Here is a 54,360-nt window from a genome sequence, read left to right as displayed (position 1 = left end):
GTTGGCGTGTTCTTCACGGGCGGTGTGCGGGCGGGGCAGCGGCGGCATGTCGGGCTCCGGTGCGACGGTGGATGAGCCGGTATCGGCAGCATCGCGCGCGGAATTCAGCCCCGCATCCCTGCAATTGAGGGCGCAATCCCTCACGCCCGTGGGGAGCGCAGCCAGGCCTCTACGCGTCGAAACCCGTCAGCGCGCGACATCGCAGGCAAGGCGGCACCCCACTGCCCGATGACGGGCGCTCGACCATTCGTCTGACTGCCTGGAGCCTCCCTCACGGAGGGAGGCTGGAGGGTGCAGTCTGACGAGCTGGAGCCCCTTCTTGGAGGGGGCTCGGGGGAGCTCAACAGACAGCCGCCGGCCAGGCACCTGGGCGGCAGGAGCCCCCCAGGTGCCTAGCCGGCGTCCAGCACCCGCAGAATCTGCCGCCCGTAGGCCTCCAGCTTCTTGGCGCCCACGCCGCTGATGCCCGCCAGGTCGTCCAGCGTGCCGGGGTGTTCGGCGGCCATCTGCGCCAGCGTGGCGTCGTTGAAGACGATGTAGGCGGGCAGGTTGTGCTCCTTGGCCACCTCGGCGCGCCAGGCCTTCAGCGCGGCGAAGCGGGCCTGGCCGTCCACGTCCAGCGAGGCCGCCATCGACGGCAGCTTGCGCGGGCTGGCGGTGCTGCCCTTGCCGCGGCTGCGGCTGCGCGGTGTGGGTTCGCGCGGTTCGCGCAGCTCGATCGCCACCTCGCCGCGCAGCACCGCGCGGGCCGAATCGGCCAAGGCCAGCGTGTGGTACTCGCCCTCGGTGGTGACATGGCCCAGCGCGATCAGCTGGCGGATCACGCCGCGCCACTGCGGCTCAGACAGATCGCGGCCGATGCCCCAGGTGGACAGGCCCTCGTGGCCGCGGGCGCGGGTTTTATCGGTGGACTGGCCGCGCAGCACGTCGATCAGGTGGCCCGAGCCGAAGCCGAAGCCCGAGTGCTGGTGGCAGCGGTAGATGCACGACAGCGCCTTGCGCGCGGCCTCGGTGGCGTCCCAGCGGGCGGGCGGCTGCAGGCAGTTGTCGCAGTTCATGCAGCGCCAGCCGGCGGGGCGCTCCTCGCCAAAGTACTGCAGCAGGCGCACGCGGCGGCAGTCCAGGCTTTCGCACAGCGCCAGCAGCGCATCCAGTTTGCCGCGCTGCAGGTGCTTGAACTCGTCGCCCGCGGTGCTCTCGTCGATCATGCGGCGCTGGTTGACCACGTCGGCCAGGCCGTAGGCCATCCAGGCGTCGGCGGGCTCGCCATCGCGCCCGCCGCGGCCGGTCTCCTGGTAGTAGCCCTCGATGTTCTTGGGCAGGTCCAGGTGGGCCACGAAGCGCACGTCGGGCTTGTCGATGCCCATGCCGAAGGCCACCGTGGCCACCATCACCAGGCCTTCTTCACGCAGGAAGCGGTCCTGGTGGCGGCGGCGCATCTCGGCCTCCAGGCCGGCGTGGTAGGGCAGCGCGGGAATGCCCTCGGTGCTCAGCCACTCGGCGGTTTCCTCCACTTTCTTGCGGCTCTGGCAGTAGACGATGCCGGCGTCGCCCACGTGCTCGTCGCGCAGCCAGCGCAGCAGCTGCAGGCGGGCGTTGTCCTTCTCGACGATGGTGTAGCGGATATTGGGCCGGTCAAAGCTGCTGACAAAGGCCTGCGCGTGCTGCAGCGACAGGCGCTCGACGATGTCGGCCCGCGTGTGCGTGTCAGCGGTGGCGGTGAGCGCCAGCCGCGGCACGCCGGCAAAGCGCTCGGCCAGCACGCCCAGCTGCAGGTACTCCTCGCGGAAATCATGGCCCCACTGGCTGACGCAGTGTGCCTCGTCGATCGCGAACAGGCCCAGCTGGCCGCGTTCGTGCAGCGAATCCAGCATCGCCAGAAAGCGCGGGTGGGTGATGCGCTCGGGCGCGGCGTAGAGCAGCACCAGCCGGCCTGAGAGCAGCTCGCGCTCCACGTGCTGCACGCCGGCCGAATCCAGCGAGCTGTTCAGGAAGGCGGCGTGCACGCCGGCCTCTTCCAGCGCGCCCACCTGGTCGTGCATCAGCGCGATCAGCGGGCTGACCACCACGGTCACGCCCTGGCCGGCGCGGTGGCGGGCGATGGCCGGCACCTGGTAGCACAGGCTCTTGCCGCCGCCGGTGGGCATCAGCACCAGCGCGTCGCCGCCGGCAATCACATGGTCGACGATCTCGGCCTGGTGGCCGCGGAAGGCGCTGTAGCCGAAGACCTCGTGCAGGATCGACAGGGCAGGGGAAGTTGTGGCGTTCGGCATCAAGGGGGAGATGGTAGCCGGCACGCCGGCTCGCTATGCTGGTGCACCCCCCATCAGGAGGATCCATGACCGACAACGCCCAACGCCTGCGCCAGGCGCTGATCCGCAACATCGACGAGGCGCTGGCCGACCCCGCACAGGCCGAATCCTTCGAGCGCCCGCCGCTGTACGCCGGCCGCGGCGCCGTGCTGGCCCGCGGCACCGCGGCGCGCCAGCTGGGCTGCTCGGTGGACGTGGTGCCGCCCGGCCAGCAGATCTGCCCCTACCACCTGCACCATGCGCAGGAGGAAATGTTCATCGTGCTGGAAGGCAGCGGCACGCTGCGCGTGGCCGGTGAGCGGCTGGCCATCAAGGCGGGCGACGTGATGTTCCTGCCCGCCGGCCCCGAGTACCCGCACCACATCCTCAACACCTCGGACGCGCCGCTCAAGTACCTGTCGATCAGCACCCGCCAATACCCCGAGCTGTGCGAGTACCCCGACTCCGGCAAGACCATGGCCTGGACGCCCACCACCCGGGTGGTGCAGCGCCAGGGTGAGGCGCTGGACTACTGGGACGGCGAGCCCTGATCAGTACACCGCGCGCCCCGCCACATCAGCACGCGGCACGCAGCGCCCCGCCACGCACTGCGCGCCCGGGTCCATCAGCGCCCGGCAGTCGGACACCAGGCCGCGCTGCTCCACCTGGGCGCGCATGGCTTCGCGCTGGGCCTGCGCCAGCACCAGGATGCGCGCCTGCTGGCCGCCCAGCAGCGAATACGCCCGGTACGACGACGGCCCGCCGCAGGCCCGGTGGCCCAGCGGCACGGTGCGGCAATCGGAATCGGCGCGACAGGCCGCGTCGCCAATCGCCTGGTCCAGCGCCTGGCCCAGGCCCGGCAGATCGGCCGGTACATTCGCCGCCGGCGGGGTGGCGGGCGGCGTGCCCGCCTGGCAGGCGCCCAGCGCCAGCGTCAGGCTCAGCAGCCAGGGGGTGAGCAGACGGTTCATCGGGGCCTCCGGTGGGGGCGCACCGGCACCCCCTTGCTGGGGAATGGTACGCCCGGGGCCTTGCGGCACAATCAAGGGCCCACCGCCAACGGCGCACGCCGGCCTGGCCCACCGTCTTCCCTGGAGCGCCCCATGGCCTCGATCAACAAAGTCATCCTCATCGGCAACCTGGGCCGTGACCCAGAAGTGCGCTACACCCCCAGCGGCGCCGCCGTCTGCAACCTGCGTCTGGCCACCACCCGCAACTGGAAGAGCCGCGACACCGGCGAGCGCCAGGAAGAGACCGAATGGCACTCGGTGGTGCTGTATGACCGCCAGGCCGAAGTGGCCGGCGAATACCTGAAGAAGGGCCGCCCCGTCTACATCGAAGGCCGCCTGAAGACCCGCAAGTGGCAGGACAAGGACGGCAACGACCGCTACACCACCGAAATCGTCGCCGAGACCATGCAACTGCTGGGCGGCCGTGAAGGCGGTGGCGGCGGTGGTGGTGGCGACGACGAAGGCGGCGGCTACAGCCGCGAACCGGCCGCCCGCCCGGCCCCCGCCCCCCGCTCGGCCCCGGCACCGCGCCCGGCGCCCAAGTCGAGCACGGGGTTTGATGACATGGATGACGATATTCCGTTCTGAGGTCTCTTCTCAGAACTGGCCCAAGGAGGCCCCAAGTGCTTGGCGCTTGGGGCTTTTTTGTTGGCTGAGGGCTGTTCGTGCATGCTGCAGTCGGTGAATTGATGACTCCAATTGGCAGCGATCGACCCGTTGCTGACTTTGAACGCAAGAGGACGCAGTCATCTGGAGGGGTTGGATCGCAGCTTGATCAGAACGAACTCGCAATCGACCTGCAGGCTATTTTGCGAGCCTCCAACATCACCTCAGGGCAACTGACGAACTGTCGACAGCACAGCGCCTCGCAGTCGAACAGGGCCTGGCGTCGTGTCTTGCGTCCCTGGACGCTCAGGTCGCGCGCAGTCGTCAGGACACCGCGCGCGAAAGCCCATGGGCTCCGGCGTGGTAGATCATGCAGCCGGTCTGATCGCCCTGATCGTTGAATCGCAATGGGGGATCTGGCCGACCACTTCCCCTTAGCCATCGGTAGCGAGTGGCGAAAATCCATCGCAACGGCGACGCCTGTGTCGCTGCGACCGACGTTCGAGGGCGACACGGCCAACCCTAGGCAGACGCGCTCAACTTGAAGCGGGCGATGACATCGGTCATGTTCTTGGCTTGTCGCCGCAGGCTTTCAGCGGCGGCGGCCGTTTCCTCGACCAGCGCGGCATTGGCCTGCGTCACCTGATCGAGTTGCTGCACGGCATCGCCGACCTGGCTGATGCCCTGGGCTTGCTCCTTTGAAGATCCGGAGATCTCGCTGATCATTCCGCTGACTCGTTGAACCTGATCCACGATCGCCAGCATGGCCTGTCCGGCCGCGTCGACCTGTCTGGTGCCCGCATCCACCTTCTCCACACTGGCAGTGATGAGTTGCTTGATCTCGCGGGCTGCCTCCGCCGATCGACCGGCCAGCGTGCGGACCTCGCCGGCCACGACAGCAAACCCGCGCCCCTGTTCACCGGCACGTGCCGATTCGACCGCCGCGTTGAGGGCCAGGATGTTGGTCTGAAATGCAATGCCGTCGATGACACCGATGATCTCGGCAATCTTTCTCGATGACGCGGAGATGTCCTGCATGGTGCTGACCACCTGACCGACCATCTCACCGCCCCTGAGGGCGGCCTCGCGCGCATGACCGGCAAGGACGTTGGCCGACTCGGTCGCTTTCACGCTCGAATGCACCGTGCCACTGAGTTGTTCCATCGAGGCAGCGGTTTGCTGGAGGTTGCTGGCCTGCTCTTCGGTTCGCTGACTCAGATCGAAGTTTCCAGAGGCGATCTGCTCGGACCCCGTCTCGATGCTTTCGCTGCTGGATCGCACCTCGGTCACGATCGCTGCAAGGGACCGTTGCATATCCCAAAGGGCTGCCATGACTGTGGTGGAGTCACCCAAGCGTGCGGGCACCGGCGTGGCCAGATCTCCCTGCGCGATGCGAATAGCGACCGAGCGCGCCTCCGCGGGCTCTCCCCCCAGTTCGTGCATCACGGAACGGGCGATGCCTCGGACGGCAATGAGCCCCGCGATGAAGGCCACGCCCATGGCGGCCAGGGTGAGGCGATGGGCGCGAATGCGATTCTCGTTGACGTTCTGGCGGGTTCGTTCGATCGCCGCGTCCTGCAGATCGGCGATCTTTTCTAACAGATCGGTCGATGCGCGATCCAGGCCCTTGACCGCCTTATCGCCAGCGCTCGGTTCGAACCCCGAGGCCTTGAACACCTCGAAGGCCATTCGGTAGCTCCGCCCCATCGCGGCATGAGCGTCGATGAACTTCACGACAGAGTCTCTGATCTCTCCAGGCGGCTCCATCGACAGCAACTGGCGAGCCTTCTCCTGCACCTTGGCTTCATGCTTCTGAAAAGCGGACCAGTATTTGTCGAGCGCCTGAGGTTCTTTGCCCCGCAGAAGCGTGTTCTTCCACTCCTGGACCTGTGTCTTGAACTCGATGAGCGTATCCATGACAAGGTTCTCTCGAGCCCCTTCGTTTTCGATGAGGCTGGCGTAGCTCAGTGCCGAGTCGTTCATGCGTTCGACACCAAACAGCCCCGCGCCAATCAGGACCAGCAGTACCGCGGACGTCATCAAGATGAGTCGGGCGAACAGAGGCAGGTTCTTCAACTTCATCGCGCGCCGATGCCTTTCGTGATGTGATCGTTTCGCTTGGCACAGTGAGTCGGTTGTGGCCTAGCGTCGTAGGACCTTCTTGACTTCGGCTTCTGGGCGCACAAACTGAGTGCACGACGGATCAGAGGGGCCACCCACTTCGGCGTACTCAGTGAAATCCGTCACAGTGGATGCTGCAGTTCTCGCGCGACGTGCAGGCATTCAACGCGCTCGCACTTGATAGCCGCCGACCGCGCTATCCGCCTTCACCACACCTTGACTCCATGATTCCGAAGAGTGGTACTTGAGACTGTCATGCCGCAGATGTCGGCTTTCTGGTCCGCGTTGCGAATGTCGGTAGATGGCCGATAGCCGCCTCCAAGCACGGCAAAGGCACCGCCCTCACGCCGGTCACCGCCGCAGCGAGATCTTCTCCGTCGCCTTCACTTCGCCCTGCACTTTCCTCAGCGCGCCGATGGAGATCGAATGCAGGTTCGTCTTGGTGGCTTTCCGGCCCTTGATCTGTTCACGCACGATCGATCCCGGGCCGTTGAAGATTTCCTCGAGGCGTCCGTCAGGGTGGATCTTCACGGCCAGGTAGTAGTCGGGGGTGTGGTCCACCGGAAACGTCACGTTGGCCTTCATCGTGGCCTTGATTTGGACGTGCTTGCCGTCGGGCGTCTTCGCGTCGTAGTGCTTCTGCAGACCCTCCAGCAGCGTCAGGTCGTACATCTGCTCCACCAGGACCTCGCCCAGGTCGCCGACCAGCCGGCCGTCCAGGGTGAAGGCCTTGTGTGGAAAGGCCCTGTGCAGTCGCTGGACGATGCCGAGCAGTTGTTTCACGGCTTCTGGAATGGTGATCGGGTCGGACGACAGGCTCATCATGGGCCTCAGCCTACTGGAATCGGGCCTGATCCCGCCGACCATCCGTCCGCCGCCTGCAGCGGATGCCGCGTGACGGTCATTGGCGCTGCGCGGGCTCTGGCCGTTGGCCCGTGTCTGCTGGCATCGTCAGTCCTTGCCGAACTCGCCGCTCAGAATCCCCGCCAAGTCCTGCCGCTCGCCCAGCAGCCGGACCACGTCCAGATGGTCGGCCCGCTCAAAGTAGCACCAGAGCAGCGGGAACCTTTGCACCCGCCACGTCCGAAGCCCCGGAATGCCAAGGGCCTTGCCCAGCGTGGGTGAGCCGATGCCGGGCTCCAGCTCCATCTGGTCGAGTGCGGCCTCGGTGGCCTTGGCCACCTTCACCGCCACACGGCTGCCGGCCTGTAGGCGGTAGTACCTGACCTCGTCCTGCTGGTCGCGCAGCGCCTGCGGGCGCAGAACCGCGGGCTTCAATCGATGTCGCCGCGTGCGATGGCCAGCAGTGCCTGCGCGTCGGCCTTGGTGCGGCGCCGGCCAGGGCCGGAGGCCAGGCCTTCTTCGATCAGGTCGCGCAGCCGCTGTCGGGCCTGGGCTTCCTGGTCCCGGCGGACCAGGTCGCGGATGTACTCGCTGGTGTTGCCATAGTGGCCGGTCGCGACCCGTTGGTCGATGTACTCGCGCATCGATTCGGGCAGGGCGAAGCTCATGGTGGCGCGGCTCATGCGGGCATCTTGTGGGCGTTGACAACTATTGTCAAGTTGGCCGATGCAAGGATGGATCGACGCCGACTGCACGGGTCACGCAGCCCGCCACCCCCACCGCCGACCTCACCGCACTCTCCAACAACGGCACCCCCGCCTCCGCATACGACCCACACCACCACACCCGCCGCCCCGGCTGCCCATGCAGCCGCTGCAAGGCCGCCAGCGCGGCCGTGTTGCCGGTGTCCACCAAGGGCCGCTCAAACCGCGCCCGGCCGATCACGCGGTCCTCGCGCGGGGCGCGCTGGGGCATCACGGTCTGGAAGATCGGATCAGCGTCGCGCAGCGCGGGCTGCACGCGGTTGATCCAGATGGTGCTTTCGGGCTGCGGGTGCTCGGCGCACACGCGGGCGTTGACGGGCGACCAGTCGGCGCGGCGGGTGGGCATCAGCGAGGGGTCGCGGTGCATCACCACCTCCAGCGCGCGGTAGCGGAAGGCTGAGAGGGTGGCGGTTTCGTCGGGGGTGGCGTCGGCCAGCAGGGCCAGGGCCTGGTTGGCCTGGGTGGCGAAGACGACGTGGTCGAAGGCCTCGTCGCCGCGGGCGTGCTGCACCTGCACGCTGCCACTGCCGTCACCGTGCGGGCTGCGCCGCACGGCCTGCACGCCGGCCTGGCAGTGCACTTGGTGGATGCCGGCCAGCAGCCGGGCGGCCACGGCATCGGCGCCGTCGCAGGCGCGGCGCACGCTGTGGCGGGCCAGGCCGGCGGCGGCGTAGGTGGCCACCACCGGGGCGGGGTAGGCGCGGGCGTCCTCGGTGTGGCAGGTGCCGATGGTGGCGATGGCGGGCAGCAGCAGGCCGTCGACGAACTCGGGGGCGATGCGCTCGTCGGCCACGAACTCGCCGATGCTGGCGCCGTTCAGCGCGCCAGCGGCCAGCGCGGCGCGGGCGCGGCGCTGGAAGCGCAGGGCGCCCGCGGCGATGCGCCGCGCCCGCGGGTGGGCCAGGTCCTGCGGCCACACATAGGGCACCGACCAGCCGCCCCAGCGCGCATTGCGCCAGCGGAAGTACAGGCCGCCATCGGCGCCGCTGAAGCTGGTGGCGTAGTCCACCGGCTCGGTGGCCACGCCCAGTTCGGCGTACAGGCGGGTCAGCGTGGGGTAGTAGCCGGGGTAGAACACGCGCAGCGGCACGTCCACGCGCAGGCCGGCCAGATCACCGTCCAGCGTGACCGAACTGGCCACGAAGCCGGGCACGGCGTGGCGCTCGAACAGCGTCACCTGGTGCTGCCGCGACAGCTGCCAGGCGGCGGTGAGCCCGGCGATGCCGCCCCCGATCACGGCGATCCTCATGGGCACAGCCTACTGCAGCAGCGGTGGCGGCGGTACTGGGCGTGCTGCGGGGGTGCGGTGCGGGGGGGCCGGTGCGGGTGTTCAGGCGGCCTCGGCCAGGCAGACGCGGTTCTTGCCGCTGGTCTTGGCGCGGTACATGGCGTCGTCGGCACGGCGGATCAGGGCGTCGAAGCTGTCGCCGGGGCGCAGCGGGGCCACGCCGATCGACACAGTGCAACGCAAGGACTGGCCGGCGGCCACGATGGGTGTGCTGGCCACGGCCTGGCGCAGGCGCTCGACGATGCCGGCCGCGTCCTCGCGCCCGGCGCCGGGCAGCACCAGCGCAAACTCTTCGCCGCCCCAGCGCGCCGACAGGTCGCTGCGCCGCAGCGACACGGTCAGCACGTGGCCCAGCGTCTGCAGCACGGCGTCGCCGGCGGCGTGGCCGTGGCGGTCGTTGACCTGCTTGAAGTCGTCCACGTCCAGCAGCACGGCGGTGACGGCCTCGCCCTGCTGCAACCCGCGCTCCAGCGCCTGCTGGCCCAGCTCGGTGAAGCGGCGGCGGTTCAGCAGGCCGGTCAGCTCGTCGTGCCAGGCCAGGTGCTGCACGCGGCGGTGGGCGCCATCCACCTCGCGCAGCAGGTGCACGATGAAGCCGCCGATCGGGCCCGACACCAGCATCGGTGCGATCGTGGCCACCATCAGCGAGCGGCGGAAACTGGGCGGGTAGCCCAGGCCCATCAGTTCGGTCAGCAGAAACAGCGCGCCCACCGACGCGGCCACGCTGAAGGCCATGAGCACCGGAATGCTCAACCACAGCGGGCGGGTCAGGAAGAACTGGCGGACGGCTCGACGCATGTCGTGGCTATCGGCCGATGCCGCCCGGACCTGAGGGCGTCGCAGGGAGATCCACCATTCAGAAACGCCCCGCGCAGGAGGCCTGCGCGGGGCGTGGGTGGTCAGCGGGCCGGCCACGCAGGCCGGCGCGGGATCACCGGCCGTTGGCCGCCACGGCAGGCGGGGCCACCTTGGCGCTGCGGGCGCCGGTGCTGTTCATGTAGGCCAGGTTGTCGAACGGGTTGAACTCGCCCGAGCGGCGGGCGGCGTCCAGCTCGGCGCGCACCTGCTCGCGGGTCAGGCCACTGGTCTGGGTGGCGGCCACGGCCTGGGCGCCTTCACGCACCTTGGCCAGGATCGGGGCCACGGGGTTGCCCACGCGCTCCTGCTTCAGGTAGGCCAGGTTGTCGAAGGTATCCATCTGGCCATTGGCGCGGGCGGCGGCCAGCTCGGCCTGCACCTGGGCGCGGGTGTTGACGTAGGTGTTGACTGACATGTCCTCGTTGGCCCAGCTGGTGGGGATGTTGCGGCTGGACTGGGCGAAGCTGGCGCCGGCGGCGATGGCGAGGGCGGCGGCGAAAACGGTCTTGACGGTGCGGTTCATGGTGAAGTCCTGTTCAAACGGAGGTGGTTGGTTCGTACACGGGGCACGGCGATTCAAAGTCAGCGCTTGCTTTCCTGGATCGTCTTGTCCCACCTCGGTGAGTCGCTCTGTTGTTGGGTTCGGCTCATCGATGGGGTGAACTGTACGGATTGACGCTGAAGGAATAAACTGCCCAGCCATAGATTCACCATTCCATTAACAGGAACAGTCAGATGGACACGCTGCGCGCCATGAAGGTCTTCGCCCGGGTGGTGGACGAAGGCAGCCTGGCCGGCGCCGCCCGCGCGCTGGACCTGGCGCCGGCGGTGGTGACGCGCCTGGTGGCCGAGTTGGAGGCGCACCTGGGCGCGCGGCTGCTGAACCGCACCACCCGCAAGCTGGCACTGACCGATGTGGGCGAGGCCTACCTGGACAGCGCCCGGCGCATCCTGGCCGAGGTGGAGGAGGCAGAAGCCTTGGCCGGCGCCGCGGTGTCCGAGGCGCGCGGCCACCTGCGCGTGCTGGCGCCGCCAGCGGTGGCGGTGCACCAGCTGGCCAAGCACCTGCCCGAGTTCCACCGCCGCCACCCGCAGGTGACGATCGAGCTCCATGCGCCCGGCCCGGTGGAGGCGGTGGACGAGAACTTCGACATCACGCTGATGGCCGGCCGTGACGCCCCCGATGGCGGCTTCGTCGCCCGCCTGCTGGCGCTGACCGAGGTGATCACCTGCGCCGCGCCCGAGTACCTGGATGCGCGCGGCCGCCCGATCCACCCGGCCGAGATGGCGCAGCACGACGTGCTGATCCCGCCGCTGTCCGAGATCCAGCGCGGCGTGCGCTTCGTGCACGGCGCCAGCGGCGAGGCCTTCATCGCCACGCCCGACCGGCGCTGCGTGCTCAGCACCACCCACACTGACACCAACTACGCGGCCGCGCTGGCCGGGCTGGGCATTGCGGCGCTGCCGTCCTTTGTGATCGACGACGCGCTGCGCGAGGGCGCGCTCGAGCGCGTGCTGCCGGGCTGGCGCTTGTTCAGCAGCCAGCTGTGGATCGGCATGCCCTCGCGCCGCTACGTGCCGGCGCGCACGCGGGCGCTGTGGGACTACCTGCTGGAGGTGTTCGGCGGCGAGGCGCGCGACCCCTGGCTGGCCGCGGCCGGCTGCGAAACCCTGGCCGGGCCGCCGGGCGCGGCCTGTTCCTGAGGCGCCGCGGGCGCGGCAACGCTCAGAAGGTGTAGCCCACCGCCACCTTGGCGTCCTGCATCGGCTCGATCAGCGGCAGCAGGGGCTTGAGCGGCGCGTAGCGCATCGCCACCTTGGTGGCGTAGGCAAAAAAGCGCGGCAGGTCGGCGCTGTAGGCGGGCTTGCCGTCGCGGTGCTTCAGGCGGCAGAAGATGCCCAGCACCTTCAGGTGGCGCTGCAGGCCCATCCACTCGACCTGGCGCCAGTACTCGCCGAAGTCCTCGTTGACCGGCAGGCCGGCGCGGCGGGCGCGCTCCCAGTAGCGCACGGTCCAGTCGATCTCGCGCTCCTCGTCCCAGGAGATGAAGGCGTCGCGCAGCATCGAGGCCACGTCGTAGGTCACCGGGCCGCGCACCGCGTCCTGGAAGTCCAGGATGCCGGGGTTGGGCTCGCTGAGCATCAGGTTGCGCGGCATCCAGTCGCGGTGCACGGCCACCGTGGGCTGGGCCAGCGCGCTGGCCACCAGCGCATCGCACACCCGCGTCCACAGGCCCTGCTGGGCCTCGGTCCAGGTGATGCCGAACTCGCGCTGCACGCACCACTCTGGAAACAGCGCCAGCTCGCGGCGCAGCAGCGCGTCGTCGTAGGCCGGCAGGCCGGCGGGGTCGACCTGGGCCTGGAACTGCACCAGGGCCTTGAAGGCGTCGCGCATCAGGGTGTCGGCCTGGGCGGTGCTGGCCTCGCGCAGTGCGGCCAGGTAGGGCGTGCGGCCCAGGTCAGCCAGCAGCACAAAGCCCTGCGCCTCGTCGGCCGCCAGCACCGCCGGCGCGTGCAGGCCGGCGCGGGCAATGCGGCCGGCGATGTCGATGAAGGGGCGCACATCCTCCTGCGGCGGCGGCGCATCCATCACGATGCGCGAGCCGCCGTCCTGCGTGGACAGGCGGAAGTAGCGGCGAAAGCTGGCATCGGCCGAGGCCGGCGCCAGCGTGTCCAGGCGCAGGCCCTGCTGGGCGGCCAGCGGCGTGATCCAGGCCAGGAACGCGCTGTGTCGGGCCGCGTCGGGCCACTCGATCTGATCGGGGGAAACGGTCATGGGGTGGCTGGGGGAGATAATCGAATTTTACGTGGGCCGTGCCCGCCATCGTCCCGCCGTGCTCCGCCCACGCCCGTCCACCGCCGCCCTTCGCCTGCCCCGCGCGTGCCTGCCGAGGCTGGCGCCGGTCGCCGCCGCGGTGGCCCTGGGCCTGGGCGCGGCGCCGGTGGCGGCCATGCGGATCGACACCGCCGACACCATCACGCTGGAAGCCGACCGCATCGAGACCCAGCTCGACGACCTCAGTGTGGCCCGCGGCAGTGTCGACCTGCGCCAGGGCAGCCTGCGTCTGACCACCGACCTGCTGGAGTTCTCCACCCGCCAGCGCCGTGCCTGGGCGCGCGCGCCGGTGCGCATTGAGCAGCAGGGCAACCTGCTGGAGGGCCGCAGCGCCAGCGTGCAGATCGACAGCCGCGAGGGCCAGATCGATGCCGCGCGCTACCGCATCGCCCGCACCGGCGGCGGCGGCGCGGCGCGCCAGCTCAGCTTCGTGGGCACCGAGCGCCTGGCCGCCGAGCAGGCCAGCTACACCAGCTGCCGCGCCGATGACCCCGACACCGCCGACTGGGTGCTCAAGGCCGACAAGCTCTCGCTGGACTTCGAGCACAACGACGGCCGCGCCGAGGGCGCCTCGCTGCGCTTCCTGGGCGTGCCCATCCTGGCGCTGCCGGTGCTGAGCTTCCCGGCCACCGGCGAGCGCAAGTCGGGCTGGCTGCCGCCCACCATTTATCCGTTCGACAGCCGCAACGGCTTCGAGCTGGAAACGCCGTATTACTTCAACCTGGCCCCCGACCACGACCTGACGCTGACGCCCGGCCTGCTCACCCGCCGCGGCCTGTCGCTGACCGGCGAGTACCGCTACCTGTGGACGCAGGACGAGGGCCGGCTGAAGGCGCATTGGCTGCCCAACGACCGCACCACCGGGCGCAGCCGCGGCGGCGCCGACATCGACCTGCAGGGCGAGCGCGCCAGCGGCCTGCACTACCAGCTCGACCTGCAACACGCCAGCGACGACAACTACTGGAAGGACTTCTCGCGCGTCCTGCCCAGCCTGACCCCGCGGCTGCTGGCGCAAGACGTGCGCGCCACCCAGCCGCTCCAGTCCTGGCTGGGCGTGCCGCTGCAGGCCTATGCGCGGGTGCTGGGCTGGCGCACGCTGCAGGTGCTTGAGGCGCCCATCCTGCCGCCCTACCAGCGCCTGCCGCAGCTGGGCCTGATGGGCCAGGGCGAGACCCTGGGCGGGCTGAACTGGTCCACGCAGATGGAGGTCAACCACTTCCTGCTGCGCAACCGCGCCAGCGGCGACACCCGCACCGATGGCGAGCGCGCCCACCTGCTGGGCGCGCTGTGGTGGCCGCAGGACCTGGCCTGGGGCTGGTTCACGCCGCGCATGGCGATCAACGCCGCCAGCTACCGCACCGAGCAGGCGATGAGCGACGGCCGCACCCGCGCCCACCGCGCCATCCCCACGCTGAGCCTGGACGCCGGCCTGCGCTTTGAGCGCGCCACCGCGCTGTTTGGCCGCGCACTGCAGCAGACGCTGGAGCCGCGTCTGCACTATGTGCGCACGCCCTGGCGCAACCAGGACGCGCTGCCCAACTTCGACAGCTCGGTGAACGACTTCAACGAGGTCTCGATTTACCAGGACAACGGCTTCTCGGGCGTGGACTTCGTCACCGATGTCCACCAGGTCACGCTGGGCGCCGGCAGCCGCTGGTTTGACCCGGTGGGCGGCGGCGAGCTGCTGCGCCTGGGCCTGGCCCAGCGCTACCTGTTCAAGGACCAGCGCATCACCCCCGAGCGCCTGGGCGCCTCGGGCCTGAGCGCCGAGACCGGCGTGGCGGCTTCGCGCTTCTCTGACGTGCTGCTGTTCGGCTCCAGCACCGTGGTGCCGCAGTGGCGCTTCGACGTCAACCTGCAGTACAACACCGACCGCCAGCGCACCACCCGCTCGATCCTGGCGGCACGCTGGAACCCCGGCGACTTCAAGACCCTGTCGGCCACCTACCGCTTTGCGCGCGAGCTGTCCGAGCAGGTGGAACTCGGCTGGCAATGGCCGATCTACCAGCGTGAAGCCCCGCGTGCCGACGGCAGCGCCTGCGGCGGCACGCTCTACGGCGTGGGCCGCATCAATTTCAGCCGGCGCGATGCCCGCGTCACCGAAGGCCTGGCCGGCCTGGAGTACGACGCCGGCTGCTGGATCGGCCGTGTCGTCGCCGAGCGGGTGTCCACCGGCACCAGCGAGGCCACCACGCGGCTGATGGTGCAGCTCGAGCTGATCGGCCTGTCCCGCCTGGGCCCCAGCCCCCTCAAGGTCCTGAAGGACAATATCCCCGGCTACCGAATGCTGCGCGACGACGGCGCGGCCAGCACCACCTCCCCATGAGCAAGCACACCACCCTGCTGTCCTGCCTGACCCTGGGCCTGGCCCTGGCCTTCGGCGCCGCGCATGGCCAGAGCACCCGCACCCCTGCGCGCTCGGCCGACTACATCGTGGCGGTGGTCAACAACGAGCTGGTCACCCAGATCGAGGTGGACCAGCGCCTGCAGCGCCTGAAGGACGATCTGCGCCGCGCCAACACCGCCGCGCCGCCCGAGGACGAGCTGCGTCGCCAGGCCCTGCGCGACCTGATCGACGAGCGCGTCCAGGTGACCTGGGCGCGCGAAAGCGGCCTGAAGGCCGACGACCTCGAGGTGGACCGCGCGGTGGCCAACATCGCCTCGGCCAACAAGATGACGGTCGAGCAGTTCCGCGCCCGGCTGCGCGATGAGGGCATGGACTACCAGCGTCTGCGCGCCAACCTGCGCGACCAGCTGCTGGCCGAGCGCGCCCGCGAGCGCGAGGTGCCCGGCCGCATCAAGATCAGCGACAGCGAGGTCGAGAACTTCATCGAGGCCAAGCGCGGCCAGGCCGGCGCCACCCAGACCCTCAACATCGCCCAGATCCTGGTCAGCGTGCCCGATGGCGCTGCGGCCGACCTGGTCGCGCAGCGCCAGGCGCGCGCCGACGAGGCCCTGCGCCGCCTGCGCGCCGGTGAGTCGTTCGCCGCGGTGGCGCGCGAAATGTCCGACGACAGCGCCGGCCGTGAACGCGGCGGCGAGCTGGGCAGCCGCCCGGTCGATCGCCTGCCCGACCTGTTCGTCGAGGCCGTCAAGCCGCTGGCCGTGGGCGCGGTGGTGACGGCCCCGGTGCGCAGCGGCGCCGGCTTCCATGTGCTCAAGCTGCTCGAGCGCAGCGAGGCCATCGCCACCGCCACCCAGACGCGGGCCTCGCACATCCTGCTGCGCCCGGGCGCCAGCCTCAGCGCGGATGCCGCAGCGCGCCGGCTGGGCGAGCTGCGCGAGCAGATCGCCGCCGGCAAGCGCCGTTTCGACGAGGTGGCGCGCAGCGTCTCCGAGGACGGCAGCGCCGCCCAGGGCGGCGACCTGGGCTGGGCCAACCCGGGCGCTTTCGTGCCCGAGTTCGAGGAGGTCATGAACCGCCTGCCGGTGGGCAGCCTGTCCGAGCCCTTCCAGTCGCGCTTTGGCGTGCACCTGCTGCAGGTCACCGACCGCCGCCAGGTGCCGGTGGACATCCGCCAGCTGCGCGAGCAGGCCCGCAACGCGCTGCGCGAGCAGAAGTACGAGTCGGCCTACACCGAGTGGATCGACGAGCTGCGCGCCCGCGCCTACATCGAGATGCGCGAGCCGCCGCAGTGAAGCACCTGGCGCGCAAGCGCTTTGGCCAGCACTTCCTGACCGACAGCGCCATCATCGCCGGCATCGTGCGGGCGATTGATCCGCGGCCTGGCCAGGCCCTGGTCGAGATCGGCCCCGGCCTGGCGGCGCTGACGCAGCCGCTGGTCGAGCGCAGCGGCCACCTCACCGTGATTGAGCTCGACCGTGACCTGGCCGCCCGGCTGCGCCAGCGACCGGACCTGGACGTGGTCGAGTCCGACGTGCTGCAGGTCGACTGGCGCGCGCTGGCCGCCCGCCTGGGTGCACCGCGGCTGCGGGTGGTGGGCAACCTGCCCTACAACATCTCCTCGCCCATCCTGTTCCACCTGCTGCCGGTGGCCGACATCGTCGAGGACCAGCACTTCATGCTGCAGAAGGAAGTGGTCGACCGCATGGCCGCCGCGCCCGGCAGCAAGGCCTATGGGCGCCTGAGCGTGATGCTGCAGTGGCGCTACGACATCGAATCGCTGTTCGACGTGCCGCCCGAGAGCTTCGACCCGCCGCCGGCGGTGGACTCGGCCATCGTGCGCATGCTGCCCTGGCCGCAGCCGCCGGTGCTGGACGCCGCGCGGCTGGAGGAGATGGTGCAGGTGGCCTTCTCGCAGCGCCGCAAGCTGCTGCGCCACACGCTGGGCCGCTGGCTGGACGAACAGGGCTTCAGCGGCTCGTTCGACCTGCAGCGCCGCGCCGAGGAAGTGCCGGTGGCCGAGTACGTGGGGCTGGCGCAGGCGCTCTGATCACGCGACGTGCCGCAGGCCATCGACGATGTCGATGCGCGCCATGCGCCAGGTGGGCCAGGCGGCGGCCACCAGGCCCACCACCAGCGCGGCCAACGCCTGCAATGCCACGGTGGTGCCTGACACCTCGAACACCGGCAGGAAGCTGCTCAGGCCCTGGCCGATGCCGGCCACCATCGGAAAGGTCAGCGCGATCGCCAGGCCACCGCCCAGCGCCGCGATCAGCAGGCTCTCGCCCAGCAGCAGCCGCGCCACAAAGCCGGGCCCGAAGCCCAGCGCCTTGAGCGTGGCGTACTCCGACAGCCGCTCGCGCGCGGTCATCGCCATGGTGTTGGCCATCACCACCATGATGATCACCACCACGATCAGGCTGACCGCCTCGATCGCCGCCAGCAGCGCGTCGCTCATCGAGACGAAGCTCAGCTGGAAAGCGGCCTCGGTCTCGGTCAGGGTCTCGGCCAGCGAGTTGCGGAACTCGGCGTCGATCGCCTGCGAGACCACCGCCGCGTTCGCCGGCTGGTCGATGCCGACGATGAAGGCGCCGGTGTTGTCGCCGCGGCCGGGGAAGCGCTTCTTGATGCTCTCGTTGATCAGCGCGTAGTGAAACAGCATCTGGTTCTCGTCGGTGCGGGTCTGTGCGCCGTCGTAGATGCCGCGGATCGTGAAGCTCCAGGTGCCGGGGTAGATCGTGCCCTTGATCGGCACGGTGTCGCCCAGCTTCCAGCCGTACTTCTGCGCCAGCTTGCGGCCGACCACCGCGCCCTGGCGGTCTTTCAGAAAGGCCAGCCGCTCCTCGTCGCTCAGCAGGTACTCGGGGTACAGGCGCAGATAGGTGTCGGGCTCCACCGCGAACTGCGGGAAGAAGTTGCGCTCGTCGATGTAGATGCCGCCAAACCAGTTGGCCCAGGACACCGCGGTGACGCCCGGCACCGCCTTCATGCGCTGCGCATACGACAGCGGCAGCGCAAAGGTCAGCGACACCGCGTGGCGCGTCACCAGGCGCGTGCTGGAGCTGGCCTCCACGCCCGCGTACCAGGCGTCCACCAGCGTGCGCAGCAGGCCGAAGGCGCCGATCGCCACCACCAGGCCGACGATGGTCAGCGCGGTGCGCAGCCGGTGCCGAAAGGCGTTGCGCAGCAGCAGGCGGGTGAGGAACACGGCGGCGCCTGCTCAGTGGTCGGGCAGCTCGTCGACCAGCACGCCCTTTTCCAGGTGCACCAGGCGCTGCGCGCGCGCGGCGGCCTTGGGGTCGTGGGTGACCATGACGATGGTCTTGCCCAGGTCGCGCACCAGCGCGTCCATCAGGCGCAGCACCTCTTCGCCGGTGGCGCGGTCGAGGTCGCCGGTGGGCTCGTCGGCGACGATCAGCGAGGGGTCGGTGACCAGCGCGCGGGCGATCGCCACGCGCTGCTGCTGGCCGCCGGAGAGTTCATTGGGGTAGTGGTCGGCGCGGTCGCTCAGGCCCACCAGCGCCAGCACCTGGTCCACGCGTTCGGTGCGTTGACGGCCCGACAGGTCGGTCAGCAGCAGCGGCAGCTCGACGTTCTCGTGCGCGCTGAGCACCGGCAGCAGGTTGTAGAACTGAAAGATGAAGCCCACGTGCGCGGCGCGCCAGTCGGCCAGCTCGCCCTCGTCCAGCGTGGCGATGTCGACGCCGCCGATCTCGATCGTGCCGCTGCTGGGCTGGTCAATGCCGGCCAGCAGGTTCAGCAGCGTGCTCTTGCCCGAGCCGCTGGGGCCCATCAGCGCGATGAACTCGCCGCAGCGCACCTCCAGGTCGATGCCCTGCAGCACCGGGATCTGCTGGTCACCGCGCTGGTAGCTCTTGGCCAGCTGGCGCACCCGGATCAGCGGCGCCGCGGCGCCGGGCGTGCTCATCGGCCGGCACCCGAGGCGGCCACGCTGACCGCGGTGCCCGCCTGCAGCGAGGCGGCGGGCGACAGCACCACCCGGTCGCCGGCCTTCAGGCCATCGGCGCTGACCTCGACCAGCTCGCCCAGCGTGCGGCCGCGGCGCACCGGCACGGCTTCCAGCACGTCGCCGGCGCCCAGGCGCCAGAGCTGCGGCTGGCCGTCGCGCTCCACCAGCGCCTGTGGCGAGACGGCCAGCAGCGGCTTGAAATCGGCATCGGTGACGGCCTGGCTGAGGAAGCCCACCTTGGCGCTCATCTCGGGCAGGATGCGCGGGTCGAGCTTCTCGAAGCGCACCTTGGTCATCACCGTGGCCTTGGCGCGGTCCACCGTGGGCACGATGCGCGCCACATTGCCGCGGAAGCGCTCGCCGGGCAGGGCGTCCAGCGTGATCTCCACCGGCTGCTCCAGCTTGAGCTTGCCCACATTGGACTCGCTGACATCGGCCTCCACCTCCAGTGTGGCCATGTCGGCCAGCGTGACCACCGCGCCCGAGGTGCCGCTGGCGTTGGAGAAGGGCGTGATCAGGTCGCCCACGTTGGCGTTCTTCAGCAGCACCACGCCGTCGAACGGGGCGCGGATCTCAGTGGAATCACGGCCCACCTGCTGCACCCGCACCTGCGCCCGCGCCACGCCGATCGCGGCCTGCGCGGTGCCCAGCGCGGCCTGCGCCGCGGCGGTGCTGCTGCGGGCGGTGGCGGCGCGCGTTTCCGCGGCGTCCACCGCCTGCGGCGAGACGAACTGCTGCGCCGCCAGGCCGCGGGTGCGCTTGAGGTCTTCCTCGGCCTGGGCCTGCTGGGCGCGGGCCTGGGCCAGGCCGGCCTCGGCCTGCTTCAGCGCGGCCTCGGCCTGGCGCACGCCGGCCTCGGAGGCGGCCAGCGCGGCGCCCACGTCAGAGGCGTCCAGGCGGGCAATCAGCTCGCCGGCCTTGACCGTGCTGCCCTCGCGCACGCGCAGCTCCAACAGGCGCCCGGTGGCCTTGGACGACACCGCCGCGCGCCGCTGCGCCACCACATAGCCCGAGGCCGCCAGCTGCACATACTGCTGCGCGCCATGCGAGGCCTGCACCGTGCCCACCTGCACCGTGGGCCGGCGCGGCATCAGCAGCGCCGCGGCCACGCCCAGCAGCAGCACACCGCCGACGATCCAGGGCCAGCGCCTGCGGCGCCGCGAGCGGCCGGGGCCGTCACGCTGGATGCGCAGCGCGGAAAGTCCTGACGCGGCGGTGGCAGAGGAGGGGGCAGCGGAGGAAGCGGGCTCGACCATGGGGTGCGAGCATGCCATGAAACGGCCGCTGGTCCTGCCCGCGCCAGGCGATGGCCCGGGGTCGACGCTTGGCTGAAGCCCTGCTGAAGCCCGGCCAGACACCCCATGGGGTTTAAGCGGCGGCTCATCCAGGCGCCAAACAATGGGTCATGCCTTCACGGGAGACCCACCCCATGTTCAACACCCCAGTCTGGCGCGGCCTGGCGGCCGCGGCCCTGTGCGCCTTGCTCACCGCCTGTGGCGGCGGTGGCGGCGGCGACGGCGGCACCGACAGCGCCCAGGACAGCGGCCAAGGCACCAGCGGCGGCACCGCCACGCTGCTCAGCCAGCCCGCCAACACCACCGGACGCCTGCTGGCGTCCAACTGCTTCCAGTGCCACGGCACCGGCGGCCAGGGCGGCTTCGAGTCGCTTCGCGGCGAGGCCGACGAGGTGCAGAAGTACCGCAACCTGGCCAGCCGCCCGGCGCGCAGCGACATCATGGCCGCGCACGCCCAGGGCTACACCGACGCGCAGATCGCCGCCGTGATCCGCTACCTGCAGCAATGAACCCGGGAGACCGCATGAACTCGCCTCGAACCCTCGGCCGCCGCCAGTGGCTGGCCTTCGGCCTGGCCTCGCTGTGCGGCACGCTGCTCAGCGGCGCCGCCCGCTCCGACAGCGACGGCGGCAGCCGCAACGTGGTCTACCGCCTGGTGCCCAGCGGCCCCAGCGCACAGGTGGTGGTGGTGGGCGGCGGCATGGCCGGCACCACCGTCGCCAAGTACCTGCGGCTGTGGGGCGGCGCCAAGCTGCAGGTAACGCTGGTGGACCCGGACGGCAGCTACACCTCGAACATCCTCAGCAACGAGGTGCTCACCGGCGCCCGCACGCTGGCCAGCCTGGCCTACGGCCGCCAGGCCGTGGCCGACCGTTATGGCGTGCTGCTGCGCCAGGCGCGGGTGCAGTCGCTGGACACCACCGCGCGCCGGCTGACGCTGGACGATGGCAGCACGCTGGACTACGACCGCCTGGTCCTGGCCCCCGGTCTCGCCTTCGACGAGGCCTACGGCCTGAGCGCCGCCGACTATGAGCAGCGCACGCCGCACGCCTGGCGCGCCGGTCCCCAGACCGAGCGACTGCGCCAGCAGATCGCCGCGATGCCGGCCGGCGGCACCTTCGTGATGAGCATCCCCGCCGCGCCCTACCGCTGCCCGCCCGGCCCCTACGAGCGCGCCTGCCTGGTGGCCGATGCACTCAAGGCCCGCGGCCCCGGCGCCCGGGTGATCGTGCTGGACCACAACCCGGCCATCCAGGCCGAGGTCGAGACCTTCACCCGCGCCTTCAGCGTGGTGCACGGCGGCGTCATCGACTACCAGGCCGGCATCAGCGGTCTGCAGATCGATGCCGCCTCCCGCCAGGTGCAGTGGACCGACGCCCTGGGCGCGCCGCAGCGCGTGCAGGCCGACGTGGTCAACCCGATCCCGCCGCAGCGCGCCGCCGGCAGCGAAGCGGGCGGCTGGCTGGCCGCCGCCGGCCTGGCCAACGGCACCGGTGGCCGCTGGGCGGCGGTGGATGTGCTGAGCTACGAATCCACCGCGGTGGCCGGCGTGCACGTGATCGGCGACGCCGCCCAGTGCGGCCTGCCCAAGGCCGGCCACGTGGCCAACCAGGAGGCCAAGATCTGCGCCGACGCGGTGGTGCGCCTGCTCTCCGGCCAGCAGCCCGATGCGGCGCCGGTGGCCAACTCGGCCTGCTACTCGCCCATCACCGCCGGCACCGCGTCGTGGCTGACCGCGGTCTACCAGTACGACCCGGCCACCCGCAGCATGAAGCTGGCGGCCAACAACGGCAGCACCGTCGGCGCCAAGGCCACCGAGGCCGCCAGCATCAGCAGCGGCCACTACCGCCAGATGCAGACCTGGTTCAGCACGCTGATGGGCGACAGCTTCGCCTGAGGGGGCTGTGGCAGCATGGCGACCCCATGCTGATCCGTCCCGAATCCGCCGCCGACACTGACGCGATCCACGCCATCACCGAACACGCGTTTCGCGGCCATCCGTTCTCCGACGGCTCCGAGCCCCGGATCGTGCGCGGCCTGCGCGCGGCCGGGGCCTTGAGCGTGTCGCTGGTGGCCGAGGAGGACGGCGTGGTCGTCGGCCATGTGGCCGTGTCGCCGGTCAGCATCAGCGACGGCTCGCCAGGCTGGTTCGGCCTGGGGCCGATCTCGGTCCTGCCGGCCCGGCAGCGCCAGGGCGTCGGCTCGGCGTTGATGCATGCCGCGCTGGAGCGCCTGCGCTCACAAGGCGCCGCCGGTTGCGTGCTGCTGGGCGACCCCGCCTACTACGGCCGCTTCGGGTTCGCGGCGCGCCCCGGCCTGGTCTACCCCGGCCCACCCGTCGACCACTTCATGGCGCTGCCGCTGGGCGGGGCACTGCCGCAAGGCGTGGTCCGCTACCACGCGGCCTTCAGGTAGGCAGACCGCACGCCGCATCGGGTCTGCGCGACACCGACTCCACCGAATACGCCCCACCCCGTTGAATGCCGCCCAGCTGCGCGCGGTGGACATACGCTATTCAGATGATGCATTCCTGGGCGACATGCCTTTCACTGGCGTCTCCGACTCGTCGCGAGGTAAGGACCATGAATACCCGAAGCATGTGGCGAACTTGCAGCGCCGGCGCAACCTTGATTGCAGCTGTCTTCTGCCTGCCAGCGAACGCGCAGGTGTACGGCCCCGGACAGTTCTCGATGGACGGAGTGCCAGTCTCCTGCGGCGGTATGCCAACGGTGGTGACGGCCGGCATTCCCGACATGGCGATGAATGATGGCCAGGCCATCTTGCTCAATCCGATGTCCATGGGGGGGCTGCCGACTGTGCTCAAACTGTTCGTCTATGCGCACGAATGTGGGCACAGCATGGTCGGCCCGAATGAGGTCGCAGCGGACTGCTGGGCGATTCGAACGGGCCGGAACCAGGGGTGGTTCCCTCCGCAGGCTTTCCAGCTGTTGATGACCTTCTTCCAGGGTAACCCAGGCAGCTTCCGGCATCCTCCGGGCCCTGATCGAGTTCGAAACATGATGATTTGCTACCAGAGCTGAGCTTCACATGAGAAGTCGTGGCTTTCACCTGGCAGATCCACGTGACCGTCGCGGTTCGGAGTCCCTTCTGATTCTCATCAAGATGCTGGACGAGCGACTCGACGCGTTGGAAAGGCAAGATCGAGGGTCGATGCTGAAACGCCTGACGGAGAACGCTGGAGCGGTGGCCTTGGCCTTGGGACTGATCCTGACCTGCGCCTCACTGTATGACGTCTTCGTCAGGAAACCGGAGGCCGACCGCATCAGCACACTCGCCCAGTTCAATCAGGCAGTCAACTCTGCAGTCAAGACGCGACAGGAGTTGGTCCAGCAATCGCAAGCAGGCGATCCAACCACGCGAATGACTTTGGCCAGTCTTGCAACGCCACGAATTCTGAATGATCTTTCAACGGCCAAGGCGGTGCTTCCGGAACTGGACGACAAGGATGTTGGCGTTCCACAGCTACTGACGCTGATCTCCGAGTCCATGACCGCAGGTGATCTCGCAACCACTGGCTATTTCGTGCAGCGCGCCGTTCGGAAGACCGATGTATCGCCTCTCATGCAGTCAGAAGCCAGGCGATATGAGGGGAAATACCTGCATTCGATCGGGCAACATGAGGCGGGACGACAGGCGTATGAGCGTGCGATTGCATTGATCGGCGACGCACCCGCTGCTGCCGGCGCCAGGGCATACGCGTTAGCTGACATGTTGACGATGGACTTTGCCTATGGGAGCTGCCAGAAGGTCGACGACGACATTCAACACCTGCATACGTTGCTCAGGGCCCAGATGATCCCGGGTGATATGCGCATGCAGATCAGTGCCAGCGTTATCAGCTCCATTCAGCAGTTTCAGGGCAAGCTGTGTCCCATACCTACGAAGATCGGACTGATGCAACCTGGATGAGGCTATCCGGATGATTTAACTGCTTGATGGCCCAGCGGGCTGAACCTTGGTGCTACCGCCGCGCTGATACGCCCCTGCGCATCGCGCGTGAAGGTGCTGCGCGCCACGTGGTGCGGGTGCGCCAGGGCCTCTTCCAGCCCCAGCACCGGCGCGAAGCACACATCGGTGCCTTCGAGCAGCGCGCACCAGTGGGCGCGCGGCTGGCTGGCGAACAGGGCGGTGAAGCGGGCCTTCAGGGCGGGCCAGGTGGTGGTGTCGTACTGGGTGGCCGGGTCCACGTCGTCCAGACCCAGGGTCTTCAGCAGCAGCGCGTGGAAGGGCGGCTCCAGCGCGCCCAGCGTGATCACGCCGCCATCAGCGCAGGCGTAGGTGTCGTAGAAGGGCGAGTCGTGGAAGGGGCTGGGCGCGCCCGTGGCGATCTGGCCGCCGCCGTGGATCCAGTGCACCAGGCCGCCGAGCATGGCCACCACGTCGGTGATCGCCGCATCGACCACGCGGCCCTGGCCGCTGGCGCGCGCGGCCAGCACGCCGGCGGTGATGCCGAAGGCCAGGCCCAGCGCGCCGGCCGCATCGCCCAGTACCGTGGGCGGCACCTGCGGCAACTGGCCGGGGCGCGCGGCAAGGCCCATCAGGCCGCTCAGCGCCACGTAGTTAAGGTCGTGGCCGGCGGCAGCGGCCAGCGGGCCGCTCTGGCCCCAGCCGGTCATGCGGCCGTAGACCAGGCGCGGGTTCAGCGCGGCGCAATCCGCCGGGCCCAGGCCCAGGCGCTCCATCACGCCGGGGCGGTTGCCTTCGATCAGCGCGTCGGCGCGGGCGATCAGCTCACGCGCGCGGGCCAGGCCCTCGGGGGTTTTCAGGTTGACCGGCTCGATGCGCTTGCCTTCGCGCAGCGGGCTGGGGCCGGAGCCGCCCAGCTGGTCGGCCACGGCGGCGGGGCCGGGGCGCACCAGCGCGATCACGGAGGCGCCATGCTGGGCCAGCCAGCGGCCGGCCAGCGGGCCCGGGCCCAGGCTTTCGAATTCGACGATGGTCAGGCCCTGCAGGACCGGGGCGAGGGGAGTGTTCATCACAGCGTGCGGGCGATCAGGTCCTTCATGATCTCATTGGCGCCGCCGTAGATCTTCTGCACCCGCGCATCGGCAAACAGCCGCGCGATCGGCGTCTCGGCCATGTAGCCGTAGCCGCCGAAGAGCTGCAGGCAGCGGTCGGTGACCTGGCACTGCTGCTCGGTGGTCCACCACTTGGCCATGAAGGCGGCGCTGTCGTCCAGCGTGCCGTCCTCCAGGCGCTGGATGCAGTCGTTGACGAAGCTGCGCACCACATGCGCCTGCGTGGCCACCTCGGCCAGCGTGAAGCGCACCGTCTGCAGGTCCCACAGCGTGCCGCCGAAGGCCTGGCGCTGCTTCACATGGTCCAGCGTCAATGCCACCGCCAGATCGATCGCCGCGGCCGCGCCCACGGCCAGCAGCGTGCGCTCATAGGGCAGCTGGCTCATCAGCTGGGCAAAGCCCTGGCCTTCGACGCCGCCCAGCAGGTTGGCCGCCGGCACGCGCATGCTGTCAAAGAACAGCTCGCAGGTGTCGCTGGCGTGCATGCCGATCTTCTCGAGGATGCGCGCCTGAAAGCCCGGCAGGCCCTCGGTCTCGGCCACCAGCAGCGACACGCCCTTGGACCCTTCGCCCCCGGTGCGCACCACCAGCACCAGCAGGTTGGCGCTGTGGCCGTTGGTGATGAAGACCTTGCTGCCGTCGACCACGTAGTCGTCGCCGTCGCGCCGCGCGCGGGTGCGCACCGCCTTCAGGTCGGAGCCGGCGCCGGGCTCGGTCATCGCGATGCCGGCCAGCAGCTCGCCGCTGGCCAGGCGCGGCAGCCAGCGGGCCTGCTGCTCGGGCGTGCCGTAATCCAGGATGTAGTGCGCGGCGATGGTGTGCACGGCCACGGTGCCGCTGACCTCGGCGCGGGCCAGCTCGTCCGTCACCACCATCTGATAGGCCAGCGGGGCCCCGGCGCCACCCCATGCCTCAGGCAGCTCGGGCAGCAGAAAGCCCATCGCGCCAAAGCCGCGCCAGACCTCGCGCGGCACGCAGCCCTGGCGGCGCCAGTCGGCCACGTGGGGCGCGATCTCGGCGTCCACGTAGCGGCGCACGGCGTCGCGGAAGGCGGCGATGTCGGCGTCCATCCAGGCGTGCTGGTGCAGGCGCGGCATCATGCGGCGGCGCCTTCCACGGCTTCGTACAGCGTGACCACGCAGGCGCCGCCCAGGCCCAGGTTGTGCTGCAGCGCCAGCCGCGCGCCCGGTACCTGGCGCGCGCCGGCCTGGCCGCGCAGCTGCTGGACCAGCTCGGTGCATTGCGCCAGCCCGGTGGCGCCCAGCGGGTGGCCCTTGCTGAGCAGGCCGCCCGAGGGGTTGGTCACTACCCGGCCGCCATAGGTGTTGTCGCCATCGGCCACGAACTGCGCGGCGCCGCCCTCGGGGCACAGGCCCAGCGCCTCGTAGCTCAGCAGCTCGTTGTGGGCGAAGCAGTCATGCAGCTCGACCAGCTGCACGTCCTGCGGGCCGATGCCGGCCTGCTCAAACACCTGGCGCGCGGCAGCGCGGGCCATGCTGTAGCCCACCACCTCGCGCATGTCGCCGGCCTCGAACGTGGCGGGGCCATCGGTGGTCATCGCCTGGGCGCGGATGCGCACGTCGCGGCGCAGGCCGTGGCGGCGGGCGAAGTCGTCCGAGCAGACGATGGCGGCCGCGGCGCCGCAGGTGGGCGGGCAGGCCATCAGCCGCGTCATCACGCCGGGCCAGACCACCGGCGCGGCCATCACGTCCTCGGTGCTGAGCGGCTTGCGCAGCAGCGCCAGCGGGTTGTTGGCCGCATGCCGGCTGGCCTTGGCGCGGATGGCCGCAAAGGTCTCCAGCGGCGTGCCGTACTGGCGCATGTGGGCCAGGCCGGCGCCACCGAAGTAGCGCAGCGCCAGCGGGATCTCGGCGTGGCCGACCAGCGCCTCGGTGGCGGCATCGAAGCGGTCGAAGGGCGTGGGCCGGTCGTCAAACACTGCGCCCAGCGCGCCGGGCTTCATCTGCTCGAAACCCAGCGCCAGCACGCAATCGGCCGCGCCGTGCGCCACCGCCTGGCGCGCCAGCCACAGCGCGGTGGAGCCGGTCGAGCAGTTGTTGTTGACGTTGAGGATCGGAATGCCGCTCAAGCCCACCTCGTAGAGCGCGCGCTGGCCGGCGGTGGAGTCGCCATAGACATAGCCCACGTAGGCCTGCTGCACGTCGGCGTAGTCCAGGCCGGCGTCGGCCAGCGCCAGGCGCGTGGCCTCGGCGGCCATCTGCGGGTAGGGCGCGCTGGCGCCGGGCTTGGCAAAGGGGATCATGCCGACCCCGGCCACCAGAACATGCTGCTGCTGCATCGCTGTCTCCATGCCGCCTGCCCGCGGGGCAAGGGCTCAGCCCAGGTCGGCCTTCAGGTAGTGGGCGCCCGGGATCGGGTTGTAGTAGTAGGGCGGCACTTCCTCGAAGCCCAGGCTGGCGTAGAGCTCGCGCGCCGCTTCCATGTCGTCCAGCGTGTCGAGCAGCATGGCCGAGTAGCCGGCTTGCAGCGCGGTGTCCATCAGCGCCTGCGCCAACTGCCGGCCCAGGCCGAAGCGGCGGAAGGCGCGGCGCACGTACAGGCGCTTCATCTCGCAGGCGTTGGCGTAGTCCGAGTCGGTGAGCGGGCGGAAGGCGCCGCAGCCGGCCAGCTCGCCGTCCACCCAGGCCAGAAGCAGGCCGCCGGTGGGGGCGGCGTAGTCGCCGGGCAGCGCGGCCAGCTCGGCCTCGAAGCCCTGGAAGCACAGGTCCACGCCCAGCGCGCTGGCGTACTCGCGGAAGATGGTCCGCGTGGCCTCAAGCGCCTCGGGTGTGTCGGGGGTGAGCAGCTGGATCTGCGGGGTGTCCATCGCCTGCGCAAGGTGGCCGGGGAGCGGCAGTCTACCCAAGCTCGTCAGAACGACGCCGCCACCTCGCCCAGCGAAAACACCCAGCCCATCAGCGCCACGCAGGCCGCGAACAGCGCCAGCGCCAGCAGGCGTTGCCCCCAGCCGTCGGCGCTGGGCGGCGTGTCAGCGGGCAGGTCCTTGTCGCCATGCAGCATCGGCCGCACCAGGTTCTGGCCCTTTTTCTTCAGGTAGAAGACGATGGCGCTGATGTGCAGCACCACCAGCACGATCAGCAGCAGCTTGCCCAGCTCGGTGTGCCAGCCGGTGGCCAGGCTGGCCTGCGCGCTGCTGACAAATCGGTTGAGTGGGCCGGTGGTGGCGATCTCGTCGTCGGCCACCAGGCCGGTGGCCACCTGCAGCGCCAGCAGGCCCAGCAGCGCCAGCACGCTGAGCGCGCCCAGCGGGTTGTGGCCCACGTCCAGGTGTTCGTCGGGGCGGGCCTCGCCCTTGAGGTAGCGCAGGATGGTGCCCGGCATCTTCACGAAGCTGGCAAAGCGCGACCAGCGCCCGCCCACCAGGCCCCACAGCACGCGAAAGATCAGCAGCGCACCGACCACCATGCCCAGGCGCAGGTGCCACTCGATCAGGTTGCCGCCGATCTGGCCGGTGACGACCAGGCCGATCACGCACAGCACCAGGGACCAATGGAAGAGGCGGGTGGGCAGGTCCCAGACGCGGACGGTGGTGCGCACGGGGGTGGGGGAGTTCATCGCGGTGGCTTGTCAGCAGTGTCCTGCCGCGACCATACCGCGATCCGGCCCGGTCGGGGAATCCCCCGGGCCTTGGCCCCAGCACGGAATACTTCGGTGCGCTCGTGCGTACACTCGCCACGACCCGCATGCTGTGCGGTCCGTGCCTCTCTCACCCGACCATCTCACACCGGAGGATCTGCATGAAACGTCTTGCCCTGGCCCTGACCTGCGCCACCCTGTTCGCTGCGCTGCCGGCCCACGCCCAGTTCCAGAAGCCCGAGGACGCGATCAAGTACCGCAAGGGCGCCTTCACCGTGATGGCCAGCCACTTCGGCCGCATCGGTGCGATGGCCAGTGGCAAGGCGCCGTTCGACGCGGGCGCCGCCCAGGCCAATGCCGAGATCGTCAACACCCTGGCCCGCCTGCCCTTCACGGCCTTTGCTGAAGGCACCGGCAGCGGTGACACCCGCGCCAAGCCCGAAATCTGGACTGACGCCGCCAAGTTCAAGGACGGCAGCCAGGCCATGATCGACGCGGTGGGCAAGCTCAACGCCGCCGCCAAGACCGGCAACCTCGACCAGATCAAGGCTGCCTTCGGCGACGCCGGCAAGACCTGCAAGGCCTGCCACGACAACTTCCGCAAAGAGTGAACTGGGGCCCCCGGGCTGACGGGTACGTCAGCCCACCCCCCTGGGGGGTGCGCAGGCCGCTTCGGGCAAGACCGGACGTGCTGACGCCCTGAGGACGTCAGCTCGCCTGTCGCGCCGGGCGAGCTCCGCGAGCCCGTGGACGCGGCCGTGCGCTGGCCTGCGCTCAGCCCTGTTTGACCGAGCTCAGGCCTTGAGCTCGGTCGCGGCGATGGTGTAGCGGAAGGCGTCGGGCGCCAGGTCGTCGAAGCGGCCTTCGGCGTTCTCGCCCTGCGGGTACATGAAGAAGGGCAGCGTGCCCTGCTCGGCGCGGCCGGGCAGGTGCAGGTCATGGGCGGTGTTGTAGCCCACCCAGTTGCCTTCCCAGTTGCCGAACAGGCCGGCCATCACCGGCGCGGCCACGGCGTGCGCCGGGTCCTTGATCCACTCAGGCGTTTCCTGGCGCATCACCTTGAGCACGTCGGCCGGGTCCATCGCCACCCAGCCGTGGCCGGCCAGGAAGACCTCGGCGCGGCAGTGCTGCGCGCCCTTGAGCGACGCCGAGTTGGCGCCCAGCTCCTTGTAGCCGAAGGCCGAGGGCGCCACGCGCAAGCCATAGACATCGCGCGCTGGCACGCCGCTGGCGCGGCACAGGCCCACGAAGATCGCGTTCAGGTCGGCGCACTTGCCGCCCAGGTTGCCGCTCTCCAGCATGCTCTTGATGTCGCCGGTGCCGCAGCCGCGGGTCTTGGGCTCGCGGTGGGCGTGGGCCACCACCCACTGGTAGATGCCGCGCGCCTTCTCCAGGTCGGTGCGCGCGCCCTTCGTGGCGGCCTGCGCGGTGGTCTTGACGATGCCGTCGAGCGGCAGCAGTTCGGTGGCCGCGAGTGCGCTGCGCAGCACGGCCGGGTCTTCCTTCACCGCACTGCGGACCGACCAGTCGACCGTGCGGTTGCGCGTCTGCACGCGCGAGCTCACGCTGATGCGCGGCCGTTCCACCGACGGCGCGAACTCGGCGTACAGCATGCGCGTGCCACGCCCGGCATCGGCCACCAGGCGGGCCTGGCTGGCGTTGCCGCTCCAGCGGTGGCCGTCGGTCTGCTGCCAGGCAGTGTCCAGGTCGGGCAGCGGCAGCCACAGCCGGGTGGTGCCCTTGGACACCGGCACCTCGATGTCCAGCGTCAGGTCGAAGCGGCGCCAGTCGCCCGGCTGCGGGGCGAAGCGGCGCTCGGCGGTCTGCGCGCCGGCCAGGCAGGGCGTGGCGGCCGCGGCGGCCAGAAGGGTGCGGCGGGTGAGCAGGGTCATGACAGTCTCCTGAAGGGAAGAATCAGCGTTTGAGCAGCGCAACAAAGCGCTCGCGCGCGGCCGGCGCGGTCCAGTCGACCTCGCCGGTCCAGGTGCTCACCGGCCGGCCATCGCGACCGATCAGCACCGTGCTGGGGAACACCCGGGCCGCCCAGGCGCGGGCGGCGGCGCCATCGGCGTCGCGGGCGATCGGCAGGTCCACCGGCAGCAGGGCCAGGAAGCGGTCGATCGCCGCCGGGGTTTCGCGGAAATTGATCAGCCAGACGCGCAGGCCATCGGCCTCGTGGCGGGCGGCCAGCAGCTCCAGCGAGGGCATCTCGCTGCGGCAGGGCTCGCACCAGCTGGCCCAGAAGTTCAGCAGCACCGGCTGGCCGCGCAGCGCCGCGAGGTCCAGTGCCGGGCCGCCGTGGCCGGGCAGCTTCAGCGGTGCGGGCACCGGGCGGTGGGCGGCCCAGGGCTGGGGCAGCGGGTCGTCGGTGGCGCGCGCCAGTGCCGGCAGCGCGCAGCCCAGCGCCGCCAGGCAATCGCGGCGGCTGAGCTGGCGGGGGTTGGGCAGCGGCATCGGGCCGCGAGCATAGCCGCAGTCGGGCGACAGACTGTCGCACCGGGTCTTGCGCTGCTGCGGGTCAGAGCGTGCCCTTGATCTCCGGGTCGCGGGTGGGGACCAGGCCCAGCACCTGATCGCCGCGGTGACGCACAAACAGCAGGATCACCCCCCGCGTGCTGCCCGGCGCCACCGGCATCACCACGCGGGGCCGACCGCCCAGCTCGCTGGCCAGGAAGGTGTTGGGCAGGCCCTTGGACGAGGACAGCGTCTTGGCCACAGCGGCGAACAGCGTGGCCTCGTGGTCGTAGCGCCCCTCGCCCAGCACGCCGTCGGGCACATCCCGGGCGCGCGGCTGCTCCAGGCAGACGAAGTCCGAGCCATAGGCGCTGGCCAGGTCCTGCGGTGCCACCGGCTGCCATTTCTGCGCCTGCACGTGGAAGTAGGCGCAGCGCTGCATCACCGCGTCGTCCGGCGTGACCAGCGGGACCACGCTGTAGGTGATGGTGCGGAACGAGCCGTCGGGGGTGTCGCTGTGCTGCGGGTGGGTCATGGCATCTCCAGGTCAGGGGGGCGGGGGAAAACGCTGGGCTTGGTAGCCGCCGGCCTGCAGGCGCTGCAGGTCGGCCTCGGCGATGGGGCGGCCCTGGGCGCAGGCCTGGGCCTGCAGCCAGGCCTGCAGCACCAGGCCGGCCTGACCGCTCTCGACCGCCGGCTGCAGGCGCGGGGTGATGGCGCTGCAGGTCGCGACGCTGCGGTCGGCGCGCAGTCGGCGCCACTGCACCTGGGCCAGGGTGTCGGTCCATTGCCACTTCAGCGGCTGGCGCGCCAGCAAGGGCGCCAGCTGCGACTCGGCCTGGTCGAGCAGGCGCTGGGCCTCGGCGCTGTCGCGCTGCTCCAGCGCACTGTCGGCCTGCAGCAGCGCGCGCCGTGCGTGCAGGGCCTGGACCAGGGGCTCGTCCGCAGCCAGCGCGGGCCAGTCCGCCAGCAGGGCCTGGCGGGCAGCGCGGGTGCTGGCATCGGGCGGCGCCTGCAGCAACTGCTGGGTGTCGCCCCACAGGGCCTCCAGGCGCCAGCGCGCGGCGCTGGGCGACGCGGCCAGCACCTGCTGCGACCAGCGGCGCGCCTCGGTGGCGCTGCGGCGGGCTTCGTCATGGCGGCCCAGGTCGGCCAGGCGGGCGGCGCGGGCCTGCTCCACCCGCGCCAGGTCGGCCAGCCACGCGGCCTGGCCGGTCTGCCGGCGCTGCAGCGCGTCCAGCAGCGCGCGAGCCTCGTCCAGGCGCGCCAGACTGTCGCGCTCCTGGCCCTGCACATGCAGCACGTCGGCCAGCTGCAGCAGGCCGTTGGCCACGGCCACGGTGGCGGCGGCGTCGGTGGGGGCCTTGGCCAGGCGCTGGCGCTTGTCGGCCAGCACGGCTTCAAAGGACTGCCGGGCCGCAGCCCACTGGCCGCGCTGCAGCTGCACCGCCGCCAGGCTGGCGTGGGCGTAGGCCAGCTCCTGCGCGGCGGTGGTCGACGCGGGCTGTTGCGCCAGCCAGCGCTGGGACAGCGCACGGTAGCGCTCCAGCTGCGCCGCTGCGGGCACCAGCTCACCCTGGTCGAAGGCGATCTGGCCACGCCAGAAATGCACCGCGCCCAGCGTGGCGAACCAGTCGTCGGCGGGCACACCGGCCACGCCGTCGAGCGGCCGCAGCACCTCTTCGGCGGCCTGCAGCGCGGCCTGGGCGGTGGCGGTCTGGCCGCGGCCGCGGCTGCTGTCGACCTCGCCCAGCACCAGCAGCGCCTGCGCGCGGTGCAGGCGATCGAGCGGGGCCTCAGCGGCGCCGGGTTGCTCGGCCAGCACGGCCAGGCTGCGCTCGCCCAGACCGGCCAGGATGTCCAGCCGGCCCAGTGGGCGCAGGCGGTCAGCCAGCTCGCCCAGCATGTAGCTGCTGAGCTGCTGGCTTTGCGCCTCACGGGCGCGGGCCACCGCGGCGGCCCGCTCGGCGCGCTGCCACTGCCACAGGCTCAGGCCCAGGCCCAGCGCCAGCGACAGGCCGACCGCTGCGATGCTGCCCGCCAGCAGCGCATGGCGGCGCAGCCACAGGCCGCTGCGGTGGCGCCAGTGGCCGCGGCGTGCGCTGACCGGGCGGTGCGCGGCCCAGTGGTTCAGGTCGTCGATCAGCGAGCGCACGCCGGTGTAGCGCTCGGCGGGGTCCTTGCGCAGCGCCTTGTCGATCACCGCGGCCAGGTCGCCATCGGCCCGCCAGGCATCGGGTGCGGCGCCCGGGCCTTCGGGGTCGGCGGTCACGCCGCCCAGGCGGTGCGGCGGGTCTTCCAGCACCGCCATTTCCATCATCGGGCGCGGCTGGCGGCGCTGGCTGAAGGGCAGGGCGCCGGTGACCAGCTCGAACAGGATCACGCCCAGCGAGAAGACGTCTGCCGCCACCCCCACCGGCAGGCCGATGATCTGCTCGGGCGCGGCGTAGCCCACGGTCAGGCCGCGGCCGGTGCTGCGTGTGAGCTCGCCCGGCTCGGCGGGGTCGTCCAGCAGGGCGGCGATGCCGAAGTCCAGCAGCTTGGGCTGGCCGTCGTCGGTGATCATCACGTTGCCGGGCTTGAGGTCGCGGTGCACGATCAGCTGCGCATGGGCGGCCTCCACCGCCTCGGCAATGCGCAGCAGCAGGGCCACGCGCTCAGCCAGCGGCGGGCGGTGCTGGCGCACCAACTCGCTGAGCGTGCGGCCAGGCACCAGCTCCAGCACCAGGTAGACCTGGCCCTGGGCCTCGCCGGCATCCAGCAGCCGGGCGATGGCTGGGTGGTTCAGGCGCGCCAGCGCGGTGCGTTCACGCGCGAAGCGGGCGCTCAGGCCAGGGCTGCTGCGGTCGCTGCGCAGCAGCTTGATCGCCGCCGCGCCCTGGTACAGGCCGTCCACCCGGGTGGCGCGCCAGACCTGGCCCATGCCGCCTTCGCCGATCTTCTCGTCCAGCCGCCAGGGACCCAATGTGGCGCCGGCTTGGGTCAGCGTCGCCAGCTCGGGCGGCGTCGCTGGCTCGGACAGCGCGGGCGCCAGCCACTGCTGGAAAGCCGCGGCGGGGGTCGAATCGGGCTCGGTGCGCAGGCCCTCGATGAGGCTGCGCAGCGCATCGGCCAGCCCCGGCTCGCGCGCGCAGACAGCGTTCAGCCAGGCGGTGCGCTGGTCCTCGGACAGGTCCAAGGCCTCATCAAGCAGGGCCGACAGGCGCTGCCAGTGGGGGGGATCGATCATCGACGCGCAATGCCGGAGAAGGCCATGGCCAGAGGACGTACCAGAAGACAGACGACATTCGCCGCGTCCGAGCGACAGCCCGCGCAGCATAGCCGCCCACCCGCCGACCAGCCGTCAGGGGCTGTGCGGGCTGGTGATACATCCAGTATGCTGGCGCCTTGATGTCGGCCTGTGCCCCCACGCTCAACCCTGCCCAGCAAGCCGCCGTGGACCATGGCGACGCGCCCTTGCTGGTGATCGCCGGCGCCGGCTCGGGCAAGACCATGACGCTGGCCGCGCGCCTGGCGCGGCTGGTGCAGCACGGGGCCGATCCGCAGCGCATTCTGCTGCTGAGCTTCTCGCGCCGCGCCGCGCACGAGCTGGCGCGCCGCGCCGGCCGCCTGCTGCACCAGGCGCTGGGCCTGCCGCCCACCGCGCGCGCGCCACTGCTGCCCTGGGCCGGCACCTTCCACGGCATCGGCGCACGGCTGCTGCGCGAGCACGCCGAGGCGATCGGTCTGCCGCCCAACTTCAGCATCATCGACCGCGCCGACGCCGAGGACCTGATGGGCCAGTGCCGCCAGCAGACCGGCGTGGCCGACAGCAGCACCGAACGCTTTCCGCTGAAGGCCACCTGCCTGGCGATTTACTCGCGCGCCGTCAACAGCCGCGAGCCGCTGGACGCGCTGCTGCGCGAGCACTGGCCCTGGTGCGTCGCCCATGAGGCCGCGCTGCGCCGCCTCTTTGGTGCCTATGTCGCCGCCAAGCAGGACCAGCAGACGCTGGACTACGACGACCTGCTGCTGTGGTGGCTGGAGATGCTGCAGGCCAGTCCCGAGATCGCCGCCGCGCTGGACGCGCGCTTCAGCCATGTGCTGGTCGACGAGTACCAGGACACCAACCGCCTGCAGGAGGCCATCCTGCGCGCCCTCAAGCCGCAGGGCCAGGGCCTGACGGTGGTGGGCGACGACGCGCAGGCGATCTACGGCTTCCGCGCCGCCGAGCTGCGCAACATCCTGGACTTCCCCGCCCGATTCACGCCGCCCGCGCAGGTGGTGACGCTGGAGGAGAACTACCGCAGCACCCAGCCCTTGCTGGACGCCAGCAACGCGGTGATCGCGCTCGCCCCCGAGCGCTTTGCCAAGACCCTGTTCAGCCGGCGCGAGAGCAGCGAGAAGCCGCTGCTGGTGGCGGTGGACGACGAGGCCGCCCAGGCCCGCTGGGTGGCCGACGAGGTGCTGCGCCTGCGCGAGGGCGGCCTGAAGCTCAAGCGCCAGGCGGTGCTGTTTCGCACCGGCAGCCACAGTGCCGCGCTGGAGCTGGAGCTGGCGCGCCGGCGCATTCCCTTCGTCAAGTTCGGCGGCCTGAAGTTTCTGGAAGCTGCGCACGTCAAGGACCTGCTGGCGCTGCTGCGCTGGGCCGACAACCCGCGCAGCCGCTTGGCAGGGTTTCGTCTCTTGAACCTGCTGCCCGGCATCGGCCCCGGCCGCGCCACCGCCCTGCTCGATGCGATGGACGCCTCGCCCGAGCCCTGGGCCGCGCTGGCCGCCGCCCGCGTGCCCACGGCGGCGCGCGCCGACCTGGCCGCCTTTGCCGCGCTGTGCGACACGCTGCGCCGCGGCGATCACGGCTGGCCCGACGAGCTGGCGCTGGCCATCGACTGGTACACGCCGCAGCTGCAGCGCCTGCATGAAGAAGACGCCGCCGTGCGCCTGCTCGACCTGCAGCAGCTGCAGCAACTGGCCGCCGGCCACGGCAGCCGCGAGCGCTTCCTTACCGAGCTGACGCTGGACCCGCCGGAGGCCACCAGTGACGAGAGCGGCCCGCCGCTGAAGGACGAGGACTACCTGATCCTGTCCACGCTGCACTCGGCCAAGGGCCAGGAGTGGCAGGCGGTGTACCTGCTGAACCTGGTCGACGGCTGCCTGCCCTCCGACCTGTCCACCGGCAGCGCCCAGCAGCTCGAGGAAGAGCGTCGCCTGCTCTACGTGGGCATGACGCGCGCCAAGCGCCACCTGCAGCTGATCGTGCCGCAGCGTTTTTACGTCACGCAGCAGCGCGCGCTGGGTGAGCGCCACCTGTACGGCGGCCGCAGCCGCTTCATCCCCGACGCCCTGCTACCGCTCTTTGAGGCCGACTCGCCCGCCCGCCGCGCCCGTGTGGCGGCGGCAGCCGACGAAGCCGCCAAGGGCCCGCCCACCAAGCCGCCGCTGGACCTGCGCGCGCGCCTGCGCTCAGCGTGGTGAATGCGCGGCGGGCGGCAGCGGCGTAGCATGTCGGCATGCGCCGCATGCTGACCCCTGTCCTGCTGTCCGTCGCCCTGGCCCTGGCGGGTTGCGCCACGCCCGCCCGCTTCGCGCCCGGCGAGCCGCTGAGCTCGGTGCTGGCGCGCCTGGGCCCGCCCACCGGCGAGTGGGACACCCCCGGCGTGGGCCCGGTGCTGGAGTACGCCACCGGCCCCTTCGGCAAGACCACCTGGATGCTGCAGTTCGACATGCAGCAGCGCCTGATGCGTGCCGAGCAGGTGCTGAACGAAAACAACTTCGGCGCCATCGTCGCCGGCATGAGCGCCGACGAGGTGCGCCGCCGCATCGGCCCGCCGGCCAAGCGCTTCCGCGTGGCGCGGCCGCCGCAGACCGTCTGGGCCTACCGCTACGACCCGCCGTTTTGCCAGTGGTTCATGGTGGGCATGGGCGACGATGGCCAGGTGATGGACACCGCCTACGGGCCTGACCCCGCCTGCGAGGTCAATGGCGACCTGATGTCGTTGGGTGGCCGCCGGCGCTGACTGGGGCATCGCCCTACACTGGCGCGATGATGCAGATCGACTTCGTCTCCGACATCGTGTGCCCCTGGTGCGCGATCGGCCTGGCCTCGCTGGAGCAGGCACTCGCCCAGGTGGGCCCCGAGATCGGCGCGGTGTCGCTGCGCTTCCAGCCCTTCGAGCTGAACCCGCAGATGCCGCCCGAGGGCGAGGAGATCACCCAGCACCTGTCGCGCAAGTACGGCCGCAGCCGCGAGGAGCTGGCGGGCGCCGCGCAGATGATCCAGCAACGCGCTGAGGGCCTGGGCTTCCCGATGCGAACGGCCAACCGCACCCGCATCTGGAACACCTTCGACGGCCACCGCCTGCTGCACTGGGCCGGCACCGTGGGGGAGGCCGAGCAGAAGGCACTGAAGCAGGCGCTGCTGCTGGCCTACCACCGCGACGGCCTGAACCCGGCCGACCCGGCGGTGCTGCGCGCCGCCGCGGCCGAGGCCGGGCTGGACGCCGCCGAGGCCGCTGCAGTGATCGACGATCCGCAGCGCTACGCCGCCGAGGTGCGCCAGGAGCAGGCCCTGTGGCAGCAGGCCGGCATCCACTCGGTGCCGGCGGTGGTGATCAACCGCCAATACCTGGTCAGCGGCGGTCAGCCGCCGGAGGTGTTTGCGCAGGCGCTGCGGCAGGCGGCCGGGGCCGCCGCGGCCTGAACCCGGCACCAACAGGAGGCACCTCGTGACACGATGGTTGAGCGCCGTGATGGCCGGGTCCCTGTCCGCCGCCGTGTGGGCCCAGGAGCCGTCGGACCTGGCCCGCCGGGCCCTGAGCGAAGCCGTCATCGCCCACACTGCGACGGTGGACCACATCGCCACCATCGGCGGCTACGAGTACGAGGTCTATGTCGACCGCAGCGTGGTGCCGCCGGTGGCGGTGGCCACGATCACGTCGGAATCCATGGACCGCCTGCTGGCCACGCCGCAGAAGGGCATGGGTGAGCGCATGACGGCGCAGCATGCCAAGGTGTCGCGCTACCTGGCGAAGCTGACGGGTCGACCCGAGGTCAAGCGCTGAGGCTCGGTCCGCCGCGTCCTTGCGCACGCCGGTCATCCATGGCCTCCGGTATGCCCACCTCCCCGGGGGCGAGAGGTATTCAGGCTTCAGAGAGCTGTTTGTCAGCGGTTCCAGACCAGGGGATTCATCCGCATCGGGTGGTTCGGATTCAGCCATGAAACACACCATGACAGGCAAGTGGTTCCTCGCGGCGTCAGCCGTTTTCAGCGCGGGTGCGGGCGCCACCTTGCTCCCGGCCGTTCAGATCGACACATTGGTCAGATCGGCGGATGTCATCGTGGTGGGGACCTTGTCTGCGGGTGACACATGGCAGGCGTCGCCGCAGCGAGGAACGGTGCGTGTCAGGTCGGTGATCAAAGGATCGCCCTCCCTGTTGGCCACGCCGATCGAGGTGAGTTGGACCGTGCCAGCGGAACTGGTTCGGCAGCGAGCGACGGGGTTGTGGTTCCTGACCGCTGACAAGGACCGCGTCAGCTACCGCGCCACAGGTCAGACCGCGCTGCCTGCCGTGATCGTTGTTCCCGGCACGGGGGTGGAGCGTCCGCCAACGGTGGAGCGCCGACTGGCCGCGATCCTGGCGGGCACCGTGGCCGCGGACGATCAATCCTTGTGCGACGCGGCTGGCGCACCTGGCACGGCCGTGGCATGTGCCGCCCCGCGGCGACAGGATGCATGGGCTGAGTTGCGCAGGCTTCCCGCAGCGGTGGCGTCCGAGCAGTTGCTCCTGTTGGCCAAGCATCCCAGCACTGAAGTGTGCTTGTTGGCTGTGGCAGGACTGGTGGATCTGGGCTCGACCGACCAGGTGCATCGGGTCTTTGATCGATTGCTCCACCCCGACGAGCGAGAAGCGGTGGCCGCCCGCGTGCTGGCCGCCGCGCTGGCCAGAATCTCAAGCGGAGTGATCTCAGCCCAGGATTTCAGAAGGATGTATGGATCGTCAGATCCGTACATCCGGCAAAGTGCATTGGATGGGCTGAGATCAGCTGCCTCGACAGACGATCTCCCCTTCCTGGTGAGATTGCTCGACGACAATGATGTCCGTACGCGATTCATGGCGGCCAACACCATCCTCAGAATCTCTGGCGGGCATCCAGTGAGCGATGCGATCTATCGCCAGCAAGAGGACTCCCTGCGGACGAAGCTCAAGGCATGGGCGGCAGCCCAGCGATCGTGACCTGGCAGGCCGGGCGTCCTGGGACCGTTCGCTGACCGCGGCGCCCTGACTCCCGCCGCAGCGTTCAGCCCGCCACGTCCTTGCGCATCGACCCCGCCACCAGATCAAAGCGGAACATCCGGCACTCGATCGGCCCGTTCCACATCGGCACGCGGCGGCTCTCCTTCAGGCGCATCAGGCTGGGGGTCTTGGCCTCCGGGGTGAGGACCCAGGCGGTCCAGCCGGGGTAGGCCTTCTTCCAGTGGGCGGCCAGACGGGCGTAGAACTCGCCGGCGTCGGCGGCGCCTTCAAAGCGCTCGCCCATCACCTCGCCGCGCACGCCGCCGGTGCCCTGGCCGCTGCCCTTGGGCGCAATGCGCTCGCCATAGGGCGGGTTCATCACGATGGTGCCGGCCTCGGCCGGCGCGGGGCGCTGCAAGGCGTCGGCGGTCTTGAACTCGATGGCGTGGGCCACCCCGGCACGCTCGGCGTTGCGGGCGGCGAAATCGGTCATCCGAAAGCTCACATCGCCCGCGTAGATCTTCACCGCGGGGGCGTGGACGGCGGCCTCGGCGGCGCGCTTCATCTGGCCCCAGGTGCCCAGCAGCGGCTTGAAGGGCAGCAGCTTCTCGAAGGCAAAGCGGCGCTGCCCGCCGGGGGCGATGCCGCAGGCGATCTGCGCAGCCTCGATGGCGATGGTGCCGGCGCCGCAGCAGGGGTCGAGCAGCGGGCCGTCCTGTTCGCGGCCCTGCCAGCCGGCGGCGGCCAGCATGGCGGCGGCGAGCGTCTCCTTGAGCGGGGCTTCGCCCTTGGCCTCGCGCCAGCCGCGCTTGAACAGGGCTTCGCCCGACAAGTCCACACTCAGCTGCGCGTGCTCGGGGCCCAGGTGCAGCACCAGCGACAGGTCGGGGAAGCGGGTGTCGACGCTGGGGCGCTCGCCGGTGGCGTCGCGCAGCGCATCGCACACCGCGTCCTTGATCTTCAGACCCGCGAAGTTCAGGCTGTGCAGCGGGCTGCGCCAGGCGCTGGTGTCCACGCGCAGCGTCTGCGCGGGCGTGATCCAGCGCGTCCAGTCGACCCGGCGGGCCAGGTCGTACAGATCGCGCTCGTCGCGGTAGACGCCGCCGGCCACCTGCCACAGCACGCGCTGGGCCAGGCGGCTGCCCAGGTTCAGGCGCAGTGCGTCCTCGGGCGTGCCGTCGACAAAGACCCCGCCGCGGCTGGCTTCGACGTTGGTGCCCGCAGGCAGCAGGCGCAGGCATTCCTCGGCCAGCAGCGGCTCCACCCCGGCGGCGCAGGGCAGGAACATCACGCCGGGGCCCAGGGCTTCGACCGGTGCCTCGCTGCGGGTGACGCGGCGCGGGCTGTTCACATCGCCTTCCGCAGGTTGGCCGGCGCAATCTTCAGCGCCTCGCGGTACTTGGCCACGGTGCGGCGCGCCACCTGGATGCCCTGCTCTTCCAGCATGTCGGCGATCTGGCTGTCGGACAGCGGCTTCTTGGTGTCCTCGGCGGCGACGAACTGCTTGATCAGCGCGCGCACCGCGGTGGAGCTGGCGTTGCCGCCGGCATCCGTGTTCAGGCTGGAGCCGAAGAAGTACTTCAGCTCGAAGGTGCCAAACGGCGTGGCCATGTACTTGGCGGTGGTCACGCGGGAGATGGTGGATTCGTGCAGGCCCAGTTCATCAGCGATCTCGCGCAGCACCAGCGGCTTCATCGCGATCTCGCCATGGGTGAAGAAGGCCTTCTGGCGCTCGACGATGGCCTGGCTGACGCGCTGGATGGTGTCGAAGCGCTGCTGGATGTTGCGGATGAACCAGCGCGCCTCCTGCAGCCGCGCCGACAGGTTGCCGCCGCCGCGCTGGCCGCGGATGGCCTGGGCATACAGCTCACTCACGCGCAGCTTGGGCATCACGTCGGGGTTGAGCGTGACCTTCCAGTTGCGGCCGCTCTTCACGACGATCACGTCGGGCACCACGATCAGGCTCTCGGCCGGCGCGAAGGGGCGGCCGGGCTTGGGCTCGCAGGCCACGATCAGCGCCTGCGCGGCCTTGACGGTGGCCTCATCGGCGTGGGTGGCGGCGGCCAGTTTCTTCAGGTCGCGCCGCGCCAGCAGCTCCAGGTGGCCGCGGGCAATCGCCATCGCGCAGTCGCGCGCGGGGCCGGCGGGGCGGTGGCGCAGCTGCAGGCACAGGCAGTCGCCCAGGTTGGCGGCGCCCACGCCCGAAGGCTCCATGCTTTGCAGCCAGGCTAGGCCGCAGCGCAGCTGGTCCAGCAGCTCGTCGCGGTCGTCCAGGTCGCCCAGGCCCAGGCTGTCGGCCACGCGCTCGGCGATGTCCTCCAGCGTGCCATCGAGGTAGCCGTCTTCGTCGATCGACTCGATCAGCACATGCACCGCGGCCGCGTCCTGGGCCGACAGGCGCATGCCCAGCAGCTGCTGGCGCAGGTGCTCCTGCAGCGTGGGGCCGCTGACGCTGCGCTCCTGCGGCTCGAAGTCGTCGTCGTTGCCCTGGCCGCTGCCGGTGCCGGGGGTCTCGCGGATGCCGTCGAAGTCGTCGCGCTCGGTGCCGTTTTCCCAGTCGTCGCGCTCGGTGGTGCCGAAGTCGGCGCTGTCCATGCCCGAGGGCTCGTCGCCACCTTCGCCGACCGAGGCGCCGGCGCTGTCGGCCTCTTCGCGCTGGCTGGTGCTGCTGGCGCGGTCCACCGAGGTGAATTCGAAGCCGGGCCCTTCGTCCTCGGTTTCGAGGAAGGGGTTCTGGTCGAGCATCTGCTCGACCTCCTGGTGCAGCTCCAGCGTGGACAGCTGCAGCAGGCGGATGGATTGCTGCAGCTGGGGCGTCAGCGCCAGGTGTTGCGAGAGGCGAACCTGCAGGGTCGGTTTCATCGCGCTCGCCGCTCAGCCGGGATGACGGTCAGGGAATACAGCAGGGCCGTCATGGTCACATTCTGAAGTGCTCGCCAAGGTAGACCCGGCGCACGTCCGGGTTCTCGACGATGTGGGCGGGCGTGCCCTCGGCCAGCACGGTGCCGGCGCTGATGATGTAGGCGCGGTCGCAGATGCCCAGGGTCTCGCGGACGTTGTGGTCGGTGATCAGCACGCCGATGCCACGGGCCTTGAGGAACTGGATGATGCGCTGGATCTCGATCACCGCGATCGGATCGACCCCGGCGAAGGGCTCGTCCAGCAGGATGAAGCGCGGCTGCGTGGCCAGCGCGCGGGCGATCTCCACGCGGCGGCGCTCGCCGCCCGACAGCGCCGGGGCCGGCGAGTCGCGCAGGCTGGTCAGGCTCAGGTCGTTCAGCAGGCCGTCCAGCCGAGTCTGGATCTCGGTGGCCGACAGCGGCTTGCCGTCGGCGCCGTACTGCAGCTCCAGCACGGCGCGGATGTTCTCGTCCACCGTCAGCTTGCGGAAGATCGAGGCCTCCTGCGGCAGGTAGGACAGGCCCATGCGCGAGCGCTGGTGGATCGGCTTGCGGTGCACCGGCTCGCCGTCGATGTGGATCTCGCCGGCGTCGCAGCGCAGCAGGCCGACCACCATGTAGAAGGTGGTGGTCTTGCCGGCGCCGTTGGGGCCGAGCAGGCCGATCACCTCGCCAGCGCCCACCGACAGGTGCACGTCCTTGACCACCACGCGCGCGCCATAGGCCTTGCGCAGACCGGTGGCGTCCAGGCGGCTGGCCGGGCGGGCGGCGGCCGCGGTGTCCACGGCGAGGGCGGTCAACGTGGCGCCTCGGTGCTCTCGGCGCGCGGCACGAAGACCAGACGCGGCCGGCTGGCCGCCGCGCTGCTGCCCGGGCTGCCGCCTTCGAAGGTGAGGGTGTCGCCGGGCTGGTCGTAGACGATCACCGCGGCGGTGGCTTCATCGGCCGGCTGGCCGGCGCGCAGGATGCGCATGCGGGCCTCGCCCACCAGGCGGATGCGGTCGGCGCCGCCGTCGTACTCGATGCGCAGCGCCTGGGCCTCGATGACCTCGTCCACCCGGTCACGCTTCTGGCGGAAGGTGGCGGGCTGGGCGGCGCTGCCCAGCGCGGTGGCGCTGAAGCGGCCGGGCGCGTCCTCGCGCACGTCCACCTTGTCGGCCTTGATCTGCAGCGTGCCCTGGGTGATGACGACGTTACCGACGACCGTGGTGGTGCGCTTGCTCAGGTCCACCGAGGCGGCCTTCTTGCCGTCACTCTCCACCACCAGCGGCTTGGTCCGGTCGGCGCGTTCGGCCTGGACCGGGACGCAGGCCAGCAGCGCCAGCACGGCGATCAGGCAGGAGGAAGGGCGGCGGGACATGGCTGCGGCACGGAAATTGCAGACCATTCTACGGCCCCGACACCCGAGCGCCAGCCCGTTGGCACGAAAAAGACAGCGGTGAACGCTGTCGGTGCGCCGGCTGGGGGCTTAGCCCTCCGCCCAGGCGACGCGCTCGGCAGCGGCGCCACCCCGGCGGGTTCAGGCCTTCGTTCTACGGGCCTGGGCAATCAGGTAGTCGGCCACGGCCAGCGCCTTCTCGTGGGTGCCGGCGGTGGAACCCGAGGTGGTCCAGCGGCCCTGGATGGCCAGCATCGGCACGCCATCGACGCGGTAGGCCTCCATGGCCTGCTTGGCGGCGCGCACCTTGCCGGCCACGGCGAAGGACTTCATGGTGTCCAGCAGCTTGGCGCCATCCAGGCCGTTGGCAGTGCTCCAGGCGGCCACGTCCTCGTCCTTGAGCAGCATCTTGTGCTCGACGTGAATGGTGGTGAAGGCCTTGATGTGCAGCGTCTCGAGCTGGTTCAGCGCCTCCAGCGCGTAGTACAGGCGCTGGTGGATCTCCAGGTTGGGGCGGAAGGCCACCGGTACTCGGCGGAAGCTGACGTCGGCGGGCAGCTTCTTGACCCAGGCGTCCAGTGCCGGATCGAACTGGAAGCAGTGCGGGCAGCTGTACATGAAGAACTCCAGCACCTCCACCTTGCCCGGCACGGACACCGGCACCGGGCTGGCCAGACGCATGTAGTGCGTGCCCTCAACCGGGCCGCCCTGGGCCTGGGTCGCGCCGGTGGTGGCCACGCCGCCCATGGCCACCAGGGCCCCTGTGAAATCGCGCCGGTTCAGCATGTCGTTCGTCCTGTCTCTACTGCGGTGGGAAGTGAGGTGTCAACGCGGGGTGCGACCGCGGCGATGACCGGAAGTTCAATATCGGCCGGGTGCGGCGGTCAATGCGTGCGCTCCAGGCGCACCAGCACGGCCTCGGCGCCGCTGGCCTTCAGGCGGTCTTGCAGGCCCTCGGCCTCGGCGCGGGTCTCATAGGGGCCCAGGCGCACGCGGTGCACGGTGCGACCGCCCTGCTCGCGCTCGGTGACCTTGGCGGTCATGCCCTGCATCGCCAGGCGGGCGCGCTGCTGCTCGGCATCGTCGGCGTTGGAATAGGCGCCGGCCTGCACGAAGTAGATGAAGGGATCCTTCGACACCGCGGCATCCGGGCTGCCGGAGCCCTGGCCGGACAGGATCGCCGCCGGGTCGCGCCCGGGCTTGCCCGGCTCGGTGGCGGGCGCGGCCGGCGCGGGCGCCGACGCCGCGGCGCGTTTCTCGGGCACGACCACCGGCGCGGTGGGCGGCGCGGCCGGGGCGCTGGCCGAGGGCAGCGGCGCCGCCGCCTCATTCACCGGGCGGCTGCCCTGCTTGCCGGCCAGCGGCGCGTTGGGGTCCCAGTTGCGGTTGCGCTCGGCCTCGGCCGCGTCCTGCTCGGGCGTGCGGTGCGGCACCTTCTCGACGAAGGGCACCGGAACCTTGGCGATGTACAGCGCCACCAGCAGCGCCAGGCCCAGGCCGATCAACAGGCCAATGATGATGCCGACGAAGGTGCCGCCGCGCTGGGCGGCGGCCGAGGGGTTGCGGTTCATGCGGTCTCCGGCGCGGCGTCGCGCGACATCTGGTCAGGGGCGCTCACGCCCAGCAGCGCCAGCGCATTGCGCAGCACCTGGCGGGTGGCGGCCAGCAGGGCCAGGCGGGCGCGGGCCAGGGCCGCGTCGTCCACCAGGAAGCGCTCGGCGGCGTAGTAGCTGTGGAAGGCGGCGGCCAGGTCGCGCAGGTAGAAGGCCACGTCGTGCGGAGCCAGGTCGCGCGCGGCGCTGGTCAGCATGCCGGGGTAGTCGGCCAGCTTGAGCATCAGCGCCAGCTCGGTGGGGGCGCTCAGCAGCGACAGCTCGGCGCCGTCGGGCGACAGGCCCTTGTCGGCGGCCTGGGCCAGCACCGAGCAGATCCGCGCATGGGCGTACTGCACGTAGAACACCGGGTTCTCGTCGTTCTGCTTCAGCGCCAGGTCGACATCAAACGTGAACTCGGTGTCGGCCTTGCGGCTGATCAGGAAGAAGCGCACCGCGTCCTTGCTGGTCCAGTCGATCAGGTCGCGCAGCGTGACATAGCTGCCGGCGCGCTTGCTGATCTTGACCTCGGCGCCATCGCGCACCACCCGCACCATGGTGTTGAGCACGTAATCGGGGTAGCCCTTGGGAATGCCGGCGCCCACGCCCTGCAGGCCGGCGCGCACGCGGGCGATGGTGCCGTGGTGGTCGGTGCCCTGGCAGTTGATGACCTTGCTGAAGCCGCGCTCCCACTTGTTGACGTGGTAGGCCACGTCGGGCACGAAGTAGGTGTACGAGCCGTCGGACTTGCGCATCACGCGGTCCTTGTCGTCACCGTCGTCGGTGGTGCGCAGCCACAGCGCGCCGCCCTCTTCAAAGGTCTTGCCGGCCTCCACCAGGCGCTGCACCGTCTGCTCAACCCGGCCGCTGCTGTAGAGGCTGCTTTCCAGGAAGTAGCTGTCGAACTGCACGCCAAAGGCCTGCAGGTCCAGGTCCTGCTCGTGGCGCAGGTAGGCCACGGCGAACTGGCGGATGCCGTCCAGATCCGCCGGGTCGCCCGAGGCGGTGAAGGCGCGGTCGTCGGCCGTCACCGTCTTCTTTGCCAGGAAGTCGGCGGCGATGTCGGCGATGTAGTCGCCGTTGTAGGCGCTCTCGGGCCAGCCGGCGTCACCGGGCTTGAGGCCCTGGATGCGGCACTGGGTGGAGGTGGCCAGCGTGGCGATCTGCACGCCGGCGTCGTTGTAGTAGAACTCGCGGGTGACGTCCCAGCCCTGGGTCTGGAACAGGTGGCACAGGCTGTCGCCCAGCGCGCCCTGGCGGGCGTGGCCCACGTGCAGCGGGCCGGTGGGGTTGGCCGAGACGAACTCGACCATCAGCTTGCGGCCGTTGGCCGGCTGGCGGCCGAAGGCGCTGCCGGCGGCCAGCACCTCGCTGACCACGCTTTGCTTGGCGCTGTCCTTCAGACGCAGGTTGATGAAGCCCGGGCCGGCGATCTCCAGCGCCGCCACCCAGCGCTCGAACGCGGGCTGGGCCTTCAGCGCGGCGATCAGCTGCTCGGCCAGCGCCCGCGGGTTGGCCTTCAGCGGCTTGGCCAGCTGCATCGCGGCGGTGATCGCCAGGTCGCCGTGGGCGGCCTGCTTGGGCGACTCGAAAACGGGGGTGAGGGCGGCGTCGGGGGCCAGCTGCGCGACGGCGGCGGCCAGCGCGGCCTGGAGCTCTGCCTTGGCTTGGATCATGGGGCCCGATTCTACGGTTGGGGGTGGCCGCCCGAACTGGCCGGTGGGCGTGGGGCTGTTCGCCGCTTCTGCGCGCGGCGCTGCGGGCACCATGGCAGTTCCGCCCGCCGTCTGCCGCCGTGTCCGACCTCTCCGACCTCTCCCGCCATCTGGACTCCACCGTGCCCCAGGCCCGGGAGGGGGCGCTGCGGATGATCGGCAAGTACAAGGTGATCAAGAAGCTGGGCGAGGGCGCCACCAGCGAGGTGTTCCTGGCCTGGGACGAGTTCCACCAGCGCGAGGTGGCCATCAAGCGCACGCTGGCGCTGGCCGGCCGCAGCGCCGCCGAGCAGCATTTCGCGGCGCACTTCTTCGCCGCCGAGGCCGCGCTGGTTGGCCGTCTGAACCATCCCAACGTGGTGCAGCTGTACGACGCGGTGGAGGACGCCGACGGCCGTGCCTACCTGGTGATGGAGTATGTGGCCGGCGACACGCTGCGCGGTCACTGCGCCCCCGACCGCCTGCTGCCGCTGGAGCAGGTGGTGGAAATCGGCTTCAAATGCGCGATGGCGCTGGACTATGTGTGGCGCCAGGGCCTGATCCACCGCGACGTCAAGCCGGCCAACATCCTGACCGTCGAGGAGGCCGGTGAGCTGACCGACGTCAAGCTCACCGACTTCGGCAGCGCGCTGAACCTGACCAGTGACCGCACCCAGGTCCACCGCGTGGGCTCGCTGGCCTACATGTCGCCCGAGCAGCTGGACGGCGCCACGCTGGACTGTCGCGCCGACATCTACTCGCTGGGCGCGGTGCTCTACCACCTGGTGGCGGGCCGGCCGCCCTTCGAGGCTGAATCGCAAGGTGCGCTGCTCAACCTGATCTGCCATGCCTCGCCCGAGCCGCTGACCGGCTGCCGCGCCGGTGTGGGCGAGGAGCTCTCGCAGGTGATCTGCGGCGCGCTGGCCAAGTCGCGCGAGGACCGGCCGGCCAACTGGCAGATCTTTGCGCAGCAACTCTCGGCGCTGATCGTCAACCACCAGGTGCCGCGCGGCCGGCTGCAGCAGGTGATGGACTCGGAGCGCTTCAACCTGCTGCGCGGGCTGGAGTTCTTTGCGGATTTTGGCGACGTGCAGCTGTGGGAGGTGGTGCGGCGCGCGCGCTGGCAGCGCTTCCACTACGGCCACCGCATCTACAAGCGCGGCCAGCAGGGCCGGCAGTTCTACATCATCGCCCAGGGCGAGGTCGAGGTCTTCCGCGAAGGCCAGCGCGTGGCACGCCTGGGCGCCGGCACCTCGGTGGGCGAGATGGCCTACCTGGCGCCCAGCCCCGAGCTGCGCCGCCACGCCGCCGACGTGATCGTCAGCGAACCCTGCACGACGATCTCGTTCACACCGGATACGCTGGCCGAGCTGAGCACCGAGACCCGCCACCGCTTTGATGGCGCCTTCATCAAGGTGCTGGTGCGCCGGCTGCACGCCGCGCACGAGGCGATGGCGCATCCGCGCCGCATCCTGTAGCCCGGCACCGACACGCGGGCGGCGCATTCAACGCATCCCCCTGTCGGGGGCTTGTGTTGTCCACCAAGCAGGCGCAACCTGCGTTGTGAACCCAGGTACCCCGGCCCCTGTGGCTGCGGACCGGTTCACCACCCACGCTCCCGCACATCCTGCTAGGAAGGACCCCATGAAGCATTTGTTCACCGCCATCGCGCTGGCCGCCTGCGCCTTCACCGCGGCCGCCCAGACCGCCGCCCCGGCCGCCCCCGCCTCCGGCCCGTCGGCCGCGCAGACCGCGCAGCGCAACAAGATGAGCCAGTGCCACCAGCAAGCCGGCGACAAGAAGGGCGACGAGCGCAAGGCCTTCCTGGCCGAATGCCTGAAGGCCCGCAAGGACGGCCGCGCCGCCCAGCAAGAGAAGATGAAGACCTGCAACGCCGACGCCAAGACCAAGGCGCTCAAGGGCGATGAGCGCAAGGCCTTCATGAAGGAGTGCCTGGGTAAATAAGGCCCCCACGCTCCCTGCCGGTCGCTGCCCCCCAAGGGGGCTCATGCAGCGGACCGGCAAAGCCGGATCCGCGCATGGACCTGGATTGGGGTCCTGCCTGGATCTATCGAAGCCCGGTCTCTGGCCGGGCTTTGTCGTTTCTGTTGGGTGATGTCGGGGGTCAGGTGGTGAGCAGGCCGCGGGCCAGCAGCACGGCGAGCAGGGGGATCAGCAGCATCGCGTGCGAGGCGCGCATCACCTGGCGGCGCACGCGGGTCACCTCGTCGGCGCTGGGCAGGGTGGTGGTGGTGGCCCAACGGGTGTAGGCGCGGTGCGGGGCCACGGCGGCCCAGGCCAGCAAGGCCAGGCCCAGCAGCTTGGCCCACAGCAGCGGTTGCGCGCCGTACCAGGCCAGGCCCTTGATGCCCAGCGTCATGCGCAGCAGCCCGCTCAGCAGCAGGGCGGCCAGGCAGCCCAGGTAGATGCGATCCACCACCCGCAGGCGCTGCAGCACCGCGGCATTGAGCCATTCAGGGCGCAGCAGTGCGGCCTGGCTGGTGGAGAACACCACCATGGCCAGCACCGCGGCCAGGTGGACATAGGCGATCAGGGCCTCGGTGAACATGGCGCGATTGTCGCCGCCATGAAAAACGCCCGGCAGCACGGGGCCGCCAGGCGAAGAAGCGAATCCAACGGGTGCGGGCGCGCGGGATCAGCCGGTGATCACCCAGGCCGAGGTGCCGTAGTTGCGGCCGTTGGTGCACTCCTTGTCGGTGGGCTTGAACTTCTTGCTCCACAGCGGCAGGCTCCACTGGCCGTCGGCCTCGCGGTACGAGTAGTAGAACTGGATGTTGCTCAGGTCGTGGCCCAGCCGGCCTTCCACCACCGAGCCCAGGTCATCGCCCAGCGTGGTGCAGGTGTTGCCGTGCTGGCAGGTGATGTCGATCACGTCCTCGGTGTTGTTGCTGGCGGCGGTGGTGTCGCGGTACTTGACCTTCTTGATCTTGATCTCGTCACCCGTGTAGTGGTCGTTCTTGACGGTGAAGGTGATGTCCTGGCAGACGCCGGCCAGGCTGGGGCCGGCGATGCCCAGCGCCAGAGCGGCGGCAATGAGACGGGCGGTGAGGCTGCGCGAAACGGTCATGATGAAGCTCCTGAAGTGTGGTGGGGTACGGCGTCGGAGAACAATCGACTCCCGACACTTCAGAAGACGGGCTGGCGGGCTCCAATCCGGACGCCCTGCCTCCCCCCAAGCCTAGGGGGCCTCAGCGCAGCGCGTCAGCCAGGAACAGCCGGGCCTGCTGCCAGTCGCGGCGCACGGTGCGCTCGTTGACGTCCAGCGCGGCGGCGATCTCGGGCTCGGTCAGGCCACCGAAATAGCGCATTTCCACCACCCGGGCCATGCGCGGGTCGAGCTTGGACAGCTCGTCCAGCGCCTCATTGACGCGCAGGATCTGCTCCTCGCCGCTGGCCGCCGGCAGGTTCTCGCCCAACTGGGTGGACAGCGTGACCTGGGCCAGGTCCCCGCCGCGGCGCTCGGCCTGGCGCTCGCGCACCAGGTCGATGATGACCGAGCGCATCACGCGGCCGGCATAGGCCATGAAGCGGGCGCGGTCCGGGAAGCCTGCGTCCTTGCCGGCCAGGCGCAGGTAGGACTCGTGGACCAGCGCCGTGGTGTCGAGCATGCGCGACGGGCCGGCCCCGTGCAGCCGGGCGCGCGCCATGCGGCGCAGGTCCTGGTAAGCGGTTTCGAACAGCTCGTCCACGCCGCGCGCCCCCTCAGGCCCGTTGGTCGGCGCGGCGTTCGGTGTGGAATCGTTCATGCGGTTTCCGAACTGGCGACGGCGCATTGAACGCTGTAATGGGCACGCTGTCCATTCCCGTGAACACGGGACAGTCAGCAGCCTCAGCGGCTCCAGTAACCGGGGTCGCCGTAGCTGTGCTTGATGAAGTCGATCCACAGCCGCACCCGCAGCGGCAGGTGGCGGGCGCTGGCGAACACCGCGTAGATGCCGTTGGGCGGCGCGGCGAAGTCGTCCAGCACGCTGAGCAGGCGACCGGCGTCGATGTCGGCCTGCACCTCCCAGGTGCTGCGCCAGGCGATGCCCAGGCCCTGCAGGCACCAGGCGTGCAGCACCTGGCCGTCGCTGCAATCGAGCCGGCCGCCGGGGCGCAGGTGGGTGACGGTGCCATCCACCTGGAAGGCCCAGCCGCGGGTCTGGCTGGCGTCGGAGCTGAGCGTCAGGCACTGGTGGCGGCCCAGCTCGGACGGATGCTGCGGCGTGCCGGCCACGCGCAGGTACTCGGGCGTGGCCACGCACAGGCGGCGGTTGTCGGCCAGGCGCACGCCCACCAGGCTGGAGTCGGGCAGATCGCCCACCCGCACCGCGCAGTCGAAGCCCTCGTTGACGATGTCCACCACCCGGTCCGACAGGTTCAGCGACAGGCTCACCTCGGGGTGCTGGGCCAGGAAGGCCGGCACCAGCGGCGCCACGTGGCGGCGCCCGAAACCGGCCGGCGCGGTCACTCGTAAGTGACCACTGGCTTTCACGCCACCCGCGGATACGCTGGCCTCGGCATTGTTGAAGTCCACCACCAGGCGCTGGCAATCTTCCAGAAAGGCGCTGCCCTCGTGGGTGAGCGTGACACGCCGCGTGGTGCGCAGCAGCAGCTTCACGCCCAAGCGCTCTTCCAGCGCGTCCATGCGCCGGCCGATCACCGCCGGGGCCACGCCCTCGGCCAGCGCGGCGGCCGTCAGGCTGCCCTTGGTGGCCACGGCGACGAAGGTTTCGATCTGCTTGAGGCGGGGCATGGGTGGGCTGACTTTTGCGTTCAAGTCATGAATCCATGACTTTTCAGGGTATTAATCGCTGGCCAAGTATCGAATAAATTGCGAGCATGGAGAAGAGGCCCCCGCCCCGCGCCGTGCTGTTCGACGCCTACGGCACGCTGTTCGATGTCTACAGCGTGGCGCTGGAGGCTGGCCAGCTCTTCCCCGGCCGCGGCGACGCGCTGGCCCAGCTGTGGCGCGACAAGCAGATCGAATACACCCGCCTGGTGTCGATGAGCGGCCCGCAGCACTACCGCCCGTTCTGGGAGATCACCCGCGAGGCCCTGCTGTTCTCGGCCGAGAAGCTGGGCCTGATGCTGTCGCCCGAGGCCGAGCTGCGCCTGCTCAATGCCTACCGCCACCTGTCGGTCTTCCCCGAGAACCACGGCGTGCTGCAGGCCCTGAAGGCGCGCGGAATCCCCACCGGCATCCTCAGCAACGGCGACCCCGAGATGCTGGCCGTCACCGTCAAGGGCGCCGGCCTGGGCGGCCTGCTCGACCATGTGCTGAGCGTGCACCCCACGCGCCGCTACAAGACCGACCCCGCCGCCTACCAGGTGGGCGTGGACGCGCTGGGCGGGCCGGCGCGCGAGCTGCTGTTCGTCTCCAGCAATGGCTGGGACGCGATCGGCGCCACCTGGTTCGGCTTCACCACGCTGTGGGTCAACCGCAGCGGTGCGCCGCTGGAGCGTCTGGGCACCGCCCCCCACCACACGGGCAGCACGCTGCGCGATGTGCTGACCCTGTTTCCCTGATTCGCCACTTTTCTTCTCCGACGAGGTTTGACATGACCGCACGCACCACCGTCCACGGCCTGCAAGTGGCCACCGAGCTGCACCGCTTCATCGAGGAGCAGGTGCTCCCCGGCACCGGCGTCGACGCCGCCGCCTTCTGGCAGGGCTTCGACCAGATCGTCGCCGACCTGGCGCCGAAGAACGCCGCCCTGCTGGCCGAGCGCGACCGCCTGCAGGCCGAGCTGGACGCCTGGCACACCAAGCACCCCGGCCCGATCAAGAACATGGGCAAGTACCGCGCCTTCCTGGAGAAGATCGGCTACCTGGTGCCGGTGCCCGCCAAGGTCAAGGCCACCACCAGGAACGTCGACGCCGAGCTGGCCCTGCAGGCCGGCCCGCAGCTGGTGGTGCCCATCACCAACGCCCGCTACGCGCTGAACGCCGCCAACGCCCGCTGGGGCAGCCTGTACGACGCGCTGTACGGCACCGACGCGCTGCCCGAGACCGACGGTGCGACCAAGGGCCCCGGCTACAACCCGGTGCGCGGCGCCAAGGTCATCGAATACGCCCGCCACGTGCTGGACCGCTGCGTGCCGCTGAAGAAGGGCTCGCACCTCGAGTCCACCGCCTACCGCGTGGTCGACAACCAGCTGGCCGTGACCCTGAAGAACGGCAGCACCGTCGGCCTGAAGAACCCGGCCCAGTTCGTCGGCTTCCAGGGCGAGATGGGCGAGCCCAGCGCCGTGCTGCTGAGCCACCACGGCCTGCACATGGACCTGCGCATCGACCGCAGCACCACCATTGGCGCCAGCGACGCGGCCGGTGTCTGCGACCTGGTGCTGGAGTCGGCGCTGTCGACGATCCTGGACCTGGAAGACTCGGTGGCCGTGGTCGACGCGCAGGACAAGGTGCTGGCCTACGGCAACTGGCTGGGCATCTTGAAGGGCACGCTGACCGAGGAAGTCAGCAAGGGCGGCAAGACCTTCACCCGCGGCCTGAACCCCGACCGCCTCTACACCGGCCCGCGCGGCGAGGACGTGGCCCTGCACGGCCGCAGCCTGCTGTTCGTGCGCAATGTGGGTCACCTGATGACCAACCCGGCCATCCTGTGGGGCGACGGCGCCAAGGAGATCCCCGAGGGCATCATGGACGCGGTCATCACCACGACCATCGCGCTGCATGACCTGAAGGGCAACGCCACCGCCGGTATCCGCAACAGCCGCAAGGGCTCGGTCTACATCGTCAAGCCCAAGATGCACGGCCCGGCCGAAGTGGCCTTTGCCTGCGAGCTGTTCACCCGCGTGGAGCAGCTGCTGGGCCTGCCCAAGGCCACCGTCAAGCTGGGCATCATGGACGAGGAGCGCCGCACCAGCGTCAACCTCAAGGCCTGCATTGCCGCCGCCGCCGACCGCGTGGCCTTCATCAACACCGGCTTCCTGGACCGCACCGGCGACGAGATGCACACCGCCATGCGCGCCGGAGCGATGATGCGCAAGGGCGACATGAAGACCAGCGCCTGGATCCAGGCCTATGAGCGCTCCAACGTGCTGGTGGGCCTGGAGTGCGGCCTGCGCGGCAAGGCGCAGATCGGCAAGGGCATGTGGGCCATGCCCGACCTGATGGCCGCGATGCTGCAGCAGAAGATCGGCCACCCCAAGGCCGGCGCCAACACCGCCTGGGTGCCCAGCCCCACCGCCGCCACACTGCACGCGCTGCACTACCACCAGGTGGACGTGTTCAAGGTGCAGAAGGAGCTGG

The 54,360-nt window shown here is 70.5% G+C and carries 55 protein-coding genes (2 of these 55 running past the window's edge); 21 read left to right on the top strand and 34 right to left on the bottom strand.

Going from position 1 to position 54,360, the window contains the following annotated elements; translation table 11 throughout:
* Positions 1-48: the 5' portion of a PAQR family membrane homeostasis protein TrhA gene (gene trhA, locus KAK06_RS16680; RefSeq protein ID WP_210803267.1), read on the bottom strand. The gene continues 609 nt to the left of window position 1, outside the view; the window shows 48 of its 657 coding nt (coding positions 1-48); the start codon lies at positions 46-48; its stop codon lies beyond the left edge, outside the window.
* Between the two features lie 344 nt (positions 49-392).
* Complete coding sequence (gene recQ / locus KAK06_RS16675) at positions 393-2,273, bottom strand: DNA helicase RecQ (protein WP_210803266.1); 1,881 nt, start codon at positions 2,271-2,273, stop codon at positions 393-395.
* A gap of 65 nt (positions 2,274-2,338) precedes the next feature.
* Here recQ and KAK06_RS16670 point away from each other — a divergent pair, with 65 nt between their 5' ends.
* Positions 2,339-2,842: a cupin domain-containing protein gene (locus tag KAK06_RS16670; RefSeq protein WP_210803265.1), complete on the top strand. Its 504-nt coding sequence runs from the start codon at positions 2,339-2,341 to the stop codon at positions 2,840-2,842.
* Here the strand turns inward: KAK06_RS16670 and KAK06_RS16665 are convergent, their stop codons facing one another.
* Positions 2,843-3,262: a hypothetical protein gene (locus KAK06_RS16665; protein WP_210803264.1), complete on the bottom strand. Its 420-nt coding sequence runs from the start codon at positions 3,260-3,262 to the stop codon at positions 2,843-2,845. It lies immediately after the preceding gene.
* 132 nt (positions 3,263-3,394) lie between these two features.
* Between KAK06_RS16665 and KAK06_RS16660 the strand changes: the two genes are divergently transcribed.
* Positions 3,395-3,889 (top strand): single-stranded DNA-binding protein, encoded by a 495-nt coding sequence (locus KAK06_RS16660; protein ID WP_210803263.1) that lies wholly within the window; start codon positions 3,395-3,397, stop codon positions 3,887-3,889.
* 540 nt (positions 3,890-4,429) lie between these two features.
* Here KAK06_RS16660 and KAK06_RS16655 read toward each other — a convergent pair.
* From KAK06_RS16655 to KAK06_RS16625, 7 genes are all read right to left on the bottom strand, one after another.
* Positions 4,430-5,989 carry a methyl-accepting chemotaxis protein gene (locus tag KAK06_RS16655; protein ID WP_210803262.1) on the bottom strand — a complete coding sequence of 520 codons (1,560 nt, stop codon included), beginning with the start codon at positions 5,987-5,989 and terminating at the stop codon, positions 4,430-4,432.
* Positions 5,990-6,379: 390 nt separating this feature from the next.
* A complete protein-coding gene (locus KAK06_RS16650; protein ID WP_210803261.1) occupies positions 6,380-6,850 on the bottom strand; it encodes a DUF6998 domain-containing protein in 471 nt (156 codons plus the stop codon).
* A 129-nt stretch (positions 6,851-6,979) separates the two neighbouring features.
* Positions 6,980-7,306 (bottom strand): type II toxin-antitoxin system RelE/ParE family toxin, encoded by a 327-nt coding sequence (locus KAK06_RS16645; protein WP_210803260.1) that lies wholly within the window; start codon positions 7,304-7,306, stop codon positions 6,980-6,982.
* A complete protein-coding gene (locus KAK06_RS16640) occupies positions 7,303-7,554 on the bottom strand; it encodes a type II toxin-antitoxin system ParD family antitoxin (RefSeq protein WP_210803259.1) in 252 nt (83 codons plus the stop codon). The genes KAK06_RS16645 and KAK06_RS16640 overlap by 4 nt, the downstream gene beginning before the upstream one ends.
* Positions 7,555-7,585: 31 nt before the next feature.
* On the bottom strand, positions 7,586-8,884 hold the full coding sequence (locus KAK06_RS16635; protein ID WP_210803258.1) for an FAD-dependent oxidoreductase: 1,299 nt from the start codon (positions 8,882-8,884) through the stop codon (positions 7,586-7,588).
* An 81-nt stretch (positions 8,885-8,965) separates the two neighbouring features.
* Entirely contained in the window at positions 8,966-9,721 is a 756-nt protein-coding gene (locus tag KAK06_RS16630; RefSeq protein ID WP_210803257.1) for a GGDEF domain-containing protein, read from the bottom strand.
* A gap of 133 nt (positions 9,722-9,854) precedes the next feature.
* Positions 9,855-10,304 (bottom strand): DUF4148 domain-containing protein, encoded by a 450-nt coding sequence (locus KAK06_RS16625; RefSeq protein WP_210803256.1) that lies wholly within the window; start codon positions 10,302-10,304, stop codon positions 9,855-9,857.
* A 212-nt stretch (positions 10,305-10,516) separates the two neighbouring features.
* Here KAK06_RS16625 and KAK06_RS16620 point away from each other — a divergent pair, with 212 nt between their 5' ends.
* A complete protein-coding gene (locus tag KAK06_RS16620) occupies positions 10,517-11,485 on the top strand; it encodes a LysR family transcriptional regulator (protein WP_210803255.1) in 969 nt (322 codons plus the stop codon).
* A 22-nt stretch (positions 11,486-11,507) separates the two neighbouring features.
* Here the strand turns inward: KAK06_RS16620 and KAK06_RS16615 are convergent, their stop codons facing one another.
* Complete coding sequence (locus KAK06_RS16615) at positions 11,508-12,557, bottom strand: aminoglycoside phosphotransferase family protein (protein WP_210803254.1); 1,050 nt, start codon at positions 12,555-12,557, stop codon at positions 11,508-11,510.
* Positions 12,558-12,615: 58 nt separating this feature from the next.
* On the opposite strand from KAK06_RS16615, the gene KAK06_RS16610 reads away from it, so the two are divergent.
* From KAK06_RS16610 to rsmA, 3 genes are read left to right on the top strand one after another with little or no spacing between them, the layout of a single operon-like run.
* On the top strand, positions 12,616-14,943 hold the full coding sequence (locus KAK06_RS16610; protein WP_210803253.1) for an LPS-assembly protein LptD: 2,328 nt from the start codon (positions 12,616-12,618) through the stop codon (positions 14,941-14,943).
* Complete coding sequence (locus tag KAK06_RS16605) at positions 14,940-16,256, top strand: peptidylprolyl isomerase (protein WP_210803252.1); 1,317 nt, start codon at positions 14,940-14,942, stop codon at positions 16,254-16,256. Before KAK06_RS16610 ends, KAK06_RS16605 begins: the two co-directional genes overlap by 4 nt.
* Positions 16,253-17,011, top strand: a complete 759-nt coding sequence (gene rsmA, locus KAK06_RS16600; RefSeq protein ID WP_210803251.1) for a 16S rRNA (adenine(1518)-N(6)/adenine(1519)-N(6))-dimethyltransferase RsmA — start codon at positions 16,253-16,255, stop codon at positions 17,009-17,011. The genes KAK06_RS16605 and rsmA overlap by 4 nt, the downstream gene beginning before the upstream one ends.
* Here rsmA and KAK06_RS16595 read toward each other — a convergent pair whose 3' ends face one another.
* From KAK06_RS16595 to KAK06_RS16585, 3 genes are read right to left on the bottom strand one after another with little or no spacing between them, the layout of a single operon-like run.
* Positions 17,012-18,169: an ABC transporter permease gene (locus KAK06_RS16595; protein WP_210803250.1), complete on the bottom strand. Its 1,158-nt coding sequence runs from the start codon at positions 18,167-18,169 to the stop codon at positions 17,012-17,014.
* A gap of 12 nt (positions 18,170-18,181) precedes the next feature.
* Complete coding sequence (locus KAK06_RS16590; protein WP_210803249.1) at positions 18,182-18,889, bottom strand: ABC transporter ATP-binding protein; 708 nt, start codon at positions 18,887-18,889, stop codon at positions 18,182-18,184.
* Positions 18,886-20,187 (bottom strand): efflux RND transporter periplasmic adaptor subunit, encoded by a 1,302-nt coding sequence (locus KAK06_RS16585; protein ID WP_210803248.1) that lies wholly within the window; start codon positions 20,185-20,187, stop codon positions 18,886-18,888. Before KAK06_RS16585 ends, KAK06_RS16590 begins: the two co-directional genes overlap by 4 nt.
* 173 nt (positions 20,188-20,360) lie before the next feature.
* On the opposite strand from KAK06_RS16585, the gene KAK06_RS16580 reads away from it, so the two are divergent.
* The 5 genes from KAK06_RS16580 (at position 20,361) to KAK06_RS16560 (ending at position 24,156) form a co-directional block, all read left to right on the top strand.
* Positions 20,361-20,735: a c-type cytochrome gene (locus KAK06_RS16580; RefSeq protein ID WP_210803247.1), complete on the top strand. Its 375-nt coding sequence runs from the start codon at positions 20,361-20,363 to the stop codon at positions 20,733-20,735.
* A gap of 14 nt (positions 20,736-20,749) precedes the next feature.
* Positions 20,750-22,123, top strand: a complete 1,374-nt coding sequence (locus KAK06_RS16575) for an FAD-dependent oxidoreductase (RefSeq protein ID WP_210803246.1) — start codon at positions 20,750-20,752, stop codon at positions 22,121-22,123.
* Between the two features lie 26 nt (positions 22,124-22,149).
* On the top strand, positions 22,150-22,641 hold the full coding sequence (locus KAK06_RS16570; RefSeq protein WP_210803245.1) for a GNAT family N-acetyltransferase: 492 nt from the start codon (positions 22,150-22,152) through the stop codon (positions 22,639-22,641).
* A 167-nt stretch (positions 22,642-22,808) separates the two neighbouring features.
* Complete coding sequence (locus KAK06_RS16565) at positions 22,809-23,267, top strand: hypothetical protein (RefSeq protein ID WP_210803244.1); 459 nt, start codon at positions 22,809-22,811, stop codon at positions 23,265-23,267.
* Between the two features lie 7 nt (positions 23,268-23,274).
* The gene (locus KAK06_RS16560) at positions 23,275-24,156 is read left to right on the top strand and encodes a hypothetical protein (protein WP_210803243.1); all 882 of its coding nucleotides are present in this window, start codon (positions 23,275-23,277) and stop codon (positions 24,154-24,156) included.
* A 2-nt stretch (positions 24,157-24,158) separates the two neighbouring features.
* Here KAK06_RS16560 and KAK06_RS16555 read toward each other — a convergent pair whose 3' ends face one another.
* The 5 genes from KAK06_RS16555 to KAK06_RS16535 are packed head-to-tail and all read right to left on the bottom strand — an operon-like array spanning position 24,159 to position 28,841.
* Positions 24,159-25,223 (bottom strand): CaiB/BaiF CoA transferase family protein, encoded by a 1,065-nt coding sequence (locus tag KAK06_RS16555; RefSeq protein WP_210803242.1) that lies wholly within the window; start codon positions 25,221-25,223, stop codon positions 24,159-24,161.
* Entirely contained in the window at positions 25,223-26,365 is a 1,143-nt protein-coding gene (locus tag KAK06_RS16550; RefSeq protein WP_210803241.1) for an acyl-CoA dehydrogenase family protein, read from the bottom strand. Before KAK06_RS16550 ends, KAK06_RS16555 begins: the two co-directional genes overlap by 1 nt.
* Positions 26,362-27,564: a lipid-transfer protein gene (locus KAK06_RS16545; protein WP_210803240.1), complete on the bottom strand. Its 1,203-nt coding sequence runs from the start codon at positions 27,562-27,564 to the stop codon at positions 26,362-26,364. The genes KAK06_RS16550 and KAK06_RS16545 overlap by 4 nt, the downstream gene beginning before the upstream one ends.
* A gap of 36 nt (positions 27,565-27,600) precedes the next feature.
* Positions 27,601-28,092: a GNAT family N-acetyltransferase gene (locus KAK06_RS16540; protein ID WP_210803239.1), complete on the bottom strand. Its 492-nt coding sequence runs from the start codon at positions 28,090-28,092 to the stop codon at positions 27,601-27,603.
* 44 nt (positions 28,093-28,136) lie between these two features.
* On the bottom strand, positions 28,137-28,841 hold the full coding sequence (locus KAK06_RS16535) for a cytochrome b/b6 domain-containing protein (protein WP_210803238.1): 705 nt from the start codon (positions 28,839-28,841) through the stop codon (positions 28,137-28,139).
* A gap of 182 nt (positions 28,842-29,023) precedes the next feature.
* Between KAK06_RS16535 and KAK06_RS16530 the strand changes: the two genes are divergently transcribed.
* Complete coding sequence (locus tag KAK06_RS16530) at positions 29,024-29,473, top strand: c-type cytochrome (RefSeq protein ID WP_210803237.1); 450 nt, start codon at positions 29,024-29,026, stop codon at positions 29,471-29,473.
* Between the two features lie 183 nt (positions 29,474-29,656).
* Here the strand turns inward: KAK06_RS16530 and KAK06_RS16525 are convergent, their stop codons facing one another.
* The 4 genes from KAK06_RS16525 to KAK06_RS16510 form a co-directional block, all read right to left on the bottom strand.
* Positions 29,657-30,754 (bottom strand): transglutaminase-like domain-containing protein, encoded by a 1,098-nt coding sequence (locus KAK06_RS16525; RefSeq protein WP_210803236.1) that lies wholly within the window; start codon positions 30,752-30,754, stop codon positions 29,657-29,659.
* 22 nt (positions 30,755-30,776) lie between these two features.
* Complete coding sequence (locus KAK06_RS16520; RefSeq protein ID WP_210803235.1) at positions 30,777-31,316, bottom strand: TlpA family protein disulfide reductase; 540 nt, start codon at positions 31,314-31,316, stop codon at positions 30,777-30,779.
* Positions 31,317-31,380: 64 nt separating this feature from the next.
* Positions 31,381-31,851: a hypothetical protein gene (locus tag KAK06_RS16515; RefSeq protein ID WP_210803234.1), complete on the bottom strand. Its 471-nt coding sequence runs from the start codon at positions 31,849-31,851 to the stop codon at positions 31,381-31,383.
* A 12-nt stretch (positions 31,852-31,863) separates the two neighbouring features.
* A complete protein-coding gene (locus KAK06_RS16510; protein ID WP_210803233.1) occupies positions 31,864-34,545 on the bottom strand; it encodes a serine/threonine-protein kinase in 2,682 nt (893 codons plus the stop codon).
* Between the two features lie 161 nt (positions 34,546-34,706).
* Here KAK06_RS16510 and KAK06_RS16505 point away from each other — a divergent pair, with 161 nt between their 5' ends.
* The 5 genes from KAK06_RS16505 to KAK06_RS16485 all read left to right on the top strand — a co-directional run bounded on the left by KAK06_RS16505 (position 34,707) and on the right by KAK06_RS16485 (position 39,530).
* A complete protein-coding gene (locus KAK06_RS16505; RefSeq protein WP_210803232.1) occupies positions 34,707-36,770 on the top strand; it encodes an ATP-dependent helicase in 2,064 nt (687 codons plus the stop codon).
* Between the two features lie 44 nt (positions 36,771-36,814).
* On the top strand, positions 36,815-37,312 hold the full coding sequence (locus KAK06_RS16500) for a hypothetical protein (RefSeq protein WP_210803231.1): 498 nt from the start codon (positions 36,815-36,817) through the stop codon (positions 37,310-37,312).
* 26 nt (positions 37,313-37,338) lie between these two features.
* On the top strand, positions 37,339-37,995 hold the full coding sequence (locus KAK06_RS16495; protein WP_210803230.1) for a DsbA family oxidoreductase: 657 nt from the start codon (positions 37,339-37,341) through the stop codon (positions 37,993-37,995).
* 49 nt (positions 37,996-38,044) lie between these two features.
* A complete protein-coding gene (locus KAK06_RS16490) occupies positions 38,045-38,356 on the top strand; it encodes a hypothetical protein (RefSeq protein ID WP_210803229.1) in 312 nt (103 codons plus the stop codon).
* Positions 38,357-38,510: 154 nt separating this feature from the next.
* Entirely contained in the window at positions 38,511-39,530 is a 1,020-nt protein-coding gene (locus tag KAK06_RS16485) for a HEAT repeat domain-containing protein (protein ID WP_210803228.1), read from the top strand.
* Positions 39,531-39,594: 64 nt separating this feature from the next.
* Here the strand turns inward: KAK06_RS16485 and KAK06_RS16480 are convergent, their stop codons facing one another.
* The 7 genes from KAK06_RS16480 to argS form a co-directional block, all read right to left on the bottom strand.
* On the bottom strand, positions 39,595-40,818 hold the full coding sequence (locus KAK06_RS16480; RefSeq protein WP_210803286.1) for a THUMP domain-containing class I SAM-dependent RNA methyltransferase: 1,224 nt from the start codon (positions 40,816-40,818) through the stop codon (positions 39,595-39,597).
* A gap of 59 nt (positions 40,819-40,877) precedes the next feature.
* On the bottom strand, positions 40,878-42,392 hold the full coding sequence (locus tag KAK06_RS16475) for an RNA polymerase factor sigma-54 (protein ID WP_210803227.1): 1,515 nt from the start codon (positions 42,390-42,392) through the stop codon (positions 40,878-40,880).
* A 55-nt stretch (positions 42,393-42,447) separates the two neighbouring features.
* Positions 42,448-43,230, bottom strand: coding sequence for an LPS export ABC transporter ATP-binding protein (gene lptB / locus KAK06_RS16470; protein ID WP_247652926.1), 783 nt, complete (start codon positions 43,228-43,230; stop codon positions 42,448-42,450).
* A complete protein-coding gene (gene lptA, locus KAK06_RS16465) occupies positions 43,227-43,790 on the bottom strand; it encodes a lipopolysaccharide transport periplasmic protein LptA (RefSeq protein ID WP_210803226.1) in 564 nt (187 codons plus the stop codon). The genes lptB and lptA overlap by 4 nt, the downstream gene beginning before the upstream one ends.
* Before the next feature lie 159 nt (positions 43,791-43,949).
* Complete coding sequence (locus KAK06_RS16460; protein ID WP_247652925.1) at positions 43,950-44,594, bottom strand: thiol:disulfide interchange protein DsbA/DsbL; 645 nt, start codon at positions 44,592-44,594, stop codon at positions 43,950-43,952.
* A 98-nt stretch (positions 44,595-44,692) separates the two neighbouring features.
* The gene (locus KAK06_RS16455) at positions 44,693-45,379 is read right to left on the bottom strand and encodes an SPOR domain-containing protein (RefSeq protein WP_210803225.1); all 687 of its coding nucleotides are present in this window, start codon (positions 45,377-45,379) and stop codon (positions 44,693-44,695) included.
* Complete coding sequence (gene argS, locus KAK06_RS16450) at positions 45,376-47,076, bottom strand: arginine--tRNA ligase (RefSeq protein WP_210803224.1); 1,701 nt, start codon at positions 47,074-47,076, stop codon at positions 45,376-45,378. The genes KAK06_RS16455 and argS overlap by 4 nt, the downstream gene beginning before the upstream one ends.
* 119 nt (positions 47,077-47,195) lie before the next feature.
* Here argS and KAK06_RS16445 point away from each other — a divergent pair, with 119 nt between their 5' ends.
* Both KAK06_RS16445 and KAK06_RS16440 read left to right on the top strand, forming a co-directional pair.
* Entirely contained in the window at positions 47,196-48,572 is a 1,377-nt protein-coding gene (locus KAK06_RS16445; protein ID WP_310741109.1) for a serine/threonine-protein kinase, read from the top strand.
* 166 nt (positions 48,573-48,738) lie between these two features.
* On the top strand, positions 48,739-49,059 hold the full coding sequence (locus KAK06_RS16440) for a PsiF family protein (protein WP_210803223.1): 321 nt from the start codon (positions 48,739-48,741) through the stop codon (positions 49,057-49,059).
* Positions 49,060-49,219: 160 nt separating this feature from the next.
* Here the strand turns inward: KAK06_RS16440 and KAK06_RS16435 are convergent, their stop codons facing one another.
* The 4 genes from KAK06_RS16435 to KAK06_RS16420 all read right to left on the bottom strand — a co-directional run bounded on the left by KAK06_RS16435 (position 49,220) and on the right by KAK06_RS16420 (position 51,850).
* The gene (locus tag KAK06_RS16435) at positions 49,220-49,663 is read right to left on the bottom strand and encodes a DUF2214 family protein (protein WP_210803222.1); all 444 of its coding nucleotides are present in this window, start codon (positions 49,661-49,663) and stop codon (positions 49,220-49,222) included.
* Between the two features lie 87 nt (positions 49,664-49,750).
* Positions 49,751-50,182, bottom strand: a complete 432-nt coding sequence (locus KAK06_RS16430) for a hypothetical protein (protein ID WP_210803221.1) — start codon at positions 50,180-50,182, stop codon at positions 49,751-49,753.
* A 121-nt stretch (positions 50,183-50,303) separates the two neighbouring features.
* Positions 50,304-50,861 (bottom strand): ECF-type sigma factor, encoded by a 558-nt coding sequence (locus KAK06_RS16425; protein ID WP_210803220.1) that lies wholly within the window; start codon positions 50,859-50,861, stop codon positions 50,304-50,306.
* Between the two features lie 83 nt (positions 50,862-50,944).
* Positions 50,945-51,850, bottom strand: coding sequence for a LysR family transcriptional regulator (locus KAK06_RS16420; protein ID WP_210803219.1), 906 nt, complete (start codon positions 51,848-51,850; stop codon positions 50,945-50,947).
* An 86-nt stretch (positions 51,851-51,936) separates the two neighbouring features.
* Between KAK06_RS16420 and KAK06_RS16415 the strand changes: the two genes are divergently transcribed.
* On the top strand, positions 51,937-52,623 hold the full coding sequence (locus KAK06_RS16415; protein ID WP_210803218.1) for a haloacid dehalogenase type II: 687 nt from the start codon (positions 51,937-51,939) through the stop codon (positions 52,621-52,623).
* A gap of 32 nt (positions 52,624-52,655) precedes the next feature.
* Positions 52,656-54,360: the 5' portion of a malate synthase G gene (locus tag KAK06_RS16410; protein WP_210803217.1), read on the top strand. Its footprint extends 488 nt past the window's final position; 1,705 of the gene's 2,193 nt are visible here — the first part of the coding sequence; its start codon is at positions 52,656-52,658; its stop codon lies beyond the right edge, outside the window.

The organism is Ideonella aquatica (genome assembly GCF_018069755.1).
In the GTDB taxonomy this organism is placed as follows: Bacteria; Pseudomonadota; Gammaproteobacteria; order Burkholderiales; family Burkholderiaceae_C; genus Ideonella; species Ideonella aquatica.
The sequence above is the reverse complement of the archived record's forward strand: the minus strand, read 5'-3'. Positions and strand labels throughout refer to the sequence as shown.

Bases quoted from the DNA above. Each gene is read 5' to 3' on its own strand.
- KAK06_RS16555 (WP_210803242.1), bottom strand. From the start codon at position 25,223: ATGAACACTCCCCTCGCCCCGGTCCTGCAGGGCCTGACCATCGTCGAA.
- KAK06_RS16515 (WP_210803234.1), bottom strand. From the start codon at position 31,851: ATGACCCACCCGCAGCACAGCGACACCCCCGACGGCTCGTTCCGCACC.
- KAK06_RS16665 (WP_210803264.1), bottom strand. From the start codon at position 3,262: ATGAACCGTCTGCTCACCCCCTGGCTGCTGAGCCTGACGCTGGCGCTG.
- KAK06_RS16455 (WP_210803225.1), bottom strand. From the start codon at position 45,379: ATGAACCGCAACCCCTCGGCCGCCGCCCAGCGCGGCGGCACCTTCGTC.
- KAK06_RS16480 (WP_210803286.1), bottom strand. From the start codon at position 40,818: ATGTTCCTGCCCTGCGCCGCCGGGGTGGAGCCGCTGCTGGCCGAGGAA.
- recQ (WP_210803266.1), bottom strand. From the start codon at position 2,273: ATGCCGAACGCCACAACTTCCCCTGCCCTGTCGATCCTGCACGAGGTC.
- KAK06_RS16435 (WP_210803222.1), bottom strand. From the start codon at position 49,663: ATGTTCACCGAGGCCCTGATCGCCTATGTCCACCTGGCCGCGGTGCTG.
- KAK06_RS16570 (WP_210803245.1), top strand. From the start codon at position 22,150: ATGCTGATCCGTCCCGAATCCGCCGCCGACACTGACGCGATCCACGCC.
- KAK06_RS16490 (WP_210803229.1), top strand. From the start codon at position 38,045: ATGGCCGGGTCCCTGTCCGCCGCCGTGTGGGCCCAGGAGCCGTCGGAC.
- KAK06_RS16460 (WP_247652925.1), bottom strand. From the start codon at position 44,594: ATGCTGAACCGGCGCGATTTCACAGGGGCCCTGGTGGCCATGGGCGGC.
- KAK06_RS16670 (WP_210803265.1), top strand. From the start codon at position 2,339: ATGACCGACAACGCCCAACGCCTGCGCCAGGCGCTGATCCGCAACATC.
- KAK06_RS16585 (WP_210803248.1), bottom strand. From the start codon at position 20,187: ATGGTCGAGCCCGCTTCCTCCGCTGCCCCCTCCTCTGCCACCGCCGCG.
- KAK06_RS16530 (WP_210803237.1), top strand. From the start codon at position 29,024: ATGAAACGTCTTGCCCTGGCCCTGACCTGCGCCACCCTGTTCGCTGCG.
- KAK06_RS16440 (WP_210803223.1), top strand. From the start codon at position 48,739: ATGAAGCATTTGTTCACCGCCATCGCGCTGGCCGCCTGCGCCTTCACC.
- KAK06_RS16425 (WP_210803220.1), bottom strand. From the start codon at position 50,861: ATGAACGATTCCACACCGAACGCCGCGCCGACCAACGGGCCTGAGGGG.
- KAK06_RS16620 (WP_210803255.1), top strand. From the start codon at position 10,517: ATGGACACGCTGCGCGCCATGAAGGTCTTCGCCCGGGTGGTGGACGAA.
- lptA (WP_210803226.1), bottom strand. From the start codon at position 43,790: ATGTCCCGCCGCCCTTCCTCCTGCCTGATCGCCGTGCTGGCGCTGCTG.
- KAK06_RS16560 (WP_210803243.1), top strand. From the start codon at position 23,275: ATGAGAAGTCGTGGCTTTCACCTGGCAGATCCACGTGACCGTCGCGGT.
- KAK06_RS16590 (WP_210803249.1), bottom strand. From the start codon at position 18,889: ATGAGCACGCCCGGCGCCGCGGCGCCGCTGATCCGGGTGCGCCAGCTG.
- KAK06_RS16650 (WP_210803261.1), bottom strand. From the start codon at position 6,850: ATGAGCCTGTCGTCCGACCCGATCACCATTCCAGAAGCCGTGAAACAA.
- KAK06_RS16525 (WP_210803236.1), bottom strand. From the start codon at position 30,754: ATGACCCTGCTCACCCGCCGCACCCTTCTGGCCGCCGCGGCCGCCACG.
- KAK06_RS16625 (WP_210803256.1), bottom strand. From the start codon at position 10,304: ATGAACCGCACCGTCAAGACCGTTTTCGCCGCCGCCCTCGCCATCGCC.
- KAK06_RS16630 (WP_210803257.1), bottom strand. From the start codon at position 9,721: ATGCGTCGAGCCGTCCGCCAGTTCTTCCTGACCCGCCCGCTGTGGTTG.
- KAK06_RS16485 (WP_210803228.1), top strand. From the start codon at position 38,511: ATGAAACACACCATGACAGGCAAGTGGTTCCTCGCGGCGTCAGCCGTT.
- KAK06_RS16655 (WP_210803262.1), bottom strand. From the start codon at position 5,989: ATGAAGTTGAAGAACCTGCCTCTGTTCGCCCGACTCATCTTGATGACG.
- KAK06_RS16510 (WP_210803233.1), bottom strand. From the start codon at position 34,545: ATGATCGATCCCCCCCACTGGCAGCGCCTGTCGGCCCTGCTTGATGAG.
- KAK06_RS16475 (WP_210803227.1), bottom strand. From the start codon at position 42,392: ATGAAACCGACCCTGCAGGTTCGCCTCTCGCAACACCTGGCGCTGACG.
- KAK06_RS16430 (WP_210803221.1), bottom strand. From the start codon at position 50,182: ATGACCGTTTCGCGCAGCCTCACCGCCCGTCTCATTGCCGCCGCTCTG.
- argS (WP_210803224.1), bottom strand. From the start codon at position 47,076: ATGATCCAAGCCAAGGCAGAGCTCCAGGCCGCGCTGGCCGCCGCCGTC.
- KAK06_RS16500 (WP_210803231.1), top strand. From the start codon at position 36,815: ATGCTGACCCCTGTCCTGCTGTCCGTCGCCCTGGCCCTGGCGGGTTGC.
- KAK06_RS16540 (WP_210803239.1), bottom strand. From the start codon at position 28,092: ATGGACACCCCGCAGATCCAGCTGCTCACCCCCGACACACCCGAGGCG.
- KAK06_RS16565 (WP_210803244.1), top strand. From the start codon at position 22,809: ATGAATACCCGAAGCATGTGGCGAACTTGCAGCGCCGGCGCAACCTTG.
- KAK06_RS16580 (WP_210803247.1), top strand. From the start codon at position 20,361: ATGTTCAACACCCCAGTCTGGCGCGGCCTGGCGGCCGCGGCCCTGTGC.
- KAK06_RS16535 (WP_210803238.1), bottom strand. From the start codon at position 28,841: ATGAACTCCCCCACCCCCGTGCGCACCACCGTCCGCGTCTGGGACCTG.
- KAK06_RS16605 (WP_210803252.1), top strand. From the start codon at position 14,940: ATGAGCAAGCACACCACCCTGCTGTCCTGCCTGACCCTGGGCCTGGCC.
- KAK06_RS16640 (WP_210803259.1), bottom strand. From the start codon at position 7,554: ATGAGCCGCGCCACCATGAGCTTCGCCCTGCCCGAATCGATGCGCGAG.
- KAK06_RS16545 (WP_210803240.1), bottom strand. From the start codon at position 27,564: ATGCAGCAGCAGCATGTTCTGGTGGCCGGGGTCGGCATGATCCCCTTT.
- KAK06_RS16660 (WP_210803263.1), top strand. From the start codon at position 3,395: ATGGCCTCGATCAACAAAGTCATCCTCATCGGCAACCTGGGCCGTGAC.
- KAK06_RS16505 (WP_210803232.1), top strand. From the start codon at position 34,707: ATGTCGGCCTGTGCCCCCACGCTCAACCCTGCCCAGCAAGCCGCCGTG.
- KAK06_RS16550 (WP_210803241.1), bottom strand. From the start codon at position 26,365: ATGATGCCGCGCCTGCACCAGCACGCCTGGATGGACGCCGACATCGCC.
- KAK06_RS16420 (WP_210803219.1), bottom strand. From the start codon at position 51,850: ATGCCCCGCCTCAAGCAGATCGAAACCTTCGTCGCCGTGGCCACCAAG.
- KAK06_RS16635 (WP_210803258.1), bottom strand. From the start codon at position 8,884: ATGAGGATCGCCGTGATCGGGGGCGGCATCGCCGGGCTCACCGCCGCC.
- KAK06_RS16615 (WP_210803254.1), bottom strand. From the start codon at position 12,557: ATGACCGTTTCCCCCGATCAGATCGAGTGGCCCGACGCGGCCCGACAC.
- KAK06_RS16575 (WP_210803246.1), top strand. From the start codon at position 20,750: ATGAACTCGCCTCGAACCCTCGGCCGCCGCCAGTGGCTGGCCTTCGGC.
- KAK06_RS16520 (WP_210803235.1), bottom strand. From the start codon at position 31,316: ATGCCGCTGCCCAACCCCCGCCAGCTCAGCCGCCGCGATTGCCTGGCG.
- KAK06_RS16495 (WP_210803230.1), top strand. From the start codon at position 37,339: ATGATGCAGATCGACTTCGTCTCCGACATCGTGTGCCCCTGGTGCGCG.
- KAK06_RS16415 (WP_210803218.1), top strand. From the start codon at position 51,937: ATGGAGAAGAGGCCCCCGCCCCGCGCCGTGCTGTTCGACGCCTACGGC.